The 56,804-nt window shown below is 70.2% G+C and carries 52 protein-coding genes and 1 riboswitch (2 of these 53 cut by a window edge); of the genes, 35 read left to right on the top strand and 17 right to left on the bottom strand.

Going from position 1 to position 56,804, the window contains the following annotated elements:
* Together OC372_RS09630 and OC372_RS09625 are read left to right on the top strand one after the other, a co-directional pair.
* Positions 1-118, top strand: the end of a protein-coding gene (locus tag OC372_RS09630) for a glutamate-1-semialdehyde 2,1-aminomutase (protein ID WP_262001691.1). 1,205 nt of this gene lie to the left of the window's left edge; the window shows 118 of its 1,323 coding nt (coding positions 1,206-1,323); its start codon lies off the left edge, out of view; its stop codon occupies positions 116-118.
* Positions 119-239: 121 nt separating this feature from the next.
* Positions 240-689 (top strand): hypothetical protein, encoded by a 450-nt coding sequence (locus tag OC372_RS09625; RefSeq protein ID WP_029261229.1) that lies wholly within the window; start codon positions 240-242, stop codon positions 687-689.
* Positions 690-787: 98 nt separating this feature from the next.
* Here OC372_RS09625 and OC372_RS09620 read toward each other — a convergent pair whose 3' ends face one another.
* Positions 788-2,878: an ATP-binding cassette domain-containing protein gene (locus tag OC372_RS09620; protein WP_262001690.1), complete on the bottom strand. Its 2,091-nt coding sequence runs from the start codon at positions 2,876-2,878 to the stop codon at positions 788-790.
* 109 nt (positions 2,879-2,987) lie between these two features.
* On the opposite strand from OC372_RS09620, the gene OC372_RS09615 reads away from it, so the two are divergent.
* Positions 2,988-4,049 (top strand): enoyl-CoA hydratase/isomerase family protein, encoded by a 1,062-nt coding sequence (locus OC372_RS09615; protein ID WP_262001689.1) that lies wholly within the window; start codon positions 2,988-2,990, stop codon positions 4,047-4,049.
* A gap of 22 nt (positions 4,050-4,071) precedes the next feature.
* Here the strand turns inward: OC372_RS09615 and OC372_RS19340 are convergent, their stop codons facing one another.
* Positions 4,072-5,520, bottom strand: coding sequence for a GntR family transcriptional regulator (locus tag OC372_RS19340; RefSeq protein ID WP_315985394.1), 1,449 nt, complete (start codon positions 5,518-5,520; stop codon positions 4,072-4,074).
* A 267-nt stretch (positions 5,521-5,787) separates the two neighbouring features.
* Here OC372_RS19340 and OC372_RS09605 point away from each other — a divergent pair, with 267 nt between their 5' ends.
* Positions 5,788-7,515: an ABC transporter ATP-binding protein gene (locus tag OC372_RS09605; protein ID WP_029261224.1), complete on the top strand. Its 1,728-nt coding sequence runs from the start codon at positions 5,788-5,790 to the stop codon at positions 7,513-7,515.
* On the top strand, positions 7,512-9,776 hold the full coding sequence (locus tag OC372_RS09600; protein WP_262001688.1) for an ABC transporter ATP-binding protein: 2,265 nt from the start codon (positions 7,512-7,514) through the stop codon (positions 9,774-9,776). The genes OC372_RS09605 and OC372_RS09600 overlap by 4 nt, the downstream gene beginning before the upstream one ends.
* A gap of 244 nt (positions 9,777-10,020) precedes the next feature.
* On the opposite strand, the gene OC372_RS09595 is transcribed toward OC372_RS09600, so the two are convergent.
* Entirely contained in the window at positions 10,021-11,877 is a 1,857-nt protein-coding gene (locus OC372_RS09595; protein WP_262001687.1) for a D-alanyl-D-alanine carboxypeptidase, read from the bottom strand.
* Positions 11,878-11,959: 82 nt separating this feature from the next.
* Positions 11,960-12,071: riboswitch (TPP riboswitch) on the top strand.
* Between OC372_RS09595 and OC372_RS09590 the strand changes: the two genes are divergently transcribed.
* The 3 genes from OC372_RS09590 (at position 12,062) to OC372_RS09580 (ending at position 14,951) form a co-directional block, all read left to right on the top strand.
* On the top strand, positions 12,062-12,706 hold the full coding sequence (locus tag OC372_RS09590) for an ECF transporter S component (protein WP_262001686.1): 645 nt from the start codon (positions 12,062-12,064) through the stop codon (positions 12,704-12,706). It overlaps the preceding riboswitch by 10 nt.
* Positions 12,706-14,163, top strand: a complete 1,458-nt coding sequence (locus OC372_RS09585) for an ABC transporter ATP-binding protein (protein ID WP_262001685.1) — start codon at positions 12,706-12,708, stop codon at positions 14,161-14,163. Before OC372_RS09590 ends, OC372_RS09585 begins: the two co-directional genes overlap by 1 nt.
* Positions 14,160-14,951, top strand: coding sequence for an energy-coupling factor transporter transmembrane component T family protein (locus OC372_RS09580; protein WP_262001684.1), 792 nt, complete (start codon positions 14,160-14,162; stop codon positions 14,949-14,951). Before OC372_RS09585 ends, OC372_RS09580 begins: the two co-directional genes overlap by 4 nt.
* Before the next feature lie 19 nt (positions 14,952-14,970).
* On the opposite strand, the gene OC372_RS09575 is transcribed toward OC372_RS09580, so the two are convergent.
* A complete protein-coding gene (locus OC372_RS09575) occupies positions 14,971-15,705 on the bottom strand; it encodes an aminoglycoside 3'-phosphotransferase (protein ID WP_262001683.1) in 735 nt (244 codons plus the stop codon).
* Between the two features lie 218 nt (positions 15,706-15,923).
* Between OC372_RS09575 and OC372_RS09570 the strand changes: the two genes are divergently transcribed.
* On the top strand, positions 15,924-16,682 hold the full coding sequence (locus tag OC372_RS09570; protein WP_105711230.1) for an SDR family NAD(P)-dependent oxidoreductase: 759 nt from the start codon (positions 15,924-15,926) through the stop codon (positions 16,680-16,682).
* A 44-nt stretch (positions 16,683-16,726) separates the two neighbouring features.
* Positions 16,727-17,557: an SDR family oxidoreductase gene (locus OC372_RS09565; protein ID WP_029261216.1), complete on the top strand. Its 831-nt coding sequence runs from the start codon at positions 16,727-16,729 to the stop codon at positions 17,555-17,557.
* Between the two features lie 18 nt (positions 17,558-17,575).
* On the opposite strand, the gene OC372_RS09560 is transcribed toward OC372_RS09565, so the two are convergent.
* From OC372_RS09560 to OC372_RS09540, 5 genes are all read right to left on the bottom strand, one after another.
* On the bottom strand, positions 17,576-18,325 hold the full coding sequence (locus tag OC372_RS09560) for a sulfite exporter TauE/SafE family protein (protein WP_262001682.1): 750 nt from the start codon (positions 18,323-18,325) through the stop codon (positions 17,576-17,578).
* Positions 18,322-19,017: an ankyrin repeat domain-containing protein gene (locus tag OC372_RS09555; RefSeq protein WP_262001681.1), complete on the bottom strand. Its 696-nt coding sequence runs from the start codon at positions 19,015-19,017 to the stop codon at positions 18,322-18,324. Before OC372_RS09555 ends, OC372_RS09560 begins: the two co-directional genes overlap by 4 nt.
* A gap of 41 nt (positions 19,018-19,058) precedes the next feature.
* A complete protein-coding gene (locus OC372_RS09550; protein WP_262001680.1) occupies positions 19,059-19,697 on the bottom strand; it encodes a bifunctional 4-hydroxy-2-oxoglutarate aldolase/2-dehydro-3-deoxy-phosphogluconate aldolase in 639 nt (212 codons plus the stop codon).
* Between the two features lie 84 nt (positions 19,698-19,781).
* The gene (locus OC372_RS09545) at positions 19,782-20,339 is read right to left on the bottom strand and encodes a ribosomal protein L7/L12 (protein ID WP_262001679.1); all 558 of its coding nucleotides are present in this window, start codon (positions 20,337-20,339) and stop codon (positions 19,782-19,784) included.
* 47 nt (positions 20,340-20,386) lie between these two features.
* Complete coding sequence (locus OC372_RS09540; RefSeq protein WP_029261211.1) at positions 20,387-21,148, bottom strand: GntR family transcriptional regulator; 762 nt, start codon at positions 21,146-21,148, stop codon at positions 20,387-20,389.
* A 171-nt stretch (positions 21,149-21,319) separates the two neighbouring features.
* On the opposite strand from OC372_RS09540, the gene OC372_RS09535 reads away from it, so the two are divergent.
* The 15 genes from OC372_RS09535 (at position 21,320) to rlmN (ending at position 40,181) form a co-directional block, all read left to right on the top strand.
* On the top strand, positions 21,320-22,021 hold the full coding sequence (locus tag OC372_RS09535; protein ID WP_051662376.1) for an MgtC/SapB family protein: 702 nt from the start codon (positions 21,320-21,322) through the stop codon (positions 22,019-22,021).
* A gap of 72 nt (positions 22,022-22,093) precedes the next feature.
* Positions 22,094-23,002 carry a sugar phosphate isomerase/epimerase family protein gene (locus OC372_RS09530; protein WP_262001678.1) on the top strand — a complete coding sequence of 303 codons (909 nt, stop codon included), beginning with the start codon at positions 22,094-22,096 and terminating at the stop codon, positions 23,000-23,002.
* A complete protein-coding gene (locus OC372_RS09525) occupies positions 22,999-24,162 on the top strand; it encodes a Gfo/Idh/MocA family protein (protein ID WP_262001677.1) in 1,164 nt (387 codons plus the stop codon). Before OC372_RS09530 ends, OC372_RS09525 begins: the two co-directional genes overlap by 4 nt.
* Before the next feature lie 62 nt (positions 24,163-24,224).
* The gene (locus OC372_RS09520; protein WP_262001676.1) at positions 24,225-25,634 is read left to right on the top strand and encodes an extracellular solute-binding protein; all 1,410 of its coding nucleotides are present in this window, start codon (positions 24,225-24,227) and stop codon (positions 25,632-25,634) included.
* 2 nt (positions 25,635-25,636) lie between these two features.
* Complete coding sequence (locus tag OC372_RS09515) at positions 25,637-26,584, top strand: carbohydrate ABC transporter permease (protein ID WP_091031549.1); 948 nt, start codon at positions 25,637-25,639, stop codon at positions 26,582-26,584.
* A complete protein-coding gene (locus OC372_RS09510; RefSeq protein ID WP_197021025.1) occupies positions 26,581-27,435 on the top strand; it encodes a carbohydrate ABC transporter permease in 855 nt (284 codons plus the stop codon). The genes OC372_RS09515 and OC372_RS09510 overlap by 4 nt, the downstream gene beginning before the upstream one ends.
* Positions 27,435-28,508 (top strand): ABC transporter ATP-binding protein, encoded by a 1,074-nt coding sequence (locus OC372_RS09505; RefSeq protein ID WP_262001675.1) that lies wholly within the window; start codon positions 27,435-27,437, stop codon positions 28,506-28,508. The genes OC372_RS09510 and OC372_RS09505 overlap by 1 nt, the downstream gene beginning before the upstream one ends.
* Positions 28,508-29,764 carry a CehA/McbA family metallohydrolase gene (locus OC372_RS09500; RefSeq protein ID WP_262001674.1) on the top strand — a complete coding sequence of 419 codons (1,257 nt, stop codon included), beginning with the start codon at positions 28,508-28,510 and terminating at the stop codon, positions 29,762-29,764. The genes OC372_RS09505 and OC372_RS09500 overlap by 1 nt, the downstream gene beginning before the upstream one ends.
* Positions 29,765-29,813: 49 nt before the next feature.
* Positions 29,814-32,501, top strand: coding sequence for a hypothetical protein (locus OC372_RS09495; RefSeq protein ID WP_262001673.1), 2,688 nt, complete (start codon positions 29,814-29,816; stop codon positions 32,499-32,501).
* Positions 32,502-32,564: 63 nt separating this feature from the next.
* Positions 32,565-33,521 carry a 5-dehydro-2-deoxygluconokinase gene (gene iolC / locus OC372_RS09490; RefSeq protein ID WP_262001672.1) on the top strand — a complete coding sequence of 319 codons (957 nt, stop codon included), beginning with the start codon at positions 32,565-32,567 and terminating at the stop codon, positions 33,519-33,521.
* Between the two features lies 1 nt (position 33,522).
* Positions 33,523-34,422, top strand: coding sequence for a deoxyribose-phosphate aldolase (locus OC372_RS09485; RefSeq protein WP_262001671.1), 900 nt, complete (start codon positions 33,523-33,525; stop codon positions 34,420-34,422).
* Between the two features lie 25 nt (positions 34,423-34,447).
* Positions 34,448-35,971 carry a CoA-acylating methylmalonate-semialdehyde dehydrogenase gene (locus OC372_RS09480; RefSeq protein WP_029261199.1) on the top strand — a complete coding sequence of 508 codons (1,524 nt, stop codon included), beginning with the start codon at positions 34,448-34,450 and terminating at the stop codon, positions 35,969-35,971.
* Positions 35,972-35,996: 25 nt separating this feature from the next.
* Entirely contained in the window at positions 35,997-36,908 is a 912-nt protein-coding gene (iolB, locus tag OC372_RS09475) for a 5-deoxy-glucuronate isomerase (protein WP_262001670.1), read from the top strand.
* Entirely contained in the window at positions 36,908-38,818 is a 1,911-nt protein-coding gene (gene iolD, locus OC372_RS09470) for a 3D-(3,5/4)-trihydroxycyclohexane-1,2-dione acylhydrolase (decyclizing) (protein ID WP_262001669.1), read from the top strand. The genes iolB and iolD overlap by 1 nt, the downstream gene beginning before the upstream one ends.
* A 61-nt stretch (positions 38,819-38,879) precedes the next feature.
* Positions 38,880-40,181: a 23S rRNA (adenine(2503)-C(2))-methyltransferase RlmN gene (gene rlmN, locus OC372_RS09465; RefSeq protein WP_181156308.1), complete on the top strand. Its 1,302-nt coding sequence runs from the start codon at positions 38,880-38,882 to the stop codon at positions 40,179-40,181.
* On the opposite strand, the gene OC372_RS09460 is transcribed toward rlmN, so the two are convergent.
* Positions 40,130-40,753 (bottom strand): NAD(P)H-dependent oxidoreductase, encoded by a 624-nt coding sequence (locus tag OC372_RS09460; protein WP_262001668.1) that lies wholly within the window; start codon positions 40,751-40,753, stop codon positions 40,130-40,132. The genes rlmN and OC372_RS09460 overlap by 52 nt on opposite strands.
* Positions 40,754-40,819: 66 nt before the next feature.
* Here OC372_RS09460 and OC372_RS09455 point away from each other — a divergent pair, with 66 nt between their 5' ends.
* Both OC372_RS09455 and OC372_RS09450 read left to right on the top strand, forming a co-directional pair.
* Positions 40,820-41,392 (top strand): TetR/AcrR family transcriptional regulator, encoded by a 573-nt coding sequence (locus OC372_RS09455; protein WP_105711298.1) that lies wholly within the window; start codon positions 40,820-40,822, stop codon positions 41,390-41,392.
* 83 nt (positions 41,393-41,475) lie between these two features.
* Positions 41,476-42,981: a DUF4407 domain-containing protein gene (locus OC372_RS09450; protein WP_262001667.1), complete on the top strand. Its 1,506-nt coding sequence runs from the start codon at positions 41,476-41,478 to the stop codon at positions 42,979-42,981.
* A 31-nt stretch (positions 42,982-43,012) separates the two neighbouring features.
* On the opposite strand, the gene OC372_RS09445 is transcribed toward OC372_RS09450, so the two are convergent.
* Positions 43,013-43,297 (bottom strand): hypothetical protein, encoded by a 285-nt coding sequence (locus OC372_RS09445; protein WP_262001666.1) that lies wholly within the window; start codon positions 43,295-43,297, stop codon positions 43,013-43,015.
* A gap of 19 nt (positions 43,298-43,316) precedes the next feature.
* Between OC372_RS09445 and OC372_RS09440 the strand changes: the two genes are divergently transcribed.
* Both OC372_RS09440 and OC372_RS09435 read left to right on the top strand, forming a co-directional pair.
* Positions 43,317-44,849, top strand: coding sequence for a PLP-dependent aminotransferase family protein (locus OC372_RS09440; protein WP_262001665.1), 1,533 nt, complete (start codon positions 43,317-43,319; stop codon positions 44,847-44,849).
* A gap of 9 nt (positions 44,850-44,858) precedes the next feature.
* Positions 44,859-45,872: an aldo/keto reductase family protein gene (locus OC372_RS09435; RefSeq protein WP_029263902.1), complete on the top strand. Its 1,014-nt coding sequence runs from the start codon at positions 44,859-44,861 to the stop codon at positions 45,870-45,872.
* Between the two features lie 76 nt (positions 45,873-45,948).
* Here the strand turns inward: OC372_RS09435 and OC372_RS09430 are convergent, their stop codons facing one another.
* From OC372_RS09430 to OC372_RS09420, 3 genes are read right to left on the bottom strand one after another with little or no spacing between them, the layout of a single operon-like run.
* A complete protein-coding gene (locus tag OC372_RS09430) occupies positions 45,949-46,464 on the bottom strand; it encodes a glycine cleavage system protein R (protein ID WP_029263903.1) in 516 nt (171 codons plus the stop codon).
* 23 nt (positions 46,465-46,487) lie between these two features.
* Positions 46,488-47,546: a PLP-dependent cysteine synthase family protein gene (locus OC372_RS09425; protein WP_029263904.1), complete on the bottom strand. Its 1,059-nt coding sequence runs from the start codon at positions 47,544-47,546 to the stop codon at positions 46,488-46,490.
* A 52-nt stretch (positions 47,547-47,598) separates the two neighbouring features.
* Positions 47,599-48,276 carry a FadR/GntR family transcriptional regulator gene (locus OC372_RS09420; RefSeq protein WP_262001664.1) on the bottom strand — a complete coding sequence of 226 codons (678 nt, stop codon included), beginning with the start codon at positions 48,274-48,276 and terminating at the stop codon, positions 47,599-47,601.
* A 46-nt stretch (positions 48,277-48,322) separates the two neighbouring features.
* On the opposite strand from OC372_RS09420, the gene OC372_RS09415 reads away from it, so the two are divergent.
* Complete coding sequence (locus tag OC372_RS09415) at positions 48,323-49,297, top strand: amidohydrolase family protein (RefSeq protein ID WP_262001663.1); 975 nt, start codon at positions 48,323-48,325, stop codon at positions 49,295-49,297.
* Positions 49,298-49,310: 13 nt separating this feature from the next.
* Here OC372_RS09415 and OC372_RS09410 read toward each other — a convergent pair whose 3' ends face one another.
* Positions 49,311-50,075, bottom strand: coding sequence for an SDR family NAD(P)-dependent oxidoreductase (locus tag OC372_RS09410; RefSeq protein WP_262001662.1), 765 nt, complete (start codon positions 50,073-50,075; stop codon positions 49,311-49,313).
* On the bottom strand, positions 50,057-50,917 hold the full coding sequence (locus OC372_RS09405) for a fumarylacetoacetate hydrolase family protein (protein ID WP_262001661.1): 861 nt from the start codon (positions 50,915-50,917) through the stop codon (positions 50,057-50,059). Before OC372_RS09405 ends, OC372_RS09410 begins: the two co-directional genes overlap by 19 nt.
* A gap of 124 nt (positions 50,918-51,041) precedes the next feature.
* Here OC372_RS09405 and OC372_RS09400 point away from each other — a divergent pair, with 124 nt between their 5' ends.
* On the top strand, positions 51,042-52,337 hold the full coding sequence (locus OC372_RS09400) for an L-fuconate dehydratase (protein ID WP_262001660.1): 1,296 nt from the start codon (positions 51,042-51,044) through the stop codon (positions 52,335-52,337).
* Positions 52,338-52,346: 9 nt separating this feature from the next.
* Here OC372_RS09400 and OC372_RS09395 read toward each other — a convergent pair whose 3' ends face one another.
* Positions 52,347-52,883: a CGNR zinc finger domain-containing protein gene (locus OC372_RS09395; protein ID WP_105711252.1), complete on the bottom strand. Its 537-nt coding sequence runs from the start codon at positions 52,881-52,883 to the stop codon at positions 52,347-52,349.
* A gap of 39 nt (positions 52,884-52,922) precedes the next feature.
* Here OC372_RS09395 and OC372_RS09390 point away from each other — a divergent pair, with 39 nt between their 5' ends.
* The 4 genes in view from OC372_RS09390 to prpB are tightly spaced (at most 37 nt apart) and all read left to right on the top strand, a layout consistent with a single transcriptional unit that may run on beyond the window.
* Positions 52,923-53,930, top strand: coding sequence for an EamA family transporter (locus tag OC372_RS09390; protein WP_262001659.1), 1,008 nt, complete (start codon positions 52,923-52,925; stop codon positions 53,928-53,930).
* A gap of 37 nt (positions 53,931-53,967) precedes the next feature.
* The gene (locus tag OC372_RS09385; RefSeq protein WP_105711254.1) at positions 53,968-54,633 is read left to right on the top strand and encodes a GntR family transcriptional regulator; all 666 of its coding nucleotides are present in this window, start codon (positions 53,968-53,970) and stop codon (positions 54,631-54,633) included.
* Positions 54,634-54,636: 3 nt separating this feature from the next.
* Complete coding sequence (locus OC372_RS09380) at positions 54,637-56,163, top strand: MmgE/PrpD family protein (protein WP_262001658.1); 1,527 nt, start codon at positions 54,637-54,639, stop codon at positions 56,161-56,163.
* Positions 56,163-56,804: the 5' portion of a methylisocitrate lyase gene (gene prpB / locus OC372_RS09375; RefSeq protein ID WP_262001657.1), read on the top strand. 267 nt of this gene lie beyond the right edge of the window; the window shows 642 of its 909 coding nt (coding positions 1-642); the start codon lies at positions 56,163-56,165; the stop codon falls past the right edge of the window. Before OC372_RS09380 ends, prpB begins: the two co-directional genes overlap by 1 nt.

Genomic DNA, 56,804 nt, shown 5'->3' with positions numbered 1-56,804 from the left:
ACCGCCGAGTGTCTTCGAGGCCTGGTTCCTCACGGCCGCGCACGGCGAGCGGGAGCTTCAGCTCATCGAAGCGGCACTCCCGGTTGCCGCCGATGCCGCGGCTGCTGCGCGCCCCTGACCCGATTTCGGCGAACCGGCCGCGAGAAACCGCGACGGATGGTGGCAATCGACAAGGGATCGTTGCGTTCCTGTGAGCAACTTCCAGACAACTGGCAGGGCCGCGCTGGCAGACTGAGTGCATGGTGACGTTGCTGCTGGACCAGACGCAACTCGAAGTCGTGCTCTCGCCGCTCGAACGGGCCGCCACCTTCCACCGTGAGAACGTCCGCATCGCGCGCGACACCATCACGAAGGTCCAGCTCACGGATGACGCGTGGACGTGGCTGCGGGGCGTCCCGAACCCCGGCACGCACATCCCCGGCATCCTCGCCGCCGGCAGTTGGAAGGCGGCCGGCAGCCTGGACTTCGTGCTGATCCGCAAGCGTCGCCCGAGCGTCGTGATCGACCTCGAGGGCGACGCGCAGTACCGCCGCCTGATCCTGACCACGCGGCACGGGCTCGCGCTCACTCAGGCGTTGCGCCTCGATGTGTCCGCGGAGCCGGCAGACGTCGAGGAGATCGTCGCGACCTCGCCCACCGCCGTCCCGAAGGGCAGCCGTCGGCCGGTCATCCGCCCCCGACCTGCCTGACGGCGTCGACGGCTGCGGTCGCCCCTGACCGAACAGAGGAACGCCCTCCGCGACCATGTGGTCGGGAGGGCGTTCTCGGTTCTCATCGGCGACGAGAGTCAGCCGTGGTGGTTCTCGCCACCTTCGTGCTCATCTCCGTCATGATGCTCGTCGCTGCCGGACTGGGCGTCGGCGTCGGACTCGCCATCTGCGGAGGCGGCCTCCTCGGCGGGAGTCTCCTCCGGGGCGGACTCGTCGTCGGTCGCCTCATCGGACGCGGCCAGCGGCACCGTGTCGATGACGCCGGTGGACGCGATGCTCCAGTGCGCGCTCTCGTTAGAAGCGTCGTCCGCCGATTCCGGGCTGAGGGGGTAGTCCTTCGGCTCGTCCTCGTAATAGGCGCGAGCGGCTGCGGCCAGCATCGAGCTGACGGCAGCGGAGCGCGGATCCTCGTCGGCGTCCGAGCCATCCGAGTCGTCGTGGTCCGAGTCGTCGCGGTCCGCGGTGTCGTCATCTGCGCCGTCGTGGTCGGCATCGGAAGCGTCAGCGAGATCGGCGAAGATCTCGACACCCGTGTGCTCGACCTCGGACGCATCCTCGTCCAGCGGCGTGCCCTCGTCGTCTGACGGGCTGTCGCCGGTGCTCACGTCGTCGGTGGCTTCGGGTGCACCCGCCGCGCCGTCGGCGGTGGCTTCGACGTCGGCAGGCTGCTGCTCGGAAGCGTCATCAGCGGTGTGCTCGTCGTCGGATGTGTCGAAGATCTCGGCGACGCTGTGACGTGCCTCGTCGGTGGACGTCGGTGCGTCGGCCGCGACCGGAGCCGCCGCCCCGAACAGGATCTCGTCGAAGGACCGTGCCGTGGGCGCGGTGGTCTCGGATTCGGATTCGGATTCGGATTCGGATTCGGACTCGTCGCCGGTCGCCTCGTCGCCGGTTGCCTCGTCCGCGGTGGCCTCGTCCGCACTCGCTCCGTCGGTGTCGTCGGCGGCCTCGACGGGCGCGGCGTTCTCCGCGTCGTCGGCGGGAGCCTCTTCGGCGGGAACTTCTTCGGCGGAATCGTCGGTGGGAGGCTCGTCGCCGGCCTCTTCCTCGGAGTCGCCGTCGGCGCGGGCGGTGCCCGCCGCGGCGAGATCGTCTGCCACGGCCTCATCGGCGGGAGCGGCGGCGGCCTCGGCGGCCCATGCTGCCGCTGCGGCGACGGGGATCGCGACCACGGACTCGTTCGGCGCGAGAGTGGCGTCGGCGGCCAGAGCCTCGGCGGCCACGGGCGGCGCGATCGGTGCCGGTGCCTGGGCCGGGTAGGCGGGCGGTGCGTGCCTACCGCCGCGCATCAGGTCGATGAAGACGTCTTCCAGCGTCGGTCCGCGCTGCACGAGCGTGCTCAGCGCGATGCCTGCATCGGCGGCCACTGCGCCGACCGTGCCGGCGTCGCCGCCGCGGACGGTCAGGCCCGATCGCAGCACCTCGATGTCGAATCCGGCTGCGGAGAGCGCAGCGCTGAGCGCATCGCGGTCGGCGGCGTCGACGATGACGGAGCCGCCCTTCGGGTCGGCCAGGGTCTCGATGCCACTGGCCAGGACCAGCTCGCCCTTCGACAGCACGAGCACGTTGTCGGCGACCTGCTCCACCTCGCTGAGGACGTGCGACGACACGAGCACCGTGCGCCCCTCGTCCGCGAGGCGGCGCATCAGCAGCCGCATCCAGCGGATCCCCTCGGGATCGAGCCCGTTGGCCGGCTCGTCGAAGACCAGGGCGCCCGGGTCGCCGAGAAGCGCGTGCGCGACGCTGAGCCGCTGGCGCATGCCGAGCGAGAAACCGCCGATCCGCGAGTCGCCCTCGCCGTCGAGCCCGACCAGCGAGAGGACCTCGCCCACGCGGGCCAGCGGCACACCGTTCGCCTTCGCGGCGATCGTCAGCTGTCGCTCGGCGGTGCGGCGCGGGCGGTAGGCGGTCTCTTCCAGCACGGCACCGATCGTGCGCAGCGGCTGGCGGAGTTCGCCGTAGGCCGTGCCGCCGATCGTCGCGGTTCCGGAGGTGGCGCGCACCTGACCGAGCAGGATGCGCAGCGTGGTGGTCTTGCCGGCTCCGTTGGGGCCGAGGAAGGCGGTGACGGCACCCGGCTCGACGCGCGCGGAGAAGTCCGAGACGGCGGTCACCTCATTGAAGCGCTTCGTCACGTGCGTGAACTCCAGCACCTGTCCTTCGGGCATCGTGACCTCTCGTCGCGTGGAACAGTTCCTCCCTATCCTGCCGGAAAAGCCTGTCGGATCCCGCATTTCGCGCGGAATACCGCCCTTCGGGAAAGGTAGCCTGGCACGCGTGACCGATTCTCAGGCTGCCTCCCGTGTCCTCGTCCGCACCGAAGGGGCGCTCGGGCGGCTCACCCTCAACCGTCCGGAGGCGATCAACGCCCTCGACGTGGAGATGATCGGAATCCTCACCGAGACCCTCACCGCATGGCGCGACGACACCGACGTGCAGATCGTGCTGATCGACGGCGCGGGGGAGCGCGGCATGTGCGCCGGCGGCGACGTGCGCGCGCTGCACGCGCAGATCGTGGCAGGGCAGGCCGAGCGGACCGCGGAGTTCTTCCGCGCCGAGTACGCCCTGAACGCGATGATCGCCGAATACCCGAAGCCGGTCGTCGCCTTCGCGGACGGCATCACCATGGGCGGCGGCATCGGGCTCGCCGGCCACGCCGCCATCCGCATCGTCACCGAGCGATCGAAGCTCGCGATGCCCGAGACCCGTATCGGCTTCACGCCCGATGTGGGCGGCACCTGGCTGCTCGGGCGGGCGCCGGGGCGTTTCGGCGAGTACTTCGGGCTCACCGGATCGACGATGAACGGTGCGGATGCCGTGTACCTCGGCTTCGCCGACCACTTCGTGCCGTCGGAGCGGCTGGAGGCCCTGAGCGAGGCGCTCGCCTTCCGCGCGGACCCGACCGGGCCCAGCGAGATCGTGCTGCTCTTCGACGAGACGCCCGAGCCCACGCAGCTTCCGGCATCGCGGGAGTGGATCGACGAGGCCTTCTCCGCGCCGACCGTGACCGAGATCGTCGATCGACTGCGCGCGCAGGAGCACACGGATGCCGCCGCCACGGCCGAACTGCTGGAGGGGCTCGCGCCGACCGGGCTCACCGTGACCCTCGACGCCGTGCGCGAGGCGAGGGAGATGCCGGGTCTGCGCGCGGCGCTCGAGGGTGAGTACCGACGGGTGCTGTGGTTCGTGAACGAGCATCCTGACCTCGTCGAGGGCATCAGGGCACAGCTGGTCGACAAGGACCGCAACCCGAAGTGGGATCCGCCGACACTGGCGGAGCTCGCCCCGGATGCCGGTGCCCCCGCGCGGGACTACGTGCCGCAGCCCGCCCTGTTCTGAGGTCGCGTCGCGGGATCCGGCCCTACGCGCCCTCGCCGGCCGCGGACGGATCCGGGGTGCGCGTCTGCCAGATCGTCCGGAGCACGTCGACCACGTCATCCGGATCGGCATCGACGGATGCGGCCTCCTCGACCAGTTCGCGGATGCGTCGGATCACGGATGCCGGAAGCACACCCGCCGTCTCCGCCACCCGCGTGCCCGCTGCGGTGCGCGAGATCACGAGCCCCTCGCTCTCGAGCATCTTGTATGCGCGTGCGGCCGTGCCGGGAGCCACGCCCAGATCGCTCGCGGTCTGGCGCACCGTCGGCAGCCGTTCGCCGGCGCCGAGCTGTCCCGACACGATCAGGCCGCGCAGCTGTCGGTAGATGTCGAGAGCCGGATTCGCCTCGTCGGCCGGCGACAGCTTCGGGCTCGGGCTCACTGTGCGGCCCTCGATTCGGCGGCCTGCTCGGCGGGGGCGGCGGGTCCTGAGCCGTGCGCCAGCTGTGCGGTCACGAGGAACAGGAGCACGAACGCGGTGATCTCGAGCGCCGGGGGGGCCCACCAAACCGCCGATGGCGGCGAGCTCGCCGTATCGCCAGAACGCGTCGTAGGAGTCGCTGCCGCTGTCGCCCTGGATGGTGAGCCCGGCGACCGATCCCGCCTCGGCGATGAACCGGAGCGCCCCCGCCAGGGCGAGCAGGGCCGCGGACGCCGCGAGCCGGGCGATCCCGCTCGCGATGTCGCGGCGCTCCCGCTGCTCGGCGACGACCGTCTCCGGACGGAGGAACGCGCGGGCCGCGTTCGCGTGCAGTGCCGCGACGACGACTGCCACGAGGGCGGCGGTGCAGATCAGGACGGGGATGCCGTAGGCCCATCCGTAGAACCAGGGGCGGATCGGGTCGATGGTCTCGTTGGGGACGTCGATCTCGAGGTAGACGTACGGACCGCCGTTGAGGTTCGACGATGCGAGTCCGGCGAGCAGCGTGGTCGTCGCGAGGGCGAGAAGGGCGAGGGCGGTGCCCACCGACCCCACGCGGGAGCTGAAGGTCAGCCAGGTCCGGCGCGCGGAGACGACGGGTCGCTCCGGAGGGGTGCTGCCGTGCATGACGATCATCGCCAGCAGGATGGCCACGCCGACGGATGCCGTGAAGACGGGTGTCGCGTATCGCCACCAGCCGACGACGCCGTTGAGGCTCACGCCGAACATCCCCAGGACGTACCCCGTGATCAGGTTCTCGGCGATGAAGATCACGATCACGACGATCGCCGCGATGCCGAGGGCGCGGTGCTCCGGCGTATAGCGGGCGGACACCGCGGTGGATGCCGAAGGCGTGAGCCGGACGCGACCGCGTCGTCGCGCAGCCCCTCGGGGCGAGACGGCGATCCCCACCGCGATGATCACCGCGAGGATCAGGGAGACCAGCGGCAACGACAGGAGGCCGCCGAGCAGCTGGATCGGGTCGAGCAGGGATGCGATGTGCGGAAGCATGGGAGGTCCGTTCTCGGTTGTGTCATATGTCTATCACAAGTTGTATCAACAGGAAAACACAAGAAGCGCTGCGGTCGGGCTCGTCACTTGTTCGCCCGCGTGCAGAAACGAATGATCCCCGGGTGGAGGGGTTCGCTGTCAGCGAAGGTCAGCCTCGAGGGGGATACGAATGTCCACGGTTCGTGGCACTCTGTCTTGTGGCCGGTTGTCGGTCGGCATCCGTCTGCCGAGAAACCCGCCGTTTCATCCTTCCTAGAAAGTCCGCCTGTGCTGGGAAAAATCCTCTTCCGCTATCTCTCTCGATACCGGTGGCTGCTGCTCGGCGTGCTGGTGTTCCAGCTCGCCAGCGCCGCGGCGACCCTCTACCTCCCGCGCCTGAACGCCGACATCATCGACAAGGGTGTCGCCCAGGGTGACACCGCCTACATCTGGGGCACGGGTCTGTTCATGCTCGCGGTGTCGCTGGGGCAGATCATCGCCTCGGTCACGGCGACCTTCTTCGCCGCGCGCGCCGCGATGGGCGCCGGCCGCGACATCCGCGCCGACGTCTTCGGCAAGGTCAGCGGCTTCTCCGAGCGCGAAGTGTCGCAGTTCGGCGCCGGCTCGCTCATCACGCGAAACACCAACGATGTGCAGCAGGTGCAGATGCTCGCGATGATGGGCGCCACCATGCTCGTCACCGCCCCGCTGCTCGCGATCGGCGGCATCTTCTTCGCCATCCAGACCAACGTCGGCCTCAGCTGGCTGATCGCCGTCTCGGTGCCCGCGCTGCTGATCCTGGCCGCGCTCGTGATCGGGCGCATGGTGCCGCTGTTCCGCAGCTACCAGGGCAAGCTCGACAACGTCAACCGCATCATGCGCGAGCAACTCACCGGTGTGCGCGTCGTGCGCGCCTTCGTGCGCGAACGCATCGAGGAAGAGCGCTTCCGCGGAGCCAACACCGACATCATGGTGGTCGGCCGCAAGGTCGGCTCGCTCTTCGTGCTGCTGTTCCCGCTGTTCATGCTCATCCTCAACGTGACCGTCGTCTCGGTCATCTGGTTCGGCGGCATCGAGGTCAACAACGGCACGGTGCAGGTCGGCACGCTGTTCGCCTTCATGCAGTACATCGGTCAGATCATGGGCGGCGTCATCATGGCGAGCTTCATGGCGATGATGATCCCGCGCGCCGCGGTCTCGGCCGAGCGCATCGGCGAGGTGCTCGACTCGGAGTCCACGCTGGTCCGCCCCGAGAACGGCGTCACCGAGTTCCCGGTTCCCGGAGCCGTCGCGCTCGACGATGTGGAGTTCACCTACCCCGGTGCCGACTCCCCGGTGCTGCGCGGCATCAGCTTCGCGGCCGAGCCCGGAGAGACGGTGGCGATCGTCGGATCCACCGGTTCCGGCAAGACGACGCTCATCTCGCTCATCCCGCGGCTCTTCGACGTCTCGGGCGGATCCGTGCACGTCGGCGGCACGGATGTGCGCGAGGCCGACGTCGAGTCGCTGTGGGACAGCATCGGCCTCGTACCGCAGCGTCCGTTCCTCTTCACCGGAACCGTCGCGTCGAACCTGCGCTACGGACGAGAGGAGGCGACCGACGAGGAGCTCTGGCACGCGCTCGACATCGCGCAGGGACGTGACTTCGTCGAGGAGATGCCCGACGGGCTCGACTCGCGCATCGCCCAGGGCGGCACGAACGTCTCCGGCGGTCAGCGTCAGCGTCTCGCGATCGCGCGTGCGATCGTGCATCAGCCGAAGATCCTCGTGTTCGACGACTCGTTCTCGGCGCTCGACCTCACCACGGATGCCCGGCTGCGCCAGGCGCTGTGGCGGGAACTCCCGCACGTGACGAAGATCGTGGTCGCGCAGCGCGTCTCCACGATCACGGACGCCGACCGCATCGTCGTCCTCGACGGCGGCACCATGGTCGGCGTCGGCACGCATGAGCAGCTGCTCGAGACGAACGACACCTACCGGGAGATCGTCGAGTCGCAGCTGGGGGTGGACGCATGAGCGAACTGAACGACGAACAGGGCAAGGCCAAGCGCGGCCGCAGCCGCGGCAAGGCGACGACGGCCGTGGCCGAGGTCGAGCTGTCGGCCGAAGAGCAGTACGAGGCCGAGCTCGCCGAGCAGGCTCGTCAGAACTCCGGCGACTGGGACAGCGTCGCGCCGGGCAAGGCCGACAACTTCGGTCCGAGCTTCGCGCGCATGATCGGGCTGCTGAAGCCCTCCGCGATCTGGTTCGTCTTCGTGTCGATCCTCGGCGCCATCGGCGTCGTACTCACGGTCGCGGCGCCCAAGGTGCTCGCCGAGGCGACGAACCTCGTCTACAAGGGATTCATCTCCATCCAGCTCGGGCAGCCGAACGGCGACTTCCCCGGCTTCCCCGCGGGCACACCACAGGACGTCGTGATCGATGCGCTGCGTGGTTCCGGTCAGGACGACTTCGCGAACCAGGTCGGGGCGCTGGGCGACTTCACGGTCGGCCAGGGCGTCGACTTCGAGGCGCTGCGTCTGGTGATCGCCGCGGTGCTCGCGATCTACGTGGCTGCGGCATTCCTCACCTGGATCCAGGGTTACGTCATCAACGTGATCATGGTGCGCACCATGTGGCGCCTGCGCGAGTCTGTCGAGGCGAAGATCAACCGTCTGCCGCTGGCGTACTTCGACAAGGTGCAGCGCGGTGAACTGATCTCGCGCGTCACGAACGACATCGACAACATCACGCAGACGATGCAGCAGTCGCTCTCCGGTGCACTCACCTCGGTGCTCACCGTGATCGGCGTGCTCGTCATGATGTTCTCGATCTCGTGGCAGCTCGCGCTCGTCGCACTCATCACACTGCCTCTCATGGGCGTGATCTTCGGCATCATCGGACCGCGTTCGCAGAAGGCCTTCGGCACGCAGTGGCGCAAGGTCGGGCGACTGAACGCCCGCGTCGAGGAAGCGTTCTCCGGCCACGCGCTGGTGAAGGTCTTCGGACGCGAGAAGGACGCTCTGGACAAGTTCCAGGTCGAGAACGAAGAGCTGTTCCAGGCGAGCTTCAAGGCGCAGTTCCTCTCCGGCATCATCATGCCGGCGATGATGTTCGTCGGAAACCTCAGCTATGTGGGCATCGCGGTGCTCGGCGGTCTGATGGTCGCGAACGGACAGCTGCGTCTCGGCGACGTGCAGGCGTTCATCCAGTACTCGCAGCAGTTCACGCAGCCGCTGTCCGAGCTGGGTGGCATGGCTGCGGTGGTCCAGTCGGGCACGGCATCCGCCGAGCGGGTGTTCGAGCTGCTCGACGCCGACGAGCAGGAGGCGGACGACGCCGATGCTCCCGAGCTCGTGGAGGGCAAGGGTGTCATCGAGTTCGAGAACGTCGCGTTCTCGTACACGCCCGACCGCCCGCTCATCCGGGACCTGTCGTTCCGGGTGGAGCCGGGGCAGACGGTCGCGATCGTCGGCCCGACGGGCGCCGGCAAGACGACGTTGGTCAACCTGATCATGCGCTTCTACGAGCTCATCGGCGGGCGCATCATGCTCGACGGCCAGGACATCGCCGAGGCGACCCGCGACGAACTGCGCTCACGCACCGGCATGGTGCTGCAGGACCCGTGGCTGTTCGCCGGCAGCATCCGCGAGAACATCCGATACGGTCGCTCCACGGCGACCGACGAAGAGGTTCTCGCCGCCGCCAAGGCGACCTACGTCGACCGCTTCGTGCACGCCCTCCCCGAGGGCTACGACACGGTGCTCGACGAGGATGCCGCGAACGTCTCCGCGGGCGAGCGCCAGCTCATCACGATCGCCAGGGCATTCGTCGCGCAGCCGTCGATCCTCATCCTCGATGAGGCCACGTCGGCGGTCGACACCCGCACCGAGCTGCTGCTGCAGCACGCGATGGCCGCGCTCCGCGAGGGGCGCACGTCGTTCGTGATCGCGCACCGTCTGTCGACCATCCGCGACGCCGACCTCATCCTCGTGATGGAGCACGGCGACATCGTGGAGAAGGGCACGCACGACGAGCTCATCGCCGCGCAGGGCGCCTACTGGCGTCTGTACCAGTCGCAGTTCGAGCAGGCGGCGACCGACATCGACGCCGAAGACGCTCTCACCGGATCGACGCCCGTCGTCGTCACCGGAGAGGCCGGCGACGACGAGAGCGCGAAGGAAGAAGCCGCTGCCGTGGCCGGAGCCTCGGTCGGGGCCCAGGCGCCGGCGGCCGAGGTCGCCGCCGCGCAGGCTCTGCTCGAGGACGGGGCCGACGGCTCCGCCCCTCGCGGCTGATCCGCGTCCGGCGCAGCGACGCTCATAGAACAGCGCCCCATCCCGCACTCGCGGGGTGGGGCGCTGTTCTGCGTGCGCTGTTCTGCTCGACCGGCATCCTGCCGCGCAGAGCGACATGCTCAGCAGGTGAGGAGCCAAAAAACGCCGCCTCCGAAGGGCCGGAGGCGGCGTTCTTTGACTCCTCGGAGTGAGAGAGTCAGGCGGCGGTGGTTCGGCGACGATCGGCGCGATCTCGGCGCGACGGTCAGCGCGGGTCGGTGGTGATACCCAGGAGCTCGAGCGGGTGGGTCAGACGCCACCAGGGGCTCGGTCCCTCGACATCTTCGGCCAGGACCAGGGGAACCGTCACACTGTCGAGCGGGCCGGCAGCGGTCATCGTCCCCACCGTGCCGTTCTCGTCGCGCTCGTCCGCGAGGTCGAAGGTCGGGGTGGCCGTGGCGAGGGCACCGTTCCACAGCACCACATCGGCGTCGGACTCGGTGACGACCTCGACGTCTTCGCCCCACAGGGTCGTGACGCGTCCCACGACCGTACCCGCAGCGACCGCCGGGCTCTGCGCGTTCAACGCGGCCTCCGTCTCGGCGAACAGCGAGCGGGTCAGGGCGAGCCGCTCGTCATCGCCCGCCTGGTTCAACGCGGCGGCGTACAACTTCACCGTCGTGTCGCCGACGGTCACATCCTTCGCGGTGAGCAGGTTCCAACCGACCAGCGTGCCGGTCTTGATGCCGACGACACCCGGATCGGCGAGCATCCCGTTCGTGTTGACGACCGTGCCCGCGCCGGGGAGGTCCACCGACTTCGTGCCCACGATCTCCGCGAACACCGGATTCTGCATCGCCAGCTCGCCCAGTGCGATGAGCGAGTCGGGCGTCGAGACGTTGCGTTCGTCGAAGCCCGACGGGGTCACGACCGTGATGCCGGTGAGGTTGCGCTCCCTCAGCCAGGTCTCCGCGGCGGACGCGAACTCCCGGTCGGAGCCCCAGATCTCGGACGCGAGCCGGTCGATGTAGTTGTTCGCCGACCCCAGGAGCGTGCCCTGCAGCAGCTGGTATTCGGTCAGCACACCGTCGACGGGCACATCCAGCGCGGACTGATCACTGCGCCGGTAGTCCCAGTACTCCACGCTGTCGCGGTAACTGAAGCGGAACTCGGGGCCCTGCTCGCCGAGCGCCAGCGGCATCCGGTCGAGCACCATCAGGCTGCTCACGACCTTGGTGATGCTCGCGATGCTCACGGCACCGGGATTCGAGGCCACCGTGCTCAGCCCGCCGATGCCGACAGCCGCGCTGCCCTCGCCGGGCCAGGTGATCGCAGCCGCGGCGGCGGGAGTGGTCTCGAATTCGACGGACTGCACCGTCGGAGGGACTTCATGCAGTGGCCACAGCATCGTCGTACCGGCGTAGGCGGCGACGATCGCGACGAGCGTCGCCAACGGCACCAGGACCCCCGGGCGGGCGATCGCCGGTCGCAGGTGGGCCCCGCGCATCAGCCCGCCTGACTGCTCGGCCTCGGCCGGCTCATCGAGGGTCGCGAGAGGCGGGTGCGCGGCGACCGTCGCGGCATCGACCCAGGTGAGGGCCGTCGCCCCGGTCGTGTCATCCGCCCACTGCGGTGCGCTCGCGTCGAGGAGAGCATTCGTGTCGTCCGCCGGCTCTTCACCGGCTGTCCGCTCGGCCGGGACGAACGGCGGTTTGGTCAGCGGGGGTGTCGGCGGCGTCGCATCGACAGGCTCGATGGGCTCGACGGGCTCGATGGGCTCGATGGGCTCTACGAGGCCGGCGGCCTCGACGGGCTCCGCTGCGGGTTCGGAGAGGGTGTCGGGTTCCTGATCGACGCCGCCGCCCGTGGAGCTCGGTGTCGTGAAGAGCGCGCCGATCGCCGCGGAGTCGACTGGGATGGCCGGCGATACGGCGGCAGCCGGGGGTCGCACATCGCCCGCGAACAGCCGGTCGGCGGCGAACGCGGAGGTGTCGGCGGAGTCTGCGGGGGCAGCATCCACCGCGACCGGCAGGTCGTCGACCGGTCCGGAGGGGACGGCGTCCGGCGAGCCGTCGCCATCGACGACGCCCGTCGCCTCGTCGGCGGGATCTGAAGCGGTCACTCGTTTACGGTACCCAATCCCGGGCGCGTTGCGCGGCGCGCAGCCTCGTCGCCCGCGGGGTGTCGTGAGCCGGTAGGCTCTTCAGCACAACCACGGGAGTCCGGCGAGCCGGGCTGAGAGGGAGCGAATCGCGCTTCGACCGTCGAACCTGATCTGGGTCATGCCAGCGCAGGGAGGAGTTCAGATGAGCACGTCCACGTCCACATCGGCGTCCACCAAGGCCCAGGCCTCGCCCCCGGCCAGGAGCTTCCTGCGCTGGCGCATCGTCGACATCGTCGTCGCCAGCGTCATCGGTGTCGCCGCCGGCCTGATCTTCCTGGCGTGGAACGTCGGGTACCTCGGCCCGAAGGCCCTGCTCGAGCCGCTGCTCCCCGGCGTCCAGGGGCTTCTCGACGGCCCGTGGCTCTTCGCCGGCGTCCTCGGCGGGCTGATCATCCGCAAGGCGGGCGCGGCGATCTACGTCGAGCTGCTCGCGGCGGTCGTCTCGGCCCTCATCGGCAACCAGTGGGGCGGATTCCTCACTCTCGAAGCCGGACTCGTGCAGGGTCTCGGCGCCGAACTGGTCTTCCTCCTCTTCTTCTACCGCCGCTGGTCATTGCCGGTCGCGATCCTCGCGGGTGCCGGTGCCGCCCTCGCCGGCGGGATCAACAACCTCGTGCTCTGGTACGCCGGTTCCGGCCCCGCCTTCACGGCGATCTACCTGATCAGCACGGTCATCTCCGGTGCCGTCATCGCGGGTGCGCTGTCGTGGGTGCTGGCGCGAGGCATCGCCGCGACCGGAGCGCTCGACCGATTCGGCTCCGGGCGCGAGGCACGCGTCCGCGTCTGATGGCGGCGGATCACACCGTCCCCGCCGCTGTCGAGGCGCGCGGCTGGGGGTGGCGCCACGCGAGTCGCCTCGCCTGGGCGCTGAGCGACGTCTCGTTCCGCATCGACCCCGGTGAGCGCGTTCTGGTGCTCGGGGCTTCCGGGACGGGCAAGTCCACGCTGCTCCACGGTCTCGCGGGCGTGCTCGGCGGCGAGGAGGAGGGCGAGAGCGCGGGCGAACTGCTCGTCGACGGCGCTCCCGCCGTCGCCACCCGGGGGCGCGCCGGCCTCGTGCTGCAGGACCCGGACTCGCAGGTGATCCTGGCGCGAGCCGGCGACGATGTCGCGTTCGGCTGCGAGAACCTCGGCGTGCCACGGGCGCAGATCTGGCCCCGGGTGGAGGCGGCGCTGGATGCCGTCGGCCTCGATGTGCCGCTGGACCACCCGACCAAGGCGCTCTCCGGCGGACAGAAGCAGCGGCTCGCGCTCGCCGGCATGCTCGCGATGCGTCCGGGGCTCGTGCTGCTCGACGAGCCGACCGCGAACCTCGACCCGGCCGGTGTCGTCGAGGTGCGTGACGCGGTGGAGCGGATGCTGCAGTCGCAGCCGGCGACACTCATCGTCGTCGAGCACCGCCTCGAGGTGTGGCTGCCGCTCATCACGCGGGTGATCGTGATCGGTGCCGGGGGAGTGGTGGCAGACGGAGCGCCCGCTGAGGTGCTCGGTGACCAGGGTGCACGACTCGCGGCCGACGGCGTGTGGGTGCCGGGGCACGCTCCCGCCGCCCCGCCGCCACCGCGCGGGACACCGGGCGAGACTCTGCTCTCGGCGCGCGGACTCGCCGTCGCCCGCGTCAAGGGACGCCCGGTCGCCACCGGCATCGACCTCGATGTGCGCGCCGGCCAGGCGCTGGCGATCACCGGCCCGAACGGCGCCGGCAAGTCCACGCTCGGACTGACCCTCGCAGGGCTCCTGCCGCCTGCTGCGGGTGACCTGACGGCATCCGCCGTGCTCGCCGCCGGGGCGGACCCCTCGCCGATCCGCTGGGCCTCGCGGGATCTGCTGACCCGCATCGGCATGGTGTTCCAGGAGCCCGAGCATCAGCTGCTCGCGAAGACCGTGCGCGACGAGCTGGCCGTCGGACCGCGCGCGCTCGGGATGGACGAAGACGAGATCGCCGTGCGCAGCGACGAGCTGCTCGCGCGACTGCGCCTGACGCACCTCGCCGCCGCCAACCCGTACACGCTCTCGGGCGGCGAGAAACGTCGCCTCACGGTCGCCGCGGCCATCGCGACCCGGCCGCGGGTGCTCGTGCTCGACGAGCCCACCTTCGGGCAGGACGCCCGCACCTGGGCGGAACTCGTCGCCATGCTCGCGGCGCTCCGCGACGAGGGGTCGGCGATCGTCACGATCACCCACGACCTCGATGTCGCGCGCGCGCTGCACGCCGAGCGGTTCGAACTCGGGGGCATGTCGTGACCCTGCTCGACACGCAGGCGCGCACCGGAGCCCTCGCCGCCGTCAACCCGGTGGCCAAGCTCGGGGTCAGTGCGCTGATCGCGGTGCCGCTGATCCTGACGCTCGATCCGGTGTCGGCATCCGTCGCGCTCGTGCTGGAGTTCGTGCTCTTCCTGTTCGCCGGAATCGGCTGGCGCGAGTTCTGGGTGCGCACCTGGCCGGTCTGGCTCGCCGCACCCCTGACCGGCCTGACCATCGCGCTCTACGGCGAGACGAGCGGCACCGTCTACGTCGACTGGTTCGTGCTGCGGATCAGCGAGGGATCGCTCGCGCTCGCGCTCGCCACGATGCTGCGGGTGCTCGCGATCGCGCTGCCCTCGGTGGTCCTGTTCATCACGGTCGACCCGACCGACCTCGCCGACGGCCTCGGCCAGGTCCTGCGGCTTCCCGCCCGGTTCGTGCTCGGGGCGCTCGCCGGGCTGCGGATGGTGGGTCTGTTCCTCGACGACTGGCGTGCGCTCGAGCTCGCCCGCCGGGCGAGGGGTGTGGCCGATCGCGGTCGCATCCGCCGGTTCCTCGGGATGGCGTTCGCGCTGCTCGTGCTGTCGATCCGGCGCGGGGCGAAGCTCGCCACCGCCATGGAGGCGCGGGGATTCGGAGCGCCGGGGCGGCGGACCTGGGCGCGCGAGTCACGGTTCGGCGCGGCCGAGTGGATGCTGCTCGCCGTGGGGGCCGCGATCTCCGGCATCGCGATCGCCGCCGCCGTCGCCACCGGGGCGTGGAACTTCATCCTCGGCCCCGGCACCTGAGCGCGGGGTCAGCGCGGGGTCAGGCGGCGTTCCAGAGCTCGCGGTAGTAGGCGAGGCGCTCGCGGTCGGGCTCGACTCCGTAGGCCTCGATGAGCGCGTCCTCCCAGCCGGGGCCGTAGTTCCACTCGGTGCTCATCGAGGCGACGGCGATGTCGGCCCAGCGGTCGGCCACACCGAGCAGCGCCAGGTCGACGTGCGCGAGCCAGCGGCCGTCGTCGCCGACCAGTGTGTTCGGGCAGCAGGCGTCGCCGTGGCTGACGACGAGGAGGTCGATCTCAGGCGCGGTCCGGAGCTCGTCCGGCACGACGATCCCGCGCCGTTCGGCGTTCTCGATGCGCGATGACACGCTCCAGTCCCAGGGGCACTCCGCGACGGGAAGGGCGTCGTGCATGGCGCGGAGTGCCTCGCCGACGGCACGAACGGCGACCGCGGGTTCGGCGACCCACCGCGGGTCCACGGCGCTCAGCCCGTCGAGCGCGGCCGTGACCATCCACTCGTGCGTCTCGTCGCCGCCGCTCTCGAGCACGGTCGGCACCGTGATCCACTGCGACGCCCACTGCATCCGCTCCGCCTCGTCGCTCAGGGTGAACTCGAGGTTGCGCGGCCCCCATTTGATGAAGAACGGATCGCCCTGGCCGGTGGCACGGAACGTCAGCCCGCCGTAGTCGTTCCGCCATACGCACTCGAGGTCGGCGCCGCGGGCGAGGAGCCGGACGCGATCGGGCACGACGACGTCGTCGGTGGGGATGGTCATGCTCCCATCCTGCCCCAGGCTTCGGACGGGGGACCGATATCTGCGGGAGGCTTCGGACGACGGGACCGTTCTTCGTGGAGGCGGTGTCGTAGGCTCGCTCTGAACGCGCTTCCTGCGGGCGGGCGCCACCCGTTTCGTGGTGGAACCAGGAACCACGTAGGCTGAGACCGCGTTCCAGTGAAGCGTGTCGAGCAACGACGTTCGAAGGAGAACCTCAGATGCAGATCAGCGGTCAGGGTGCACTCATCACCGGAGGGGCCTCGGGCCTCGGGCTCGCCACCGCGCGCCGGCTCGTCGCCGCGGGAGCCCACGTCACGATCATCGACCTCCCCTCGTCGAAGGGGGCGGAGATCGCGGACGAGCTCGGCGGACTCTTCGTCGCGGCCGACGTCACGAGCGCCGATGAGGTGCAGGCAGCCGTGGCCGCCGCGCAGTCCGCGGCCCCCCTGCGCGTCGTCGTGAACTGCGCCGGCATCGCGCCGCCCGCCAAGGTGCTCGACCGTGAGGGCAATCCCGCGGTGCTCGCCGACTTCGAGCGCGTGATCCGCATCAACCTCGTCGGCACGTTCAATGTCATCTCGCAGGCATCCGCCGTGATGGCCCGGAACGAGCTGCACGACGAGGAGCGTGGCGTCATCGTCAACACCGCGAGCGTCGCGGCTTTCGACGGTCAGATCGGCCAGCCCGCCTACTCCGCGTCCAAGGGCGGGGTGCATGCGATGACCCTCCCCGTGGCACGCGAACTCGCCCGCCACGGCATCCGCGTGTGCACGATCGCCCCCGGCATCATGGAGACCCCGATGCTGATGGGCCTCCCGCAGGCAGCTCAGGACTCCCTCGGCCAGCAGGTCCCCTTCCCGTCGCGCCTCGGTCGCCCCGACGAGTACGCCGCCCTCGTGCAGCAGATCGTCGAGAACGGGTACCTCAACGGCGAGACCATCCGTCTCGACGGCGCCATCCGCATGGCCCCGAGATGACCGCAGCCCCCACTTCCCGTCGCGATCAGAACCCAGGAGAAACCATGTCCCTTGCCGGAAAGACCATCCTGATGTCGGGCGGCAGCCGCGGAATCGGACTCGCGATCGCGCTGCGGGCGGCCGCCGACGGGGCGAACATCGCCATGCTCGCGAAGACCGACACCCCGCATCCGAAGCTCGAAGGCACCATCCACACCGCCGCCGAGCAGATCCGGGCAGCCGGCGGCAACGCACTCCCGATCGTCGGCGACGTGCGCGACGACGACGACATCACCGAAGCGGTCATGAAGACGCAGGGCGAGTTCGGCGGCATCGACATCGTCATCAACAACGCCAGCGTCATCGACCTCTCCCGCTCGCTCGACCTGGGGGCCAAGAAGTACGACCTGATGCAGGACGTCAACGTGCGCGGCACCTTCATGCTGTCCCGCGCGGCCGTGCCGATCCTGAAGGATGCCGAGAATCCCCACATCCTCTCCCTCTCGCCGCCCCTGAACCCGAGCCCGAAGTGGCTCGGCGCGCACACGGGATACACCTTGGCGAAGTTCGGCATGACGCTGGCGACGCTCGGCCTCGCGGCGGAGTTCGCGCGCGACGGGATCGCCGCCAACACGCTGTGGCCCCGCACCACGATCGCGACCGCGGCGGTGCAGAACCTGCTCGGCGGCGACAAGGTCATGGCCGCGAGCCGCACCCCCGAGATCTATGCCGATGCCGCGTACGCCGTGCTGCTCAAGCCCGCGGCGTCGTACACCGGGCAGTCGCTCATCGTGGAAGACGTGCTCGAGGCCGACGGCGTGACCGACTTCTCGGGCTACGCCGCGATCCCCGGTACACCCGACAGCGCGCTGTTCCCGGACATCTTCCTCGACTGAGGGTGGGCGCCCGAGCGCTCAGATCAGCAGGTACACCGCGCCGAGGACCGTCAGCACGATCACGATGCGGTCGAACACGCGCTGGTTCATGCGCCGCGCGACCCGCAGGCCGAGCAGGGCGCCGATCACCACGAGCGGGGCGAGCACGGCATCCATCAGCAGCACCGGCGCGTGGAAGAGCCCGAGGCCGGCGAGGAACGGCACCTTGATCACGTTGATGATGGCGAAGAACCACGCCGAGGTGCCGAGGAACACCTGCACGGGCGTGCGGGTGGCCAGGAAGTACATCGACATGACCGGTCCGCCCGCGTTGGCGACCATGGTCGTGAAACCACCGAGCGTGCCGTAGGCGCCCGCGAGCACGATGCCACCCGACGGCGGGGCCACCGTGTCGGCCTTGCTCTGCCGCCACCGGCGCCAGAGGGTCACGGCGATCATCAGGAGCAGGATCACGCCGATGGCCCGGCGGACCACCCCGTCACCGGCGAGTGCGAGGAACGCGAATCCGACGAGAAGCCCCGCGATGACCGCGGGGGCGAGGCGCAGCAGCGTCGGCCAGTGGGCGTGCCGGCGGTAGGCGAAGAGCGCGAACAGATCACCCACCATGAGCAGCAACAGGGTCGCGGCCGTCGAGGTGCGGGCGGGCAGCACCGCGGCGAACAGGGCGATGGCCAGGATGCTGCCGCCGGGCAGTGCCGTCTTCGAGATGCCGATCGTGACCGCGGCCACGGCGAGGGCGGCCCAGGCCCACGGGTCGAGGGCGATCACCGTTCGAGCTCGGCGACGATCGCGTCGTAGCCGCGGGCCCTCGCGAGGTCGACCGGCAGCACACCGTCGCCGTCGGGGATGCCGATGTCCGCCCCGCCGTCGAGGAGCGCGCGCACGACCTCGACGTAGCGGGAGGAACCGTCGCCGAGCACGATCGCCTCGTGCAGCGCCGTCCAGTTCAGGTTGTTGACGTGGTTCGGGTCGACGCCCGCCTCGAGCAGGATCTCGACCGTCGACAGCAGTCCGCGTTCGGAGGCCGGGATCAGGGCGGTGCCCCCGAAGCGGTTCGTGCTCGTCAGGTCGGCGCCGCTCTCGAGCGTCAGACGCAGGATCTCGTCGTGCCCGCGGGCGCCGGCGTACAGGTAGGCGGAATCCTGGATGTCATCCTTCGCGTTCACGTCGGCGCCGGCCTCGATGAGCACCCGTGCCGCGTCGACCTGATTCCCCTTGGTCGCCGCGACCAGGGCGGTCATGCCGCCGTCGCCCCGCGCCTCGATCGCCGCTCCCGCGTCGAGGGCCGCGCGAACGGCATCCGCGTCTCCGCTGGCGGCGGCGACGAGCAGGTCCTGAGTGGCGTCGGACATGGAGACCTCCGGTGTCGGTGCGGGCGGGGCGGGGTTCGCGGTGCAGGCCGTCGCGGTCAGCAGGACGGCGACGAGTGCACTGAGGACGAGGATCGGTCGTGCACGCATGCGTCTGGTATACCAAACGAGGCTGAACGCCGCCGGGGCGATCAGCCGCGAGCGGCGGTGAGCGCTGCCGTGAACCGGGCGGCGCGCTGCTCGATGTCCGCCCAGTCGGATGCCGCGATCGATGCGCCGTTGGCCAGGTCGCCGCCGGCGCCGACCGCGACGGCACCCGCCGAGAACCATGCAGCCAGGTTGTCGGGGCTCACGCCGCCGGTCGGCATGAGCGGGGCGTCGGGGAACGGTCCGCGCAGCGCGCCGAGGTACGACGGACCGCCCAGCGACGCCGGGAAGATCTTCACCACGTCGACGCCGAGTTCGAGTGCGCTCATGACCTCGCTGGGTGTCATGGCCCCGGTCATCACGACGCGATCGGTGTCGAGCATCGTGCGGGTCAGGTGGGGGAGCGTGCCGGGGCTGACGAGGAACTCCGCCCCCGCATCCGCGGCCGCCGCTGCCTGCGCGGCGGTCGTCACGGTTCCGGCGCCGATGTACGCGGCGTCACCGTGGCGGGTGATGAGCTCGCGGATCACGGCGGGCGCGTCGGGCGTCGAGAAGGTCACCTCGATACCGGTGACCCCACCGCGGATGATCGCCTCGGACGCCTCCAGGGCCAGCTCGGGGGACGAGGCGCGGAGCACGGCGAGGATGCCGGTGCGGCGGGCGCGGTCGAGACGGTCGGTCATGAGGCTCCTTGTGATCGGGGACGGTTCCATTCTCCCTCGCCGGGGAGACCGCTTCCGCGCGCCGCGGGTGCCGGGCCGTCGCGCTCAGCTGCGGTGCGGTGCCCAGGCGTCGATCAGGAGCTTCGACTCCTTGAGGCCGAGGCCCGTCTGCTCCCGGAGCAGCTTGATCGCGCCGATCCGGGAATCGCGGGCGATGAGCGCATCGATCTCGGATGCCACGGATGCCGGCAGCGAGGCGCGCACGGTCGACGGCGTCAGCGCGCTCGGGGTGATGGCGGAGTGCACGGCGGTGGCGTTCGACACGGCGGCGAGGTGGGGAGCGGTCGTGCTGGCCGACCAGTGCTCCACGCGATCCTTCGCCTCTTTCAGGCCCACGCCGGTGTGGTCGCGGTAGAGCTTGATGGCGTGGATCTTGTGCCCCGCTCCGACGAGCCGGTCGATCTCGGCGACGACGTCGGGCGTGAGTCCGGAGGTGGGTGCCGATGCCGAGGAGGCGGGCGCGGAGCGCGGCGTCGCGGCCGTCGGTGTGAAGACCTGCGGCTCCGGCAGCTTCGGCCGCATTCCGCGCAGCGCGACGGCCAGGATCGCGACGACGACGATCAGGCCGACGACGATCCCGATGATCCGCAGCGCGTCATCCATGGGGTCAGTCTACGGAGGCGACATCCGCCGCCCCAGGGGCTTGCGGACTACTTGGCGACGAGCGTGGTCTCGAAGCGGTAGAGGTCGGGCCGGTAGCAGTGGTGTCCGAACTCGATCGCCGCGCCGGACTGGTCGAACGAGATGCGCTCCATCGTCAGCAACGGCCCGCCGGCTTCGATCTCCAGCAACTCGGGCTCGTCGGCCTCCGCCCGCCGGGCTCCGATCTTCTGCTTGGCGACGCGGATGGCGACGCCGCGCGCACGCAGCACCTGGTAGAGGCCGCGGGATTCGAGCTGCTCCGACGAGATGTTCGCGAACTCGCCCGGCAGGTAGTTCTCCAGCACGGCGACGGGGACGCCGTCGGTGCTGCGTCGTCGGCGCAGGTGCAGCACCTCGGTGCCGGGGGCGAGTGCCAATGCGGCCGCGACCTCGTCGGATGCCGCGATGACCTCGTGGGTGAGCACCTGCGTCCCCGGTTCGTGATGGGCGCTCTGCAGGTCTTCGAACAGGCTGGTGAGCTCGACCTGGCGCGTGACGGATCCCTGCACGACCTGGGTGCCGATGCCGCGGCGTCGCACGAGCAGACCCTTGTCGACGAGTTCCTGGATGGCGCGTCGGATGGTGGGTCGCGACAGGCCGAGCTGCTCGGCGATCGAGACCTCGTTCTCGAGGCGGGCGCCGGCGGGGATGGCGCCGGATTGGATCGCGCTCTGGAGGCGCGTCGACACCTGGAAGTAGAGCGGGACGGGTCCCGTGCGGTCGATGTCGGCGAACAGATCGTTCGGCCACGGAGTGACGAGATCGGCCATGGTGCTCCGCTTTCTGTGAGGGAGTCATATTGTAGCGACAATCATACGATCGCCTATGTCGGCTCCTTTTCGGCGGATCCGGGCGGTGAGGCGCGCGGAGACATCGGTTCCGAGAGTGACCTGGCCCGCGAAATGCATAAAGTGCTATTGTTCGGACATGGTGGAGTACTCGTGAGCATCGTGGGGGATCCGCACCTGCTCGTGGAGCTCGGACTCCTCGCCCTGGCATTCGTCCTCTCGCTCGCCGTCGGGGTCGAGAGGTCGCGCAAGCTCAAGAGCGCGGGCCTGCGGACGCACGTCCTGGTGGGGATCGGCTCGGCGATCTTCACGCTGATCTCGGCGTACGGATTCGAGGGAGTGCTCGGCCCGGACGTGGCCGTCGATCCCTCTCGCATCGCGGCGCAGGTGGTCTCCGGCATCGGCTTCCTCGGCGCCGGCGTCATCTTCGTGCGCAACAATGCCGTCTCCGGGCTGACCTCCGCCGCGACCATCTGGGTCGTGGCGGCGATCGGAATGGCGTGCGGGGCCAACATGCCGCTGCTGGCGATCGCCGGCACGGGGCTGCACCTGCTGACGGTCGGACCCCTGTCCCGCGTGCGTGATCGTGTGCGCCCCGAGCCGGAGCGGCTCCGGGTCACGCTGCAGTACGAGTCCGAGCGCGGCGCCATCCGCGAGGTGCTCGCCGCCGCTGAGCGCCGCGGTCTTCCCGCCACCCTCCTCGGTGCCGCGCGGATCCACGGGGACTCCGACATGCGCGCGACGCTTGAGTTCGCGGAGGCTTCCCCCGAGATGAGGTCGGAGCTGATCGACGCGATCGCGCGACTCGACGGGGTGCGATCCGTCGTCGTCCAGGGCTTCTCGGACGACGATTGATGCATATGTAATTACCTGCTAACATTTTCACCGGGCCTCGGGTCCGACCGTTCAATGGAGAAAGGAAATCGAGTGATCCGTATCGCGAATGCGCCGGTGAGCTACGGAGTCTTCGAGCTGGCTCGGCCGGATCTCGTCGCTCTCCCCGAAGGGGAGGAGCTCGCGCGCTGGATCAGCGAAGCCGGCTACCAGGGCATCGACCTCGGTCCGGTCGGCCTCCTCGGTCGCGGGGCGGATCTCACGGAACGCCTGCAGAGGTACGGCCTCGAGCTCGCCGGCGGATGGATCGATCTGCCCTTCGCGGGCACCGATGACGAATTCGAGCGCGCGCTCGCCGACCTCGACGGCATCCTCGACGTCTTCGTCGCCGCCGCCGAGACCGGCCCCGTCCTCGCCCCGCTCCCGACCCTCGCCGACTCCGGCAGCGCCGAGCGCAAGGCGCGCCCCGGTGGTGCTCCCGAGCTCACGCTCCGCGGCGACGACTGGGCCCGGTTCGCCGATCGCGTGAACATCACGACTGCCCGGGTGCGCGACCGCGGCCTCGAGCCCACGTTCCACCACCACGCCTGCACCTACGTGGAGACACCGGAAGAAGTCGACGCGCTGCTCGAGACGACCGATGTCGGACTCACCTTCGACTCCGGTCACCTCCTCATCGGCGGAGGCGACCCGCTGCCCGACTACCGTCGCTGGCGCGACCGCATCAACCACCTGCACCTGAAGGACGCACGCACGCAGATCCTGCGTGAGGCGCTGCAGACCGACGACCCGATGCGGTCGGTGTGGGAGAAGCGCGTCTTCGTGCCCCTGGGCGAAGGCGACCTGGCCGTCACCGAGCTCGTCGACGAGATCATCGACAGCGGATACGACGGGTGGCTGATCGTCGAGCAGGACGTGGTTCCCCGCTCCGCCGCCGAGGTCGAGCAGGCCAAGGCCGAGCAGATCGCCAACCGCGACGCCCTCCGGAAGTGGTTCGCATGAGCGTCACGCGCGTCGCCGTCATCGGACTGGGAGCGATCAGCCAGAGCGTCCACCTGCCGCTGCTGCGCCGGAACGCCGAGAGCTTCGAGATCGCCGCCCTCGTCGACCTCTCCGCCGAGCGCACCGCCGACATGGCCGCCCGCTACGGGGTCGCCGACGACCGTCGGTTCTCGTCCGTCGACGCCCTGATCGCCGCGAAGGACGAGGGCGCGCTCGTGATCGACGCCGCCATCCTCGCCACCACGGGCTCTCACGCCGGCGACACGCTGCGCCTGGTGCGAGCCGACATCCGGGTGCTCGCCGAGAAGCCCCTCGCCTACTCGCTCGCCGAGCTCGACGCGCTCGCCGCCCACGCCGCCGAGACGGGTATCGATCTGCGCGACTGGGTGCGCGTCGGCTACATGAAGGAGTACGACCTCGCATCGCTCCGAGCGAAGGAGCTCCTCGCCGACGTCGACCTGCGCGCGGTGAGCGTGCAGGTGATGCACCCGCTGGACGGTTCCCAGCTCGCGTACGCCCGCCTCGCGGCGCCCACCGGCGACGTCTCCCGCGACACCCTCGCTCCGCTGATCGACGCCACGTCGGCGATCGTCGACTCGGCCGTCGGCTCCGACCTCCCCGTCGACCTGCGCACGCTCTACACGAACGTCGTGCTCGGCTCGATCGTCCACGACGTCGGACTGCTGCGCATGCTCGTCGGGGGTCTGGGCGACGTGGAGTTCGCGCAGCACTGGGGGCGGAAGATGCCCGGTTCGGTCCACCTGCGCGGTGCGCTCGCCCGTGACGAGACACCGTGGACGCTCGACTGGCACTACATCGACGCCTACCCCGACTACCAGGAGACCGTCACCTTCCACCACGAGACCGGCTCGATCGAGCTCGTCTTCGGCGTGCCGTATGTGACCAACCTCCCCACGATCCTCCGTGTGACCGAGAACCACCCGGAGCTGGGCATCCGCGTGAGCGAATCGCGCTGGATGCAGCAAGAGGCTTTCGAGAACGAGCTGTTCGCGCTGGCGGCACTGGTCCGCGGCGAGCGCCCCGACGGGGCGAGCGTCGAGGAGTCGATCGCCGATGTGCGCGTCGGGCAGCGGATGATCCGCGCGCTCGCGCTCTCGAAGGGCTTCGCACTCGACCCGAGCGCCGAAGCCGCGCAGTAGTCACCCCCACCCGAGACCGAGCGGCATCCGCTCGGCGATCAGCGACACAGAAAGGTCCAGAAATGGTCACGAATGGAAAGCGCCGCCTTCTTGCGGCGTTCGCCCTCACCACTGTCGGTGCGGTCGTCCTCGCCGGCTGCTCCGGAGGATCAGAGCCGGAGGCCGAGGAGGAATCCGGACCGGTCACCCTCACCCTCACGACCAACTCCATCACCGGCGGCAAGAACGCCGCCGAGGCGGATTGGATCGCGGACTGGGTCATCCCCGAGTTCGAGAAGGCCATGAAGGCGGAGGACAAGGACGTCACCGTCGAGTTCCAGCCCCAGGGCGTCGACGACGAGGACTACAAGACCAAGATCGCCCTCGACCTGCAGTCGGGCAAGGGCGCCGACATCATCGGCATGGACGGCATCTGGGTCGGCGAGTTCGCCGAGGCCGGGTACATCAAGCCGCTCGCCGATGTCGGCGGAGACGCGGTCGACGACTGGGACGGCTGGGCGCAGATCCCGGATGCCGTGCAGAACGCCCTCTCGTTCGACGGCGACCGCTACGGGGTGCCGCAGGGCGCCGACGGCCGCGTGCTCTACTACAACAAGGATCTCTTCGCGCAGGCGGGGCTCGACGAGGACTGGGCTCCCGAGAGCTGGGACGACATCCTCGACGCGTCGCGCGACCTCAAGAAGCTCGACGGCGTCACCCCGATCCAGCTCAACGCCGGCACGGCGATGGGCGAGGCGACCACCATGCAGGGGCTGCTGCCCATGCTGGTCGGCACCGGCGAGCAGGTCTACGAGGACGGCAAGTGGATCGGCGCGACCGACGGCATGGAGAAGGCGCTCGACCTCTACGAGACCATCTACGTCGACGAGGGCCTCGGCGACCCGGTCCTCCAGCAGGAGGCCTCGGGACGCGACACCTCGTTCCAGCTCTTCGCCGAGGGCAAGATCGGCATCCTGCTCGAGGGCGACTACTTCTGGCGCTCCGTGATCAACCCCGAGGAGGGTGTGGGAACCGCCCCCATGGCCGACCGGGACAGCGCCGTCGGCTACGCCAAGATCCCGGCGGTCGAGCCCGGCGAGGGCATCGACGGTCAGGACTTCGTCTCGATGTCCGGCGGAACCGGTCGTGTGCTCAACCCCAACTCGAAGCACGCCGAACTCGCGTGGGAGCTGCTCGCCTTCATGAACTCTCCCGAGGCGTATGAGGCGCGTGCCGCCGGCACCCTGGCGATCTCGCCCCGCAACGACGTGAACGAGAAGCTGCTCTCCTCCGACCCGATGCTCACCTTCGTCAGCGAAGAGGTGCTGCCGATCACGGCCTACCGTCCGGGACTCGCGGCCTACCCGCAGGTGTCGGTGCTGCTGCAGCAGGCCACGCTCGACGTCGCCACCGGAACCTCGGTCGACGATGCACTGAAGACCTACGTCCGTGGTCTCGAAGGCGTCGTGGGTCCGGACGCGATCTCCGAGTGACCATGACGCAAGCAACGATGCCGGCGGGGAGCGTCACCACTCCCCGCCGGCGCCGCGCAGAGGATGTCGCGGGTCTCGGTCGGGCCAGGGCCACGCTCTTCGCGGCGCCCGGTCTGCTCCTGATCGGCCTGTTCCTCCTCTTCCCGGCGATCTGGACCGTCTACCTCGGCATGACCAACTACCGGTTGACCGGCTTCGCCGCCGCCAACCCGGAGTTCATCGGCCTGGACAACTTCTCCACGGCTCTCAACGATCCGCGCTTCTGGAACTCGCTGTGGCTCACGCTCGTCTTCGTGCTCGTCTCGGGCATCATCGGGCAGACGATCCTCGGCTTCGCGCTGGCCTGGATGCTGCGCAACGTGCGTGCGGGGGTGAAGACCTTCATCGAGACGCTCGTGCTCGCCGCCTGGGTCATCCCCGCCTCGGTCGCCTCGTTCCTCTGGCTCGCGCTCCTGGATCGGCGCACCGGCACCCTGAACTCCCTCCTCGGCACCGAGGGGGCGGCGTGGCTGATCGAGCACCCGATGGAGTGCATCATCATCTTCAACATCTGGGTCGGGACCGCGTTCTCGATGCAGCTGTTCTCCTCGGCGATCAGCGCCGTGCCGCCGTCGCAGCTCGAGAGCGCGCGCATGGTCGGCGCCAACACGTGGCAGCAGCTGCGCGACGTGATCCTGCCCAACATCAAGGGCCACCTGCTGACCAACACCCTGCTGATCACGCTGTGGACGTTCAACACCTTCACGCCCTACCTGCTCACCGCGGGCGGGCCGAACGGTCAGACCGACATCCTGTCGGTGTACATCTACCAGACCGCCATCCCCGGCGGGCAGCTGGGTCTCGGTGCAGCGATCTCGCTCATCATGCTCCTCATCAACCTCGTGATCGCGCTGATGTACACGCGCGTCTCGCGGGGTAAGAGCACCAAGAAGAAGAAGGTGACCTCATGATGACCACCATCAAGACGGTCGTGCGCGACCGCTCGGTGACCCACTTCGTCTCGCGGATCCTGTTCACGGTCGTGCTCGTCATCGTGTCGCTGTTCTTCGCGCTGCCGATGGTGTGGCTGATCCTGGCTCCGTTCGACGCGACCCCGTCGCTGACGGTGTCGTGGCCGGACTGGACGCTCGACAACTTCGCGCGGCTGGTCGAGAACCCCTACGCGATGAAGTCGATCCTCAACTCGCTGATCCTCGGCGTCGGCACCATGGCGCTCGTGATCGTCCTCGGCGCCCTGGCGTCGTATGCGATGAGCCGGATCAGCATCCCCGGCCGCGACGGCATCCTCTACGGTCTGCTGCTCTTGTCGTCGATCGTGACGGGGACGGCGGCCATGGTGCCGACGTTCCAGCTCATCAACCAGTTGCAGCTGATCAACACGCACGTCGGCGTCATCCTGGTGCTGGCGGGCGGGATCCTGCCGACGGTGATCTTCATCCTCAAGGACTTCATGGACTCGATCCCGAAGTCGTACGAGGAGTCGGCGCGGCTGTACGGCGCCGGCCCGTTCCGCATCCTCAAGGACATCGTGGTGCCGATCGCCCGCCCGGGTCTCGCGTTCATCGCGATCTGGACGATCGTGCAGGTCTGGGGCAACTTCCTCGTTCCGTTCCTGCTGCTGCGCACGCCCGACATGCAGCCGGCCGCCGTGCTCATGTACACCTTCTACACCGAGAGCGGCCAGGCCGACCTCCGACTGATCTCGGCGTTCTCGCTGGTGTTCTCGGTGCCTGTCCTGCTCATCTACTTCTTTGTGAACCGTCGCTACGGTTTCCGCTTCCACGGAGGGATCAAGTCCTGATGGCCGCCATCATTGCAACCGAACTCGTCAAGGAGTACCCCGGCGGGGTGCGCGGCGTCGACAGTGTCGACGTCGAGATCGCGGACGGCGAGTTCTTCGCGCTCCTCGGCCCCTCCGGCTGCGGGAAGACCACGCTGCTGCGGTCGATCGCGGGGCTGGAGAGCATCACCTCCGGAAAGCTCACGATCGGCGAGAAAGACGTCACGAACGCGGAGCCGGGTGAGCGCGGCGTCGCGATGGTCTTCCAGGACTACGCGCTGTTCCCGCACATGGACGTGGGCGACAACATCGCCTACCCGCTGCGGATCCGCCGCGTGGGGAAGACCGAGCGTCGCACCACGGCCGAGTCGGTCGCGAACGGGCTGTCGCTGAACGGACTCATCGAGCGCCGCCCCGGCCAGCTCTCCGGCGGCCAGCAGCAGCGCGTGGCGCTCGCCCGCGCCGTCGCGACCCGGCCAGACGTGCTGCTGCTCGACGAGCCGCTGTCGAACCTCGACGCCCGCCTGCGCCTCGAGGCGCGCACGTTCCTCAAGGAGCTGCAGCGCGACCTGGGTGTCACGACCGTGTTCGTGACCCACGACCAGGCCGAGGCGCTCGCGCTCGCCGACCGGATCGCGGTCATGAAGTCCGGCAAGCTCCAGCAGATCGGCTCGCCGCGCGAGATCTTCCACCGCCCGAACAACACGTTCGTCGCGGGGTTCATCGGCTCGGTGCCGATGAACCTGCTCGAGACCGCGGTCTCGGGCGCAACCGTGCGGATCGGTGAGTCCGACGTGGCGGTGCCCACCGAAGCCGCCGCCGCCGCGCGCGACGGCCAGACCGTGATCTGGGGCATCCGTCCCGAGTACCTGCGCTGGTCGACCGAGCCCGTCGAGGGCGGTATCGCCGCCGAGGTCGTCGTGACCGAGACCCTCGGTGCGACGAGCCTGGTGCTCGTGAGTGCGGGGGAGCACAAGTTGCAGGTCGTCGTGCCCGAGGAGCAGGAGCCGGCGCCGGGCGACCGCGGCTGGATCGTCCCGCAGCTCCACCGTGTGCTGCTGTTCGACGCCGAGAGCACCGAGCGGATCGGCTGATGAGCACCATCCGCACCACCCTCCACCTCACCCACGAGATCCAGAACGCCGACCGCTACGTGCGGGTGCCGTTCGACGTGCCCGCCGGCACCGACTCGCTCGAGGTGCGCATCTCCTACGACAGCGAGGCGGCGGTGATCGACCTCGGCTGCGAGGGCACCGCAGGGTGGCGCGGATGGTCGGGCGGAGCGCGGACCGCGTACGTGATCCGCACCGACGACGCCACGCCCGGGTACCTGCCGGGGCGTCCCGAGGAGGGCGAGTGGAACGTGATCCTCGGCGTGCACCGGCTGAGTGCCGGCGGCGCCGACATCACGGTCGAGATCTCGCTCCCCGCGGAGTCGACGATCGATCACGGACCGGATGCGGCTCCCGTGACCGGGGTCCCGCGGGGGAGTTCGAGAAACCTCCCGGCGCCCGCCGGCCTGCGCTGGTTCGCCGGCGACTTCCACGCGCACACCCTCCACTCCGACGGCCGCGAGAGCATCTCGGGGCTCGCCGCACTGGGCGCGAGGGCCGGGCTCGACTTCCTCGCCGTCACCGACCACAACACCACCAGCCACCACGCGCACCTCCCGGCTGTCGGGATGCAGCACTCCATCACGCTGCTCCCCGGGCAGGAGGTGACCACGCACCGCGGTCACGCGAACGCCTTCGGAGACATCGGCTGGATCGACTTCCGCCGCCCCGCGCAGGAGTGGGTCGACGAGGTCGAGCGCCGCGGTGGCGTGCTCAGCGTGAACCACCCGATCTCGGGCGACTGCTCGTGGCTGCATCCGCTGGAGCGCGCCCCGCGGGCGATCGAGCTGTGGCACTCGACCTGGTATCGGGAGCTCATCGCGACCTCGCCGCTCGCCTTCCACGAGCGGTGGGACAAGGATGCCGTGCTCCTCGGCGGCGCCGACTTCCACATGCAGAGTCAGGGCGTCGGCCCGGGCACCCCGACGACCTGGGTCGCGGCGGAGGATGCCTCGCCCGAGGCGATCCTCGCCGGAGTCGCCGCCGGGCGCACCGCCATCATGGGCGGAGTGACCGTGCGCGACGGGCTCACCGCACCGGACCTCTTCACCGCCCCCGTGCTCCTGCGCATCGAGGACGAACTGCTCGCCATCGATGCCGACGGTCTGATCCTCGTCGACGGTGCCGGCGAGCGCCGCTCGGTGCACGGCGATCGCGTCGCGTTCCCGGCCGCGCGCTCCGCCGGCCCCCACTACCTGCTGTACCCCGACCGCAGCATCGCCGCTCTGTGCGCCTGACCGGCCGCACGCCCCACACCTTTCCCCAGAGAATCAGGAGTCCCCGCCCGTGACCAGTGAGATCGTCGTCGTCCCCCACACCCACTGGGACCGCGAGTGGTACGAGCCGCACGATGTGTTCCGTCTGCGCCTGGTGCACATGCTCGACCGGCTGATCGGCATCCTGGAGGCGGAGCCGGAGTACCGGTTCACGCTCGACGGACAGGCCGCGGCGATCGAGGACTACCTCGAGATGCGCCCGGACATGCGCGACCGGGTCGTGGCGCTGGTCGAGCGGGAGCAGCTCAGCGTCGGTCCGTTCCTCATCCTCCTCGACGAGTTCGGCTGCGACGGCGAGACGATCATCCGCAACCTCGAGCTCGGCCGCGCCGCGAGCGCCCGCCTCGGACGCACGATGCCCGTCGGCTACCTCCCCGACATGTTCGGCCACGCGGCCCAGATGCCGCAGATCCTGTCCGGCTTCGGCATCCGCCACAGCGCCCTCTGGCGCGGCGTCCCCGCCGACATCGCCGAGCACGCCTTCTCCTGGGTCGCCCCCAACGGCGACGCCGTGCGGTGCGAGTACCTCTTCGACGGCTACGGGAACGGACTCGACATGTTCGCCCTGCCGGGGCAGCTGCCCGAACTCGCCCCCGACTACGCCGCCCGCACCGCATCCTGGTACGGCGACGACCCGGTACTCGCGATGCTGGGCACCGACCACTCGGCACCGCCGGAGGACCTCGCCGAGGTCATCCGCGACTACGACGCGGGCGGGCGCGAACCGCACCTCTCGATCGCGACGCTCGACGGTCACCTCGCCCGCTACGCGACGGACGCCGCCACCCTCGCCGCCCTCCCGCAGGTGCACGGTGAGATGCGCTCGCACGCCCGCGGCAACCTCCTCCCCGGCGTCTTCTCCATCCGCACGAACCTCAAGCGCGAGATGGCCCGCTCCGAGCAGGCGCTCACCGCCGCCGAGCGCCTGGACCTGATGTACGGCACCCGCGACCACCGTTCCTTCTTCGACACGGCCTGGTATCGCATCGTGGAGAGCACCGCGCACGACTCCGTGACCGGATGCGGCGTCGACGCGACGGCCGAGCAGGTGGGCACGCGCATCCACACCGCCGGCCACATCGCCCGCGGCGTGATCGACACCGTGCTCCGCGACGTCTCGACGGCCGTCTCGCCCGCGCAGCACCTGGTGTTCAACCCCTCGGGTTTCGCCCGGCGCGCGCAGGTCGAGGTCACGCTGCACGGTGTGGATGCCGGCTCGCTTTCCGCGGGCGTGCAGCTGCTCGACCCACTGACCACCGTCCTCGGCGACGAGCGGATGCGCACGGCCGACCTGCCGAAGATCCTCCGCCGCATCCACGGCCGCGAGCTCTTCGGCCAGCAGATCAACGGCTACGAGTGGGGCGAGCGGTCGCTGCGCTTCCAGGTCGCCGAGAGCCCGCAGGGCGTGTGGGACCTGGCCGCGTTCACCGTCGAGCTCGAGGAGCGCGTCGCCGCGGATGCCGCGGGCGACGACGTCTGGCATGTCGAGACCATCGCCGACCCTCGGCACCGGGCGCTCCTGGCCGTCGACGTCGACGGTCTCGCGCTCGCTGCGGTCGGCGAGACCACGGCGCCCGCATCGGCTGACGCGGTCACCGTGACGTCCGGATCGCTCTCGAACGGGGCCCTCACCGCGACCGTGAACCCCGACGGCACCGTCCGCATCGACGGCGCGGACGGCTCGTCGATCGACGGCGCGCTCGCTCTCGTCGACGACGGCGACTGCGGCGACTCGTACAACTACGGCCCGGTCGATGCGGCATCCGCCGTCTCGACGCCCTCGTCGGTCGAGGTGACCGTGCTCGAGGAGGGGCCGCTGCGCGGACGCATCCGCATCCGCCGGGTCTACGACCTGCCGGAGCGCCTGGACGCGGACCGGCGGCGCTCGACCGCGACGGTGCCGCTGGTGACCGAGACCACGATCGAGCTGCGCGAGGGCGAGGGCTTCCTGCGCGTCGGCGTCGACTACGTGAACACCGCCTCCGATCACCGGCTCCGGGTGCTGGTGCCCGTCGACGGCGCGGGTCTCGACTCCTCCCGCAGTGCCGGGCAGTACGGCACGACCGTGCGCGGACGCGAGGCCGAGGGCGGCTGGGGCGAGTTCCCGCTGCCGACGTATCCGGCGTACCGCTTCGCCGCCGCGGGCTCGACCGCGGTGCTGGTGCAGAAGCTGTCGGAGTACGAGCTGGTGTCGACGGCCGACGCGCCGGATGCTCTCGCGGTCACGCTGTCGCGCTCGGTCGGGATGATGAGCGTGAACGTGCATCCGCTGCGCGACGAGCCGGCCGGATCCGAGATCCCCGTGCCGGGCGCCCAGTACCTCGGGGTCGCCGTGCACACCGATCTGGCGATCCTGGTCGGCGCCGACGACGCGACCGCGGTGCGCGCCGCCGATCTCTTCCGGCACGACCCGCTCGTGGTCCGCGGTTCGGGTGAGGCCGACGGCCCGCTGCCCGAGGCGGCGTTCCCCGTGCGGCTGTCGGGTGATGTGGTGCTCGAGTCGGCGCGACGCGTCGGCACCGAGGCCGAGCTCCGGTTCGTGAACTACCTGACCGAGGAGCGCGAGGTGGCGTTCACGTCACCCGGCGACTGGGCGCGGGTCGACCTGGCCGGTGAGGTGCAGGACGGCGCCTTCGACGCGGCGGCTGCTCGCGCGGTCGGCGGCGGAATGCTCAGCATCCGCCGGGTGATCGACTGATCTCGGCAAGTGAGCGACTAAGTGCTAATGTTAAGACAAATGATCGAGGGAGAGGGGGGGGCGATGACCGAGCACACATCGGTCCCGGAGATCCTGGCCATCGGGCGCCTGGGTGTCGACCTGTATCCGCTGCAGGACGGTGTCGGCCTCGGCGAGGTCACCAGTTTCGGCAAGTACCTCGGCGGCAGCGCTGCGAACGTCTCGGTCGCCGCCGCACGGTACGGCCATGACACCGCACTGCTCTCCCGTGTCGGTGACGACCCCTTCGGGCGGTACCTGCGCGCAGAGCTCGAGCGCCTCGGGGTGCACAGCCGGTACGTCGCGACCGACCCGACGTACAAGACCCCGATCACGTTCTGCGAGATCTTCCCGCCGGACGACTTCCCGCTGTACTTCTATCGTGCACCGACCGCCCCCGACCTGCAGATCCGGCCGGGCGACGTCGACGAGGCCGCGGTGCGGCAGGCTGCGCTCGTCTGGTTCACCGCGACCGGCCTGAGCGAGGAGCCGAGCCGGCAGACACACTTCGACCTTCTCCGGGCGCGCGGGCGCCGCGCGCACACCGTGTTCGATCTGGACTACCGCCCCATGTTCTGGGAGACGCCCGACGAGGCCCGCGTGCAGATCCAGCGGGCGCTGGAGTTCGCCACGGTCGCCGTGGGAAACCGCGAGGAGTGTGAGGTCGCGGTCGGCGAGAGCGACCCGCAGCGTGCGGCGGATGCGCTCCTCGAGCGCGGCGTCGAGCTGGCGATCGTGAAGCAGGGACCCCGCGGCGTGCTCGCCAAGACGCGGTCGAGGCAGGTCGAGATCCCCGCGACCGCGGTCGAGGTCGTGAACGGACTCGGTGCCGGCGACGCGTTCGGCGGTGCGCTCTGCCACGGACTGCTCGCCGAGTGGGAGCTGGAGAAGACCCTGACCTATGCGAATGCGGCGGGCGGCATCGTCGCCGGACGCCGGGAATGCTCGACGGCGATGCCGACCGAACGCGAGGTCGCCGAGGTCGTGAACGGAGATGCGTGAGATGACAGCCCTGACCGAAGAGGACTTCCACCGGCTCCGGACGGTGCGCGCGGAGTCGCCGCACGCGATCCGCGAGACGCTGGCCGGACGTCGCCGTCGCGACATCATCCGTGGGGACGGGCGGCTGTTCATCATCGCCGCCGATCACCCCGCACGCGGTGCGCTCGCGGTCGGCGGGTCGCCGTTCGCCATGGCCGACCGCTATGAGCTGCTCGATCGGCTCGCCATCGCCCTGCGGCATCCGGGAGTGGACGGTGTGCTCGGCACCCCCGACATCATCGACGACCTGGCGATGCTGGGCCTGCTCGACGACAAGATCGTCGTCGGGTCGATGAACCGCGGCGGGCTCCGCGGAGCGACCTTCGAGATGGACGACCGCTACACCGGGTACGACGTGCCCGCGATGGTGGACTCCGGCATCGACTTCGCCAAGGCCCTGCTGCGGGTGAACCTCGACGACGACGGGACGGCGCCCACGCTGGCCTCGACGGCCGAAGCGGTGACCGCGGCCGCACGGGCCGACCTGCCGATCATGCTCGAGCCGTTCCTCAGCCGCCGGGTCGACGGCCGGGTCGTCAACGACCTGAGCCCGGATGCCGTGATGCTGTCGATCGCGATCGCCAGCGGTCTGGGTGCGAGCAGCGCGAGCACGTGGCTGAAGCTGCCGGTCGTCGACGACATGGAACGCGTGCTCGCGGCGACGACGCTGCCCGTGCTGCTGCTCGGCGGCGACGCGGGCGCCGACCCCGACGACACGTTCTCGTCCTGGGAGGACGCCCTGTCGCTCCCCGGCGTGCGCGGCCTGACCGTCGGTCGCACTCTCCTCTATTCGTCGGACATCGACGTGGCATCCGCCATCGACGTCGCGGCCTCCCTCGTCCACCCCGGGCTGACCGCCTGATCGCCCTCTCCGCAGAAGGACACGCATGACCTCCGCTTCCGACATCCCCGTCATCGGCCACTGGATCGACGGGGCCGCCCGCGCCTCCGCGAGCGGTCGCACGGCTCCCGTCCACAACCCCGCGACGGGGGCGGTGACCGGGCATGTCGCCCTGGCCGACGACTCCGAGATCGCGGACGCCATCGCGTCCGCGCAGCGCGGATTCCAGGTGTGGAGCGCCTACTCGATCGCGCGGCGCCAGGCGGTGATGTTCGCGTTCCGTGAGCTGCTGAACGCGCGCAAGGGGGAGCTGGCGGCGATCATCACGGCCGAGCACGGCAAGGTCCGCTCCGATGCGATGGGCGAGATCCTGCGCGGACAGGAGGTCGTGGAACTCGCGACCGGCTTCCCGCACCTGATCAAGGGCGCCTACTCGGAGAACGTCTCGACCGGCATCGACGTGTACTCGCTCAAGCAGCCGCTCGGCGTCGTCGGCATCATCTCCCCGTTCAACTTCCCCGCGATGGTGCCGATGTGGTTCTTCCCGGTCGCGATCGCCGCGGGCAACGCCGTGGTGCTCAAGCCCAGCGAGAAGGACCCGTCCGCCGCACTCTGGCTCGCCGCCCTCTGGGCCGAGGCCGGGCTGCCCGACGGCGTGTTCACCGTGCTGCAGGGCGACAAGCAGGCGGTGGACGGGCTGCTGGAGAGCCCGGACGTCGCCTCGATCTCGTTCGTCGGCTCGACGCCCATCGCCCAGTACATCTACGAGACTGCGTCCCGCCACGGCAAGCGCGTGCAGGCGCTCGGCGGCGCCAAGAACCACATGCTCGTCCTGCCGGATGCCGACCTCGACCTCGTCGCCGACCAGGCCGTGAACGCGGGATTCGGCGCGGCGGGGGAGCGGTGCATGGCCGTCTCGGTCCTGCTCGCGGTCGAGCCGGTGGCGGACGCGCTGATCGAGCGCATCTCGCAGCGCATCGCGGGGCTGCGCATCGGCGACGGTGCGGGCGGTGCCGACGGCGAGCCCGACATGGGTCCGCTGATCACGGCGGAGCACCGCGCGAAGGTGTCGGGCTACGTCGACATCGCCGAGGCCGACGGGGCGCGCATCGTGGTCGACGGCAGAGGGTTGACGGTCGACGGGAACGAGGACGGCTTCTGGTTCGGGCCGACGCTCATCGACGAGATCCCGACCTCCTCGCGGGCCTACCAGGAGGAGATCTTCGGTCCGGTGCTGTCGGTGGTGCGGGTGCAGACTTTCCAGGAGGGGGTCGACCTGATCAACTCCGGCCGGTTCGGCAACGGGACCGCGATCTTCACCAACGACGGCGGGGCGGCCCGCCGCTTCCAGCACGAGGTCCAGGTCGGGATGATCGGCATCAACGTGCCCATCCCGGTTCCCGTCGCGTACCACTCGTTCGGCGGGTGGAAGGCATCGCTGTTCGGCGACGCGAAGGCGTACGGTGTCCATGGCTTCGACTTCTTCACCCGCGAGAAGGCGATCACCAGTCGCTGGCTCGACCCCGCTCTCCACGGCGGCATCGACCTCGGCTTCCCCCAGAACAGCTGACCAGCGGATGCGGGCAGGAGAGGCCATGACCGAGGACGGGAACTGGTTCCACCGCCGGGGCGCGATCGGCCGCGACGGCTGGGAGAGCGTGGTCGACGACACCACGCCCGGCTGGGCGCACACCGGCATCCGCATCGGCGAGCTCGGCGCGGGGGAGAGCCTCGCGCTCGCCGACACCGGGGTGGAGCGGATCATCGTGCCGCTCTCCGGATCGTTCTCCGTGGCGCACACCGAGGAGGGATCGACCACCGAGACGCTGCTCGCCGGTCGCCGGTCCGTGTTCGACGGTCCGAGCGACGTGCTCTACCTCTCGGCGGCGGCCACGGCGGTCATCACGGGCTCCGGTCGGGTGGCCGTGGCTTCATCGCCCACCTCCGTCGTGCATCCCACGCGGCACATCCTCGCGGCCGAGACCCCGGTCGAACTCCGTGGCGCCGGCGCCTCCAGCCGGCAGGTGCACAACTTCGGTACGCCGGAGGCGCTCGACGCCGAGCGCCTCATCGTGTGCGAGGTCATCACGCCCGCCGAGAACTGGTCGTCGTACCCGCCGCACAAGCACGACGAGCACGTGCCGGGGCGAGAATCCCGGCTCGAGGAGATCTACTACTTCGAGGCGGCGCCCACGCGCTCGAGCGGAGAAGACGCTGCCGTCGACGCGGCCTTCGGGATGTTCGCGACCTACTCCTCGGGCGTCGGCGAGATCGACATCGCCGAGCGGGTGCGCACCGGCGACATCGCGCTGGTGCCGTTCGGATTCCACGGTCCCGCCGTGGCCGCTCCCGGCTACGACCTCTACTACCTGAACGTCATGGCCGGTCCCGACCGCGAGCGGTCCTGGCTCATCACCGACGACCCCGCGCACGCGTGGGTGCGCGACAGCTGGAGCGGGCAGGACATCGATCCCCGGCTGCCCTACCGAGCAGAGGGAGAACTCTGATGCAGACCAGACGGATGACGGTCGGCCAGGCGCTGGTCGAGTTCCTCTCGCGGCAGTGGACGGTCGACGGCGACATCCGCGAGCGCACCGTGCCCGGCATGTTCGGCATCTTCGGCCACGGGAACGTCGCCGGTCTCGGGCAGGCGCTGCAGCAGTACAACCTCGAGCAGCCCGACCTGATGCCCTACCACCAGGCCCGCAACGAGCAAGCGATGGTGCACCAGGCCGTCGGGTTCGCCCGGATGCATCGACGCAGGGCGACGTTCGCGAGCACAGCCTCGGTCGGTCCCGGCGCCACGAACATGCTCACCGGTGCGGCGCTCGCGACCACCAACCGGCTGCCGGCGCTGCTGCTGCCGAGCGACACCTTCGCCACCCGGGTCGCGGACCCCGTGCTGCAGCAGTTGGAGCGCCCGCACGACATCGGTCTCACCGTGAACGACGCGTTCCGCCCGCTCTCGGTCTTCTTCGACCGGGTGCAGCGCCCGGAGCAGCTGTTCTCGATCGCGCTCGCCGCGATGCGCGTCCTCACCGATCCCGCCGAGACCGGTGCGGTGACGATCGCCCTGCCCGAAGACGTTCAGGCCGAAGCGCTGGACGTGCCCCTCGAGTTCCTCCAGGACCGGGAGTGGCACATCCGCCGGCCGCTGCCGGAGCGCGGACCGTTGGCGCGGGCGGTGGCGGCGATCCGCGGCGCGAAGCAGCCGCTCCTCGTCGCGGGTGGCGGTGTCATCTACTCCGAGGCGGAGCAGGCGCTGCGGGCGTTGGTCGAGGCCACGGGCATCCCGGTCGGCACGACGCAGGCGGGCGGCGGCGCGCTGCCGTGGGATCACCCCCAGTACCTGGGCGGGATCGGTGCGACCGGCACCACCGCGGCGAACCGCATCGCGGCGGAGGCCGACGTCATCATCGGCGTCGGCACCCGGTACAGCGACTTCACGACGGCATCCCGCACGGCCTTCCAGAACCCCGACGCGGTGTTCGTCAACATCAACGTCGCGGCCTTCGACGCCTACAAGCACGGCTCGCAGCTGCCCGTCGTCGCGGATGCCAGGGAGACCCTGGTCGCGCTGCGCGACGAGCTCGACGGATACCGCGTCGCACCGGCGCTGAGCGCACGGATCGCCGACGAGAAGCGCGAGTGGGATGCGGTCGTCGACCGGGCGCTCGCCCCCACGGGCCGCGAGCTGCCGGGCCAGCCCGAGATCATCGGCGCCGTGCGCGGGGCCGTGGCCGACGAAGACGTGATCGTGCAGGCGGCCGGCTCGCTCCCCGGCGACCTGCACAAGCTCTGGCGCGTCAGCGATCCGCTCGGCTATCACGTCGAATACGCATACTCCTGCATGGGGTACGAGATCGCGGGAGGACTCGGCGTCAAGCGCGGGCTCACGGCATCCGGCGACGAGCGCGACGTCGTCGTCATGGTCGGCGACGGCTCGTACCTGATGCTGAGCTCCGAGCTCGCGACGGCCGTGGCCGAGGGGATCAAGATCATCGTCGTGCTCATCCAAAACCAGGGCTATGCCTCGATCGGGCACCTCTCGGAGACGGTCGGCTCGGAGCGCTTCGGTACCGAGTACCGCCGCTACGACGACGAGGCGCGCAACTTCCAGCGCGGCGACGTGCTGCCGGTCGACCTCGCCATGAACGCGCGCAGCTACGGCGTCGACGTCATCGAGATCGCGAAGGGGTCCGCGGCGATCGACGACCTGCGCGCCGCGGTCGCCGCCGCGAAGGCCTCGGAGCGGACGACGCTCATCCACGTCGAGAGCGATCCGACGGTCTACGGCCCCGACGGCGAGGGCTGGTGGGATGTGCCGGTGGCCGAGGTCTCGCGCACCGAGACCGCTCGACGGGCGCGCGCGGAGTACGAGGGTCAGCGCGCCGCACAGCGCCCGCTGCTGGGGTGAGTCGGGTCGGGCCGCCTGCGCTCCAGGCACTTCCCACCCGGTACCGCGTACCCTGGAGGGTATGACCGAGACTCCCCGCACGCGCGAGACGCGCCCCGCAGCATCCGCGTCCGCCCCGCAGGGTCGGCCGGCCCAAGGCAAGGTCCGTGAGACGCGCCCGGCGCAGGTGCGCCCGGCGACCGAGGGGTGGACCCAGCAGAAGGATGCCGAGGGGCGTCCGCTCCTGCAGTTCGCGAGCCCCAAGCGCGGCAAGCCGCCGGTGCACCTGGCCGACCTCACGCCGGCCGAGCGCATCGAGAAGGTGAAGGAGCTCGGGCTGCCCGGCTTCCGCGCGAAGCAGCTGTCGACGCACTACTTCCGCCACTACACGTCCGACCCCGAGCAGATGACCGACCTCCCGGCCGACACCCGGGAGCAGCTGGTCGCCGGGATGCTGCCGCCGCTGCTCACCGAGGTGCGCCGCCTCGAGACCGACAAGGGCGACACGATCAAGTTCCTGTGGCGTCTGCACGACGGCGCCCTGGTCGAGTCGGTGCTCATGCGCTACCCCGGCCGCATCACGCTGTGCGTGTCGAGCCAGGCCGGCTGCGGCATGAACTGCCCGTTCTGTGCGACCGGCCAGGCGGGTCTGACCCGCAACATGTCGACCGCCGAGATCATCGAGCAGATCGTCCGCGCCAACCGGCTCATCGCCGAGGGTGGGCTCGGCGGCAAGAAGTCCGACGACCACAGCATGGAGCGCGTCTCGAACATCGTCTTCATGGGGATGGGCGAGCCGCTGGCCAACTACAAGCGCGTGATGGATGCGGTGCGGTCGATGGTCGCCCCACAGCCCGACGGCCTCGGCATGAGCGCCCGTGGCATCACCGTGTCGACCGTCGGCCTGGTGCCGGCGATCAAGAAGCTCGCCGACGAGGGCATCCCGGTCACGTTCGCGCTGTCGCTGCACGCACCGGACGACCACCTGCGCGACGAGCTCATCCCGGTCAACTCCCGCTGGAAGGTCGATGAGGCACTGGATGCCGCCTACGACTACTACGCCAAGACCGGCCGCCGTGTCTCGATCGAGTACGCGCTCATCAAGGACATGAACGACCACGGCTGGCGCGCCGACCTGCTGGCCGAGAAGCTCAACCAGCGCGGACGCGGGTGGGTGCACGTGAACCCGATCCCGCTGAACCCGACGCCCGGCTCGATCTGGACGGCATCCGAGAAAGACGTCACCAACGAGTTCGTACGCCGCCTGAACGACGCCGGCATCCCGACCACCCTCCGCGACACCCGCGGCAAGGAGATCGACGGCGCCTGCGGTCAGCTCGTCGCCACCACCGAAGACGAGGCCGCCTCCGCCGCGATGGCCTGAGTCCCGCCCGCGCGGCGGGCGTCTGTCGTGCCGAGCTGCTCGGCACGGTCGAGCCAGCGGGTGATGGTCGCCACCTTGGCATCCTTCACACCGAGCATGCGGTGCGTGCGCACCGAGCGGATGCCGCAGAACTTCATGGTGTTGCGCACGATCTGCGTCTGTGCCGGGAGGCCGGTGAGCGGCAGGAAGAACCAGGGAGTGTCGGCGAGCAGGAGCAGACGTCCACGGCGCGCGGGGATCAGGCCCTCGGGGAGGCCGAGCTTCGAGTAGCGGTACTCCTGCTGCGGCAGCAGCGCCCGATCGAAGAAGCCCTTGAGGAGGGCCGGCGGTGCGCCCCACCACACCGGTGTCGCGACGACGATCGTGTCGGCATCGTGCAGAGCCTGCTTCGCCTCGACGAGGTCGGGCTCGAGCGTCATGCGCTCGCGGTAGCCGAAGCGCAGGTTGGGGTCGAAGTCGAGGTCGCGCAGGGCGAGCACGCGGGCATCGCCGTGCCCCGCGGCATAGCGCTGCGCGAGTGCGGCGGTCAAGGAGCGGGCGTCGGGGTGGCCGTCGATCACGAGAGCGGTCATGGCGTGGTTCCTATCTGGACAGCGTCAAGCTGGTGGACAGTGTCAAGATAGGAGATGATGTTGCTCATGTCAAGTTCGAAGGACGGCTACCACCACGGCGATCTCGCCCGTGCCCTGGAAGACGCCGCCATGCAGCTGCTGGAGCGGATGCCGGCGGCGGAGATCAGCCTGCGCGAGGTCGCGCGGGCGGCGAACGTCAGCCACAACGCGCCGTACCACCACTTCTCCGACCGGCTCGGACTGCTCAAGGCGATCGCCGAGCGCAGCATGGCCGACCTCCTCGACCAGGTCCGCGCTGCCGCCGAGAAGGCCGCGACGCCGCGCGCGGCGCTCATCGACGGGGGATCGGCGTACATCCGCTTCGCGATCGAGCATCCGCATGCGTTCGACGCCGTCTACGACCCGACCGTCTGCATCCCGGGATCGCCGACCGCCACGATGGCGCCGCTGATCGACGGGCTCGAGGCCGTGCTCGCCGAGGGGGCGGCCGCGGTGGGACTCGACCGACCGACCGACGTCGTCGCGCTGTGGGGCCTGATCCACGGGCTCGGCACCCTCGCCGCCGCCGGACACTTCACGCTCGACGACGGGCTGTCCGCCTACGCCGCCGCCCTCGACCGTCTGCTCCCGGCATCCTGAATCCGTCGGACGGCACGGAACCTGTGAGGCACTCCAAGGACTTTTCCACGGTATCCACAGGCGATACTTCGTAGATTGTTCGGATGCCCTATTCCGCCCATCGACCGGGTCGCTACGACTCGCAGGGTCGGATCATCATCGACGGCGAACCCGACGCCGTCACCGATGACCTCGACTTCCTGCGCGAATTCGAGCCGACCGGCGCCGACGACGCCACCCGCGAGGTTCCCGTCGCAGACCCCGCCGAGGCGACCCCGATCGCCGATGCGGTCGCCGCCGACGAGTCCGCGCCCGTGAAGCCCCCGCGCGAGCCCCGCGTCCGCAAGCCCCGCAAGAAGCGTGCCCCGCGCACTCCGGGCTCCCGTGCCCGGACACTCGCGATCCTCGGTGGCGCGGAGGGCGAGATCCTCGACCGCGTCCCCGGCGAGACGCCGCGCTTCGTGCAGATGTTCTTCGTGCTCGCCGGCACCGCGCTGGTCTCCGCCATCTCGATGCTCTTCGCGCTCACCACCGGTGTACAGGCCGCGATCTGGCTGGCCGTGCCGCTCGCGCTCGTGTGGGCGCTCATCATCTTCAACCTCGATCGCTTCCTCACCTCGACCATGAGCTCGACGCGGAACGTGTGGCGGCTCATCGGCCTCGCGATCCCGCGTGTGATCATGGCCGCGATCATCGGCTTCGTCGTCGCCGAGCCGCTCGTGCTGCAGATCTTCCACAACGACATCGCCCGCGAGGTCGCGTCGACCAACATCACGCAGTCGCAGTCCGATCAGGAGGCGCTCGAGACCGGCCCGGAGAAGATCGCGCTGGATTCCGCCACCGCCAAGGTCGCCGAGCTCGAGAACCAGGCCGCGACCGGCATCGTCGCAGGGACGGAGTCCTCTTCGGCCACCGAGTCGGCCGCCCAGGCCACGGTCGACGACGTGACCGCCAAGATGACCGCGCAGCAGGCCGTGATCGACCAGGCGCGCGTGCTCTACCAGTGCGAGCTGACCGGTGAGGGCGCGGGCACGGTTCCCGGCTGCACCGGCGTGAACGGCGAGGGCGCGAGCTCGGACGCCGCCAAAGCTCAACTCGCCGAGGCACAGCAGACGTACGACGCGCTCGCTGCGCAGCTCCGCACCGCGAACGAGGAGCTCGCCGCCGCCGGCACCGCCGCCAAGGAGAACACCTCGACGTCGGAGTCGACGAACCGCGAGCAGGCGAAGTCCCAGCTGCCGGCCGCCCGCGACACCTACGACCAGGCGCTCGCCGCGTACAACGCGCGCGCGGATGCCGTGGCCCAGGGCAACGCCGGAGCCGTCGGGCTGCTCAGTCAGATCAGCGGATTGAACCGCTTGAGCGAGAAGGAGCCCACGATCCTGTGGGCGCACATCCTCATCGCGGCGCTGTTCTTCATGATCGAGCTGCTGCCCGTGCTGGTGAAGGTGCTCACGAGCTACGGCGACCCGAGCCTGTACGAGAAGGCCGCGGCCATCCGCAAGCAGGTCGCCCTGGACCGGGTGACGGCGGAGGGCTTCCGCGACCGCGCCGAGATCGTGACGACTCCGGCGACATCGCCTCCGTCAGCCTCCGCTCAGGCCACCTGACCTGGCCCGCGCTCCCGGGGCACCGTCGCGCCTAGGCGACGAGCGTCAGGCTTCGCGACGGGAGCAGGACGTCGGCGATCACGGATGACCCGTGCTGCGGTACGGCCAGGGTCAGCGAGCGGATCAGGGCGACGGTCGACGGCGGCCGCGACCACTGCTCGCCGGTCAGCGCCGCTTCGATCAGGGACAGCGGATGCTGAAGCGCGGGGTCGTGCTGGCGGGAGTCGTCGCTCAGCCATTCGATGAGCTGACCGATGGTCCAATCGGGCCTGATTGGACCGAGATCTGCCGGAGGAGTGGTCGTGAAGGTGCTCATTGGTCCAGAATCAGGTCTCATGAGCGTCGATGACAGGGCCAATACCCGGCCGGTGGACCATGGATCGGCCATTCCTGCGCCATCCGCAGGTTCATCGCCGACTCTCGTCCGTGCGGGCGAGGTCGCCTCGGAGGCGCTCTCCGCCCGGTTGGGCCGATGGACCCACGGAGACGGCACGCTCGCGGCGCGGCTGTCCCGCGGCATCGAGGCTCTGATCGCGGGCGGCGAGCTGCGCCCCGGCGACCGTCTGCCGGCGGAGCGCGCCCTCGCCGCGGCGAGCTCCGTGTCGCGCGGCACGGTCGTCGCCGCGTACGCCGATCTCGCCGAGCGCGGCCTGGTCGACCGGCGGCAGGGGAGCGGCACGCGCGTCGCCGGTGCGGCGGCATCCATCGCCCCCGTGCAGCGGCAGGGACGAGGTGAGGCGCTGTTCTCGGCCCTGCCCAATGCGATCGACCTGCTGCGGACCGTGCCGCAGATCTCCGAGCTGGGCGTGCAGCTGATCAGCGAGCACAAGCCGCGGCTCGAGCTGGCGCTGCTGCCCGAGACCGACCCTGCGGGCCTCCCCGCGCTGCGCACCCTCATCGCCGACATGTACGCCGCCGAGGGCACCCCGACGACGCCCGAGCAGATCCTCGTCACGCACGGTGCGCAGCAGGCCATCAGCCTCGTCGTCAACGCGCTCGTGGGCCCCGGCGACATCGTGCTCGCCGAGGAGATCACCTGGCCGGGCGTCACCGACTCCGTCGGGCTGCGCGGTGGCACGGTGCACGGCGTCCCGATGGGGCCGGACGGACTCGACGTCGACGCACTCGAGCAGGCGCTCGCCCGGCTGCGGCCCGTGCTCGTGGCGCTCAATCCGCACCACCAGAACCCGACGGGCTCGCGGCTCCCTGCCGCCGCGCGGCATCGCGTCGCCGAACTCGCCGCCCAGTACGGCGTGCCGGTGATCGAGGACCGCGTCGTGGCCGGCATCTCCTTCGACGGCGTGGTGCCGCCGACCCTCGCGGCCGAGCGGGCGGACGCGCCCATCATCGTCGTGGAGTCGGTGTCGAAGTGGGTGTGGGCGGGGCTGCGGATCGGATGGCTGCGCGCCGACCCCGTGCTCGTGCGCCGCCTGCGCGGGGCACGGCAGCTCGCCGATCAGTCCACGAGCGTGCCGGGGCAGCTGCTCGCGCTCGACCTGATCGCCCGCGCCGACGACCTCCGCCGGGCGAACAGTCGCATCCACCAGGAGCGCCTCCGGCTGCTGCAGGAGCTGATGGCCGAGCACCTGCCCGACTGGAAGGTCGAGCCGCCGCGCGGCGGGCTGTCGCTGTGGGTCCGGGTTCCCGCCGGCTCCGCCGACGCGCTCGCCCGGGTGGCCGCGACGCACGGCGTCTCGATCGCGGGGAGCGCGGCGTTCGCGGTGTCGGTGTCTCCGGACGACCACATCCGCATCCCGTTCACGGCACCGGACGATGTGCTCGCCGAGGGCATCCGTCGGCTCGGAGCGGCCTGGCGCGAGTATCGGGAGACTCTCGCATCCAGCCCCGTCATCACACGCAGCCAGTAGCGTTGTTCCATGGTCAACTATCGCTATCTCGGCAACAGCGGTCTCAAGGTCTCGGAGATCACCTACGGCAACTGGGTCACCCACGCCTCGCAGGTCGAGGACGACGCCGCCGTCAAGACCGTGCACGCCGCACTGGATGCCGGAATCACCACCTTCGACACTGCCGACACCTACGCCAACACCGCTGCGGAAGTCGTTCTCGGCAAGGCTCTGGAGGGGCAGCGCCGCGAGGGGCTGGAGATCTTCACGAAGGTCTACTTCCCGACCGGCCCCAAGGGCCCGAACGACACCGGCCTGAGCCGCAAGCACATCTTCGAATCGATCAACGGCTCGCTGCAGCGCCTCGGCACCGACTACGTCGACCTGTACCAGGCGCACCGCTTCGATTACGAGACCCCGCTCGAGGAGACGTTCCAGGCGTTCGCCGACGTCGTCCGTCAGGGCAAGGCGCTCTACATCGGCGTCTCCGAGTGGACCGCCGAACAGCTGCGCGAGGGGCACGCTCTCGCCACGCAGCTCGGCATCCAGCTCATCTCGAACCAGCCGCAGTACTCCATGCTGTGGCGCGTGATCGAGGGCAAGGTCGTGCCGGCCTCCGAAGAGCTCGGGATCTCGCAGATCGTCTGGTCGCCGATGGCGCAGGGCGTGCTCAGCGGCAAGTACCTGCCCGGCCAGCCGGTGCCCGAGGGCTCGCGCGCGACCGACCCGCACAGCGGCGCCGACTTCATCAAGAGCTTCCTGCAGGACGACATCCTCACCGCCGTCCAGCGCCTGAAGCCGATCGCCGAGCAGGCGGGTCTCTCGATGCCGCAGCTCGCGATCGCGTGGGTGCTGCAGAACCCGAACGTCGCGGCCGCGCTGGTCGGAGCCTCGCGTCCCGAGCAGCTCGCCGAGACGGTCAAGGCCTCGGGCGTCAAGCTCGACGCCGACACCCTGGCCGCGATCGACACGGCCCTGGGCGACACGGTCAACCGCGACGCCGAGCACACCTACTCGGTGTCGCCGAAGTCCCGCCTGGTCTGACGCCGGACACGAGAAGGCCGCCGTTCCTCGGAACGGCGGCCTTCTCGTTGTCCGGGGGAGGTCGGCGGCTCGGCGGTCAGCCGAGGGTGATGTCGACCTGGATCTCGGCGGCGAGGCGCTCGAGGTCGTCGCGCAGCGCATCCAGATCGACGGATGCCGGCACCTTCGCCACCACCGATGCCTCGAACAGGCGGCCACCGGCCATCGCGGCATCCCGGGTCTCGGTCGCGAGCTCCTCGATGCTCAGCGCGTGGGCGCTCAGGACGGCAGAGACCTCGCGCACGATGCCGGGTCGGTCGTTGCCGAGCACCTGGATCTGGAGCAGCCGATCGTCGGCGGCATCCGCATCCGGCGTCCCGGTGAGCACGGCCAGGGTCAGCAGTCCCTGCCCCTGGAGTCCGCGCAGCGCGGAACTCAGCTCCGGTGCCCGGTCTTCGGCGACGGACACCTCGATAACGCCCGCGAACGTGCCGGCGAGCTCCGCCAGCGAGCTGTTCTCCCAGTTGCCGCCGTGCGCGTCCACGACATCGGCGACGGCGGCCACGAGGCCAGGACGGTCTGCACCCGCGACGGTGAGGATCAGAGTTGTCATGCGGCCAGCGTAGCCCGACGCCTTCACTCGCCCCAGACGCCCGATTCCAGGAACCGGTCGAGCCGCGCGCGGTGCGGGGCGAGGTCCCAGCCCTGCGCCGCGACCCACTCATCGGAGTAGTACGTGCCCGCGTAGCGGACGCCGCTGTCGCAGATCAGGGTGACGACACTGCCGGTCTCGCCCGCGGCCCGCATCCGGGCGATGAGCTGGAACGCGCCGTACAGGTTCGTGCCGGTCGAGCCGCCGGCCCAGTGCAGGGTGCGCTCGCGCAGCATCCGGATCGCGGCGATCGACCCGGCATCCGGCACCCGGATCATCTCGTCGATCACGGTCGGCACGAACGAGGCCTCGACCTGTGGCCGGCCGATGCCCTCGATGCGGCTGGGGCGCCCGGCGGGCGGGTCGACGGTGCCGGCCCAGCCGTCGTAGAACGCGGAGCCCTCGGGGTCGACCACGGCGACCTTCGTCTCGTGGCGGCGGTACTTCACATACCGCCCGAACGTCGCGCTCGTGCCGCCGGTTCCGGCGCCGGTCACGATCCAGGTGGGGATCGGATGCCGCTCCTGCGCGAGCTGGCTGAACACGCTCTCCGCGATGTTGTTGTTGCCCCGCCAGTCGGTCGCGCGCTCGGCGAACGTGAACTGGTCGAGGTAGTGGCCCGTGCAGTCGGACGCGAGGCGCTGCGCCTCGGGCGACATGTCCTCGGCGCGGTCGACGAAGTGGCAGGTGCCACCGTAGAACTCGATGAGGTCGATCTTCTCCTGCACGGTCGAGCGCGGGACGACGGTGATGAACGGCAGCCCCAGCATGCGGGCGAAGTACGCCTCGGAGACGGCGGTCGATCCGCTCGACGACTCGACGAGCGTGGTGTCCTCCCGGATGCGGCCGTTGACCAGCCCGTAGAGCAGGAGCGAGCGCGCCAGGCGGTGCTTGAGCGACCCGGTCGGGTGGACCGACTCGTCCTTGAGATACAGATCGATGCCCCACTCGGGCGGCAGCGGGAAGAGGTGCAGGTGCGTGTCGGCGCTGCGGTTCGCGTCGGCTTCCAGCAGGGCGATCGCGGTGCTGGTCCAGTCGCTCATACCCTCGAGACTATCGGCCGGTGCAGATGCCGTGCAGGGAGCGAGCCCGCGCTCAGGGCGCCGTCGCGTGGCGCAGCCAGCGCTCGATGCCGGCGATGTGCGCGGTCGTCAGCGAGGTCGCCAGTGCGGGGTCCCGCTGGGCGACCGCGTCGGCGATCGCCCGGTGCTCCGACAGGGTGCGCTCGACGGCGCCGCTCTCGGTGAGGCCCCGCCAGGCGCGGGCACGCACGGTCTGGCTGCTCAGGTGCTCGATCAGGCTCGCGAGGTACGCATTGCCCGCCATCGCCACGATCTCGCGGTGGAAGCGGATGTCGTGGTCGACGAGCTCTTCGATACTGACGGAGGCGTCCACGCCCTCGACCTCGCGCTGCAGCTCGGCGATCTGCTCGTCGGTGCCCAGCGTGGCGGCGAGGCCCGATGCCTGCGACTCCAGCATCCGGCGCACGGCGAAGATCTCGAGCATCGAGTCGTCATCGTGCATGTCGACGACGAACGAGATCGCCTCCAGCAGCAGGTGCGGCTCGAGACTCGTCACATAGGTGCCGTCGCCGCGCCGCACGTCGAGCACGCGGATGACCTCGAGCGCCTTGACCGCCTCGCGCATCGAGCTGCGGGAGAGACCGAGCCGCTCGGAGAGCTCCTTCTCCGGAGGCAGGCGATCACCGGGGGTCAGCTCGCCCGACACGATCATCGCCTTGATCTTCGCGATCGCATCGTCCGTCACAGCCATGGCGTCATCCTAGCGATTGCTCCGATGTCTGCGGCAGGATGAGGGGATGCGAGTTCTCGATGCACATCTGCACCTGTGGGATCCGGAGGCGCTGACCTACACATGGCTCGAAGGCCCGATGGCGTACCGGTTCGCCGACCTGGAACTCGAGCACGCCCGCCTGGAGCGTGCCGAGACCGAGAAGTGCGTGTTCGTGCAGGCCGGGACCGTCGACGACGACTTCCTCGATGAGGTGCTCTGGGTCGCAGGGCTCGCGCCCGCGCTCGGAGTGGTCGGCATCGTCGCCGGCATCCGCCTCGACCGGGGGACCGACACGGTCGCGCACCTCGAAGGTCTCGCGGCCGAGCCGCTCGTCGTCGGCGTGCGGCACAACCTGCAGGGCGAGCCCGACGGACTGGCGGTGTCGGCGGCCTTCGTGACCGGTGCGCGCGAGGTCGCCGCGCGCGGTCTGACCTTCGACGCGTGCGTGCGCGCCGCGCAGCTGCCGGATGTCGCCCGCCTCGCCGGAGCCATCCCGGAGCTGCGACTCGTGCTCGATCATCTGGGGAAGCCCGCCGTGGGCACGGCCGCGGCTCCGCTGGCGCCGACCCCGGAATGGGCCCGCGACCTGACCGAGCTGGCGCGGCATCCGAACACCTTCTGCAAGCTCTCGGGGTTGCCCGGCGAGGCCGGCGGGGACTGGGACGCGGCGCAGCTGATCCCGTTCCTCGATGTGGCGGCCGATGCGTTCGGGATCGAGCGGCTGATGTGGGGGAGCGACTGGCCCGTCTCGGTCATCGGACCGGCCGAGGACGACGACCCGCACGCACCGGAGGACGGCTCGCCGACCTACCAGCCCACGGCCCGCACGCGCTGGGCCGACACGGTGATCGCCTGGGCGGATGCGCGGGGGCATGACCTCGACGCGATCTTCTGGACCACCGCCGAGCAGTTCTATCGCACGGATGCCCGGCCGCAGGCGCCGACCGCGGAGCCTCCGCGTCACGGCATCCGGGGCTGGTTCCGCGGCAGCCGCGGCTGACGTCGCGCGGAACTCACTCCGCGCGAAGCCGCAACCGCGCCATGCCGCCGTCGACCTCGATGGACGTGCCGGTCGTCGAACCGGCGGCGGGGCTCACGAGGTAGGCGACCGCGGCGGCGACCTCATCGGGGTCGACGAGCCGTCCGTGCGGCTGGCGGGCCTCGAGCGCGGCGCGCTCGGCCGCGGGGTCGACGGCCGTATCCAGCAGGCGCCCGACCCAGGGGGTGTCGGCCGTGCCGGGGTTGACCGCGTTCACCCGGATACCCTCGCGCAGGTGGTCGGCCGCCATCGCGCGGGTCAGCGCCGAGACGGCCCCCTTCGACGCGCTGTACAGCGCCCGCTGCGGGAGTCCGGTGGTGGAGGCGATGGATGCCGTGTTGCAGACCGCCGCCGCAGGCGACTTCCGCAGCCAGGGCAATGCCGCCGCCGTCACGCGGGCGATGCCGGTCACGTTGATCGAGAGCACGCGCGCCCACTCGTCGTCGTCGTTCGCCGCGACGTCGCCCTGCGCGCCGATCCCGGCGTTGTTCACGACGATGTCGATGCGCCCGAACCTCTCGGCCACGGCCGCGACGGCCGCGTCGACGCTTGCACGATCCGAGACGTCGGCGGTGAAGGCCGTGAACGCGGGGTCGGCTGTGGCGGTGTCGCGGTCGAGGATCGCGATGGTCGCCCCGTCGGCGCGCAGGCGCTGTGCGATCGCCGCACCGATTCCGGATGCTCCGCCGGTGACGATCGCCACCAGCCCGTTCAGTGCACTCACTTCTGTGCCTCCCATGCCACGAACTCCTGTCGCTGGCGGCCGAGGCCGTCGATCTCGATCTCGACCACGTCGCCGGGTGCGAGATAGGGGTACTTGCCCGAGAGCGCGACGCCCTGCGGGGTGCCGGTGAGGATCAGGTCGCCCGGCTCGAGCGTCACGTACTGCGAGAGGTGGTGCACGATGTGCTCGACCGTGAAGATCATGTCGCTCGTGTTCGAGTCCTGCCGCGGCTCGCCGTTCACGAAGCTGCGCAGTCCGAGCGCGTGGTGGTCGACCTCGTCGGGGGTGACGAGCCACGGGCCGGTGGGGTTGAATCCCGGGGCGATCTTGCCCTTCGACCACTGCCCGCCCGACACCTCGATCTGGAACGCCCGCTCCGAGACGTCGTTCGCGGCGACGAAGCCGGCCACATGGGCGAGCGACTCCTCGGGGGAGTCGAGGTAGGCCGCGCGGGCGCCGATCACGATGCCGAGCTCGACCTCCCAGTCGGTCTTCTCGCTGCCGCGGGGGATCGTCACCGCGTCGTCCGGGCCGACCACGGTGTTGGGCGTCTTCAGGAAGAGGATGGGGATGGTGGGCGGCTCCGAGCCTGACTCGGCCGCGTGGGCGGCGTAGTTCATGCCGATGCAGATCACGGCGCTCGGACGGGCGATCGGTGCGCCGATGCGCATCGCCGCGGCATCCGCGAGTTCCGGAAGCTCCCCGGCGTCGCGGGCGGCCGCGACCCTGGCGACGAAGTCGCTCGCGAGGAAGTCGCCGTTCACATCGGATGTCAGAGGGCGGAGGTCGAGGTAGTGGTCACCCTCCACGAGGACGGGGATCTCCGTGCCGGGGGTGCCGAGCCGCGCGAACTTCATGATTCTCCTGATCGGTGGGGAGGCCACGACGCTGCGGCCCATCTCGTTGACAGTATAGACATCGGATGTTTACACTCCAAGGTATCCGCACGGAAGAGATCCGCCGTGCACGGAGAGGACCCCCGTGACCCGTATCGTCGCCCTCGACGCCACCGACATCCGCTTCCCGACGTCGTTGAGCCTGGATGGTTCGGACGCGATGAACCCCGACCCCGACTACTCCGCCGCGTACGTGATCGTGCGCACGGACGCCGAGGACGGCATCGAGGGCCACGCGTTCGTCTTCACGATCGGGCGGGGCAACGACGTGCAGGTCGCCGGGATCGACGCGCTCGCGGACCACCTCGTCGGCCGCGAGCTCGAACCCCTGCTCGACGACATGGGCGGCACTTACCGGGCGATCATCGGCGACTCGCAGCTGCGGTGGCTCGGCCCCGAGAAGGGCGTCATGCACATGGCCATCGGCGCCGTCATCAACGCCCTGTGGGACATCAAGGCCAAGCGCGCGGGGCTGCCCCTCTGGCAGCTGCTCGCCCGCATGACCCCGGAAGAACTCGTCGACCTCGTCGACTTCCGCTACCTCACGAACGCCCTCACCCGCGAGGACGCCCTCGACATCCTGCGTGCCGTCGAGCCGGGGCGTGCCGAACGGGAAGAGCAGCTGCTCGCCACCGGGTACCCGGCCTACACGACGAGTCCCGGCTGGCTCGGATACTCCGACGAGAAGCTCGAGCGGCTCGCCCGCGAGGCCATGGCCGACGGCTTCACGCAGATCAAGCTCAAGGTCGGCGCCGACCTGCAGGACGATATCCGTCGCTTCCGCAAGGCGCGTGAGGTGTGTGGACCGGACTTCCCCATCGCGATCGACGCGAACCAGCGCTGGGAGGTGTCGGAGGCGATCGAGTGGGTGAACGCGCTCGCCGAGTTCCACCCCGCGTGGATCGAGGAGCCGACCAGCCCCGATGACGTGCTCGGGCACGCCGAGATCGCGCGCGGCGTGGCGCCGATCCGCGTCGCCACCGGCGAGCACGCCCAGAACCGTGTCATCTTCAAGCAGCTGCTGCAGGCGGATGCCATCTCCGTCATGCAGATCGATGCCGTGCGCGTCGGCGGCGTCAACGAGAACATCGCCAACCTGCTGCTCGCCGCCAAGTTCGGCGTGCCGGTGTGCCCGCACGCGGGTGGGGTGGGCCTGTGCGAAGCGGTGCAGCACCTGTCGATGTTCGACTTCGTCGCGGTCACCGGCACCCGCGAGGGCCGCATGATCGAGTTCGTCGACCACCTGCACGAGCACTTCGTCGTGCCGACCGACATCCGCGGTGGCTCCTACAGGGCGCCCACTGCTCCCGGGAACGGCATGGAGATGAAGGCCGACACCATCGCGGCATATACCTGGCGGGGCGCGTACATCGGCGCCTGAGTTCGTGCGTCAGTCCGCGGCCCGGCGCGCGCGATAGGCGGCGACGGCGTTGCGGTTCGCGCAGGTCGTCGAGCAGTAGCGCTTCGAGCGGTTGCGGGAGAGATCCAGGGCGATCGCCAGGCAGGTGTCATCCGCACACACGGAGAGGCGCGAGCCCTCCTCGGCGCGGATGACGTCGATCAGCGCCATCGCGGTCTCGATCAGCACGCGCTCCGCCAGCGGATGCTCGTCGGCCACGGCATGGAGGTGCCAATCGACCCCGTCGTGTCGGAGCAGTCGCGGCGTGAGGCGGGACTCGGCGAGGGCGGCGTTGACGAGTTCGGCCATCTCGTCGCGCGGCGCCAGCAGCATGGATCGCAGACGCGGGCGCAGGCGGCGCAGGGAGGCGAGCTCGTCTTCATCGCGGTCGAGTCGTCCGGTGTAGGGGAACTCGCGGAGGAAGGCGCGTTCGTCGTCGAGGTCGACCAGCGTGTCCGGATCCTCGGCCGAGTTCACGAGCCACACGGCGGCGCGGAGACCCTCTTGGGTGTCATCGGTGAAGATCACGTTGACATCTTACAGCGTGCGCGAGTAGCGTCATCGATCATGGGCAGGGTGAGTGATGACAGCGTGGCGGTCGCGTCCGCACGCGGTGTGCGTCTGGGGCTGCCGCTCGCCATCGCGGCCGCGCTGTCCTTCGGCATGTCCGGCGCGTGGGCGCGCGGGCTCATCGACGCGGGGTGGACGCCGGGGGCCGCGGTCACCGCACGTATCTGGGTGGCGGCCCTCGTGCTGCTCATCCCCACGATCTTGTCGCTGCGCGGGCGGTGGGGTCTCCTTCGCCGCAACGCCGGCATGATCCTCGCCTACGGACTGCTCGCCGTCACCGCGACCCAGCTCTTCTACTTCCAGGCCGTCGCCGTCATGGATGTGGGGCTGGCGCTGCTCATCGAGTACACGGCACCGGTCGCGGTGCTGCTGTGGCTGTGGCTGCGACGGGGCGAGCGGCCGACGCGCCGCAGCATCATCGGGGCGGCCATCGCCATCGTCGGGCTGGTGCTCATGCTCGACATCCTCACGGGGGCCGATGTCGACGTGGCCGGCATCCTGTGGGCGCTCGGAGCCATGGTCGGGGCGGCGACCTACTTCCTGCTCTCGGCCAGAGTCGACACGGGGCTGCCGCCGCTCGCACTCGCCGGCAGCGGGCTGCTGATCGGTGCACTCGGTCTCACGGCGGCCGGGGCGATCGGCGTCCTGCCGATCGCGTGGACGACCGACGACATCGCCTACCGTTTCGGCAGTGTGCCCTGGTTCGTCCCCGTGCTGGCGATCGGTGTCGTGGCGACGGCCCTCGCGTACCTGCTCGGCATCGCCTCGACACGGATGCTGGGTTCGCGGCTCGCCTCCTTCGTCGCGCTCGCCGAGGTGGTCGCCGCGCTCCTGTTCGGCTGGCTGCTGCTCGGCCAGCTTCCCGATCTGCTGCAGGGGCTCGGCGGAGTGCTCGTTCTCGTGGGGGTCGTCGTGGTCAAGCTGGGGGAGCCTGTCGCTCCGGAGTTCGTGGAGCCGGTGCCCGCCCCCGGGAATGTATACGGGAAGCCCGTAGAAAAAGACTGAGAGGCCCCTCCCGCTCCTTTATGTATACACTGAGGGCATGCCCCCTGTTGTCGAGCGCTTCTCCGCGAGTGATCGCGCGTACACGGCCCTGCTCGACGACATCCAGTCGGGTGCTCTTCCGGCCGGCTTCGTTCTCGGGGAGGTCGAGCAGGCCGAGCGTCTCGGTGTGAGTCGCACTCCGATGCGGGAGGCGCTGCGCCGACTGGCCGGCGACGGTCTCGTCGTCCAGCAGTCGCCGCGCGTCACCGTGGTCGCCGACCTGGATGCCGATGACATCCGCTCGCTGTTCGAGATCCGCCGCGCGCTGGAGGAGAGCTCCGCCCGGCTCGCCGCCGTGCGGGGGGACGCCGGTCTGTTCGCCGAGCTCGCCGCGGAGTTCGCGCACGTCGACCTCACCGCTCCCGCAGGCCGTGACGCCTACTACGCGCTGATCGCCCGGTTCGACGGTGCTCTCGATGCGGCCGTCGCGAACGACTACATCGCCTCGGCCCTGCGCACCGTGCGCACGCACCTCGTGCGCGTGCGCCGGATGGCCCGCGACAAGCCCGCCCGACTCGCGGCATCCGCCGCCGAGCACCGCACGATCGCCGAGGCGCTCGCCGCCCGCGACGGCGACCTCGCCGCCCATGCCACCCACGTGCACCTGCACAACGCCCTCACCGGCATCCTCGACTCTCTCGACTCCAGCAACAGCGAAGGATAAGAAATGACCGTCACCCATCACGTCCGTGTGCACCGCAGCGACGAGAACCTCGCGCGCGAAGACCAGCTCGCCTGGAAGATCGCCGAGGTCGCCGCCGACCGGGTCGAGGTCGAGCAGGACGTCGTCGACATGATCATCAACCGCATCATCGACAACGCCTCGGTGGCTGCGGCATCCCTCACCCGCGCGCCGATCAACGCCGCCCGCGCGCAGGCGTTCAGCCACCCCGTCTCCACCGGCGGCGTCGGAGCGAACCTGTTCGGTGCGGCGCTCGACCACCGCACCAGCCCCGAGTGGGCGGCCTGGGCGAACGGCGTGGCCGTGCGCGAACTCGACTACCACGACACGTTCCTCGCGGCGGAGTACTCGCACCCCGGCGACAACATTCCGCCGATCCTCGCGGTCGCCCAGCACACCGGCAAGGACGGTCGGGCGCTCGTGCGCGGCATCGCGACCGGCTACGAGATCCAGATGGACCTCGTGCGCGCGATCTGCCTGCACAAGCACAAGATCGACCACGTCGCCCACCTCGGCCCGTCGGCGGCCGCCGGCATCGGCACCCTGCTCGGGCTCGACGTCGAGACGATCTACCAGGCTGTGGGCCAGGGTCTGCACACCACGACCGCCACTCGGCAGAGCCGCAAGGGCGAGATCTCCACCTGGAAGGCGCACGCCCCGGCCTTCGCGGGCAAGATGGCCGTCGAGGCGGTCGACCGGGCCATGCGCGGGCAGACCAGCCCCGCGCCGATCTACGAGGGCGAAGACGGTGTGATCGCGTGGATGCTCGACGGCAAGGACGCGTCCTACGACGTGCCGCTGCCCGCCGCGGGCGAGCCCAAGCGCGCGATCCTCGACTCGTACACGAAGGAGCACTCGGCCGAGTATCAGGCGCAGGCGCTCATCGACCTCGCCCGCAAGCTCGGGATCGAGAACCCGGCGCTGCGTGACCCCGCGAACATCGACTCGATCGTCATCCACACCAGCCACCACACGCACAACGTGATCGGCTCCGGGGCGAACGACCCGCAGAAGTACGACCCGACCGCATCGCGCGAGACGCTCGACCACTCGGTGCCGTACATCTTCGCGGTGGCACTGCAGGACGGCGGCTGGCACCACGTCGACTCCTACGCCCCCGAGCGTGCGGGCCGCGCCGACACGGTCGCGCTGTGGCACAAGATCACCACGGCGGAGGACGCCGAATGGACGCGCCGCTACCACTCCGAGGACCCGGCTGAGAAGGCGTTCGGCGGTCGTGTCGAGATCCGCCTGGCCGACGGCTCGACCGTGGTCGACGAGATCGCCGTGGCCGACGCGCATCCGCTGGGCGCCCGTCCGTTCGCGCGCGAGAACTACATCGCCAAGTTCCGTCTGCTCGCCGAGCCCGTGTTGGAGCCGGCTGAGATCGAGCGGTTCCTCTCCCTCGTGCAGCGCCTGCCCGAGCTCACGGCCGCCGAGGTCGGCGAGCTGTCGATCGTCGCGAAGCCCGGGCTGCTCGAGGCTGCTCCGGCGCCTGCGGGACTCTTCTGATGCTGTACTCCACCGTCACGCCCGCCGAGAAGCGGCGGCTGTTCCGGGAGCGGCTGGCGAGCGGCGAACTGCTGCGCTTCCCCGGAGCCTTCAACCCGCTGAGCGCCCGGCTGATCGAGCAGAAGGGCTTCGACGGGGTCTACATCTCCGGCGCCGTGCTCTCCGCCGACCTGGGGCTGCCCGACATCGGCCTCACGACGCTGACCGAGGTGGCCGGCCGGGCGAAGCAGATCGCCCGCATGACCGACCTCCCCGCGATCGTCGACGCCGACACCGGCTTCGGCGAGCCGATGAACGTCGCCCGCACGATCCAGGAGCTCGAAGACGCGGGCCTCGCCGGCACGCACATCGAGGACCAGATCAATCCGAAGCGGTGCGGCCACCTCGACGGCAAGGCCGTCGTCGACGAGGACACCGCGATCAAGCGCATCCGGGCTGCCGCCGACGCCCGCCGCGATGAGAACTTCCTCATCATGGCGCGCACCGACATCCGCGCGATCGAGGGGCTGGATGCCGCGATCGATCGGGCCCAGGCGCTGGTGGATGCCGGTGCCGACGCGATCTTCCCCGAGGCGATGCGCACGCTCGCCGAGTTCGAGGCGATGGCCGAGGCGCTCGACGTGCCGATCCTCGCGAACATG

The organism is Microbacterium sp. Mcb102, assembly GCF_024519805.1.
Taxonomy (GTDB): domain Bacteria; phylum Actinomycetota; class Actinomycetes; order Actinomycetales; family Microbacteriaceae; genus Microbacterium.
Note: the sequence above shows the minus strand (reverse complement) of the source record. Positions and strands in the feature narration are given on the sequence as shown.

Coding starts and splice junctions, on each gene's coding strand:
- OC372_RS09380 (WP_262001658.1), top strand. CDS start 54,637: ATGACCGTCACCCATCACGTCCGTGTGCACCGCAGCGACGAGAACCTC.
- iolB (WP_262001670.1), top strand. CDS start 35,997: ATGACCGAGGACGGGAACTGGTTCCACCGCCGGGGCGCGATCGGCCGC.
- OC372_RS09505 (WP_262001675.1), top strand. CDS start 27,435: ATGGCCGCCATCATTGCAACCGAACTCGTCAAGGAGTACCCCGGCGGG.
- OC372_RS09455 (WP_105711298.1), top strand. CDS start 40,820: ATGTCAAGTTCGAAGGACGGCTACCACCACGGCGATCTCGCCCGTGCC.
- OC372_RS09545 (WP_262001679.1), bottom strand. CDS start 20,339: ATGGATGACGCGCTGCGGATCATCGGGATCGTCGTCGGCCTGATCGTC.
- OC372_RS09600 (WP_262001688.1), top strand. CDS start 7,512: ATGAGCGAACTGAACGACGAACAGGGCAAGGCCAAGCGCGGCCGCAGC.
- OC372_RS19340 (WP_315985394.1), bottom strand. CDS start 5,520: ATGCTTCCGCACATCGCATCCCTGCTCGACCCGATCCAGCTGCTCGGC.
- OC372_RS09620 (WP_262001690.1), bottom strand. CDS start 2,878: ATGCCCGAAGGACAGGTGCTGGAGTTCACGCACGTGACGAAGCGCTTC.
- OC372_RS09585 (WP_262001685.1), top strand. CDS start 12,706: ATGGCGGCGGATCACACCGTCCCCGCCGCTGTCGAGGCGCGCGGCTGG.
- OC372_RS09525 (WP_262001677.1), top strand. CDS start 22,999: ATGAGCGTCACGCGCGTCGCCGTCATCGGACTGGGAGCGATCAGCCAG.
- OC372_RS09435 (WP_029263902.1), top strand. CDS start 44,859: ATGGTCAACTATCGCTATCTCGGCAACAGCGGTCTCAAGGTCTCGGAG.
- OC372_RS09425 (WP_029263904.1), bottom strand. CDS start 47,546: ATGAGCGACTGGACCAGCACCGCGATCGCCCTGCTGGAAGCCGACGCG.
- OC372_RS09540 (WP_029261211.1), bottom strand. CDS start 21,148: ATGGCCGATCTCGTCACTCCGTGGCCGAACGATCTGTTCGCCGACATC.
- OC372_RS09500 (WP_262001674.1), top strand. CDS start 28,508: ATGAGCACCATCCGCACCACCCTCCACCTCACCCACGAGATCCAGAAC.
- OC372_RS09430 (WP_029263903.1), bottom strand. CDS start 46,464: ATGACAACTCTGATCCTCACCGTCGCGGGTGCAGACCGTCCTGGCCTC.
- OC372_RS09420 (WP_262001664.1), bottom strand. CDS start 48,276: ATGGCTGTGACGGACGATGCGATCGCGAAGATCAAGGCGATGATCGTG.
- rlmN (WP_181156308.1), top strand. CDS start 38,880: ATGACCGAGACTCCCCGCACGCGCGAGACGCGCCCCGCAGCATCCGCG.
- OC372_RS09405 (WP_262001661.1), bottom strand. CDS start 50,917: ATGAAGTTCGCGCGGCTCGGCACCCCCGGCACGGAGATCCCCGTCCTC.
- OC372_RS09415 (WP_262001663.1), top strand. CDS start 48,323: ATGCGAGTTCTCGATGCACATCTGCACCTGTGGGATCCGGAGGCGCTG.
- iolD (WP_262001669.1), top strand. CDS start 36,908: ATGCAGACCAGACGGATGACGGTCGGCCAGGCGCTGGTCGAGTTCCTC.
- iolC (WP_262001672.1), top strand. CDS start 32,565: ATGACCGAGCACACATCGGTCCCGGAGATCCTGGCCATCGGGCGCCTG.
- OC372_RS09450 (WP_262001667.1), top strand. CDS start 41,476: ATGCCCTATTCCGCCCATCGACCGGGTCGCTACGACTCGCAGGGTCGG.
- OC372_RS09515 (WP_091031549.1), top strand. CDS start 25,637: ATGACGCAAGCAACGATGCCGGCGGGGAGCGTCACCACTCCCCGCCGG.
- OC372_RS09480 (WP_029261199.1), top strand. CDS start 34,448: ATGACCTCCGCTTCCGACATCCCCGTCATCGGCCACTGGATCGACGGG.
- OC372_RS09485 (WP_262001671.1), top strand. CDS start 33,523: ATGACAGCCCTGACCGAAGAGGACTTCCACCGGCTCCGGACGGTGCGC.
- OC372_RS09575 (WP_262001683.1), bottom strand. CDS start 15,705: ATGACCATCCCCACCGACGACGTCGTCGTGCCCGATCGCGTCCGGCTC.
- OC372_RS09520 (WP_262001676.1), top strand. CDS start 24,225: ATGGTCACGAATGGAAAGCGCCGCCTTCTTGCGGCGTTCGCCCTCACC.
- OC372_RS09625 (WP_029261229.1), top strand. CDS start 240: ATGGTGACGTTGCTGCTGGACCAGACGCAACTCGAAGTCGTGCTCTCG.
- OC372_RS09550 (WP_262001680.1), bottom strand. CDS start 19,697: ATGACCGACCGTCTCGACCGCGCCCGCCGCACCGGCATCCTCGCCGTG.
- OC372_RS09570 (WP_105711230.1), top strand. CDS start 15,924: ATGCAGATCAGCGGTCAGGGTGCACTCATCACCGGAGGGGCCTCGGGC.
- OC372_RS09565 (WP_029261216.1), top strand. CDS start 16,727: ATGTCCCTTGCCGGAAAGACCATCCTGATGTCGGGCGGCAGCCGCGGA.
- OC372_RS09445 (WP_262001666.1), bottom strand. CDS start 43,297: ATGAGCACCTTCACGACCACTCCTCCGGCAGATCTCGGTCCAATCAGG.
- OC372_RS09385 (WP_105711254.1), top strand. CDS start 53,968: ATGCCCCCTGTTGTCGAGCGCTTCTCCGCGAGTGATCGCGCGTACACG.
- OC372_RS09510 (WP_197021025.1), top strand. CDS start 26,581: ATGATGACCACCATCAAGACGGTCGTGCGCGACCGCTCGGTGACCCAC.
- OC372_RS09440 (WP_262001665.1), top strand. CDS start 43,317: ATGAGCGTCGATGACAGGGCCAATACCCGGCCGGTGGACCATGGATCG.
- OC372_RS09410 (WP_262001662.1), bottom strand. CDS start 50,075: ATGGGAGGCACAGAAGTGAGTGCACTGAACGGGCTGGTGGCGATCGTC.
- OC372_RS09460 (WP_262001668.1), bottom strand. CDS start 40,753: ATGACCGCTCTCGTGATCGACGGCCACCCCGACGCCCGCTCCTTGACC.
- OC372_RS09555 (WP_262001681.1), bottom strand. CDS start 19,017: ATGCGTGCACGACCGATCCTCGTCCTCAGTGCACTCGTCGCCGTCCTG.
- OC372_RS09390 (WP_262001659.1), top strand. CDS start 52,923: ATGGGCAGGGTGAGTGATGACAGCGTGGCGGTCGCGTCCGCACGCGGT.
- OC372_RS09590 (WP_262001686.1), top strand. CDS start 12,062: ATGAGCACGTCCACGTCCACATCGGCGTCCACCAAGGCCCAGGCCTCG.